54 protein-coding genes (1 of these 54 running past the window's edge) are annotated in these 57,671 nt (G+C 53.0%); 28 read left to right on the top strand and 26 right to left on the bottom strand.

Annotated elements, in window-relative coordinates:
• The 3 genes from JMI88_RS32695 to JMI88_RS32685 form a co-directional block, all read right to left on the bottom strand.
• Window positions 1-531: the start of an IS701 family transposase gene (locus tag JMI88_RS32695; RefSeq protein ID WP_201362887.1), read on the bottom strand. It extends 903 nt beyond the left edge of the window; 531 of the gene's 1,434 nt are visible here — the first part of the coding sequence; it begins with the start codon at window positions 529-531; its stop codon lies beyond the left edge, outside the window.
• A 74-nt stretch (window positions 532-605) separates the two neighbouring features.
• Window positions 606-1,184, bottom strand: a complete 579-nt coding sequence (locus JMI88_RS32690) for a transposase (RefSeq protein WP_201363175.1) — start codon at window positions 1,182-1,184, stop codon at window positions 606-608.
• Window positions 1,144-1,737: a helix-turn-helix domain-containing protein gene (locus tag JMI88_RS32685; protein ID WP_236023165.1), complete on the bottom strand. Its 594-nt coding sequence runs from the start codon at window positions 1,735-1,737 to the stop codon at window positions 1,144-1,146. Before JMI88_RS32685 ends, JMI88_RS32690 begins: the two co-directional genes overlap by 41 nt.
• A 106-nt stretch (window positions 1,738-1,843) precedes the next feature.
• On the opposite strand from JMI88_RS32685, the gene JMI88_RS39820 reads away from it, so the two are divergent.
• From JMI88_RS39820 to JMI88_RS32670, 4 genes are all read left to right on the top strand, one after another.
• Window positions 1,844-2,194 (top strand): IS630 transposase-related protein, encoded by a 351-nt coding sequence (locus JMI88_RS39820; RefSeq protein WP_236022993.1) that lies wholly within the window; start codon window positions 1,844-1,846, stop codon window positions 2,192-2,194.
• Entirely contained in the window at window positions 2,170-2,802 is a 633-nt protein-coding gene (locus JMI88_RS32680; protein WP_236022994.1) for an IS630 family transposase, read from the top strand. The genes JMI88_RS39820 and JMI88_RS32680 overlap by 25 nt, the downstream gene beginning before the upstream one ends.
• A 183-nt stretch (window positions 2,803-2,985) precedes the next feature.
• Window positions 2,986-3,618 carry an RNA polymerase sigma factor gene (locus tag JMI88_RS32675; protein WP_201366226.1) on the top strand — a complete coding sequence of 211 codons (633 nt, stop codon included), beginning with the start codon at window positions 2,986-2,988 and terminating at the stop codon, window positions 3,616-3,618.
• Window positions 3,615-5,234 carry an anti-sigma factor family protein gene (locus JMI88_RS32670; RefSeq protein ID WP_201366225.1) on the top strand — a complete coding sequence of 540 codons (1,620 nt, stop codon included), beginning with the start codon at window positions 3,615-3,617 and terminating at the stop codon, window positions 5,232-5,234. Before JMI88_RS32675 ends, JMI88_RS32670 begins: the two co-directional genes overlap by 4 nt.
• Here JMI88_RS32670 and JMI88_RS32665 read toward each other — a convergent pair.
• The 4 genes from JMI88_RS32665 to JMI88_RS32650 all read right to left on the bottom strand — a co-directional run bounded on the left by JMI88_RS32665 (window position 5,211) and on the right by JMI88_RS32650 (window position 9,269).
• The gene (locus tag JMI88_RS32665; RefSeq protein ID WP_201366224.1) at window positions 5,211-5,390 is read right to left on the bottom strand and encodes a hypothetical protein; all 180 of its coding nucleotides are present in this window, start codon (window positions 5,388-5,390) and stop codon (window positions 5,211-5,213) included. The genes JMI88_RS32670 and JMI88_RS32665 overlap by 24 nt on opposite strands.
• 710 nt (window positions 5,391-6,100) lie before the next feature.
• Window positions 6,101-6,652: a hypothetical protein gene (locus JMI88_RS32660; RefSeq protein ID WP_201366223.1), complete on the bottom strand. Its 552-nt coding sequence runs from the start codon at window positions 6,650-6,652 to the stop codon at window positions 6,101-6,103.
• 228 nt (window positions 6,653-6,880) lie between these two features.
• Window positions 6,881-7,597 carry a response regulator transcription factor gene (locus tag JMI88_RS32655; protein WP_201366222.1) on the bottom strand — a complete coding sequence of 239 codons (717 nt, stop codon included), beginning with the start codon at window positions 7,595-7,597 and terminating at the stop codon, window positions 6,881-6,883.
• The gene (locus tag JMI88_RS32650; RefSeq protein ID WP_201366221.1) at window positions 7,566-9,269 is read right to left on the bottom strand and encodes a sensor histidine kinase; all 1,704 of its coding nucleotides are present in this window, start codon (window positions 9,267-9,269) and stop codon (window positions 7,566-7,568) included. The genes JMI88_RS32655 and JMI88_RS32650 overlap by 32 nt, the downstream gene beginning before the upstream one ends.
• An 828-nt stretch (window positions 9,270-10,097) precedes the next feature.
• Between JMI88_RS32650 and JMI88_RS32645 the strand changes: the two genes are divergently transcribed.
• Entirely contained in the window at window positions 10,098-11,480 is a 1,383-nt protein-coding gene (locus JMI88_RS32645; RefSeq protein ID WP_236023164.1) for an ammonium transporter, read from the top strand.
• Window positions 11,481-11,560: 80 nt separating this feature from the next.
• On the opposite strand, the gene JMI88_RS32640 is transcribed toward JMI88_RS32645, so the two are convergent.
• From JMI88_RS32640 to JMI88_RS40425, 4 genes are all read right to left on the bottom strand, one after another.
• Complete coding sequence (locus JMI88_RS32640; protein ID WP_201366220.1) at window positions 11,561-12,229, bottom strand: response regulator; 669 nt, start codon at window positions 12,227-12,229, stop codon at window positions 11,561-11,563.
• Between the two features lie 18 nt (window positions 12,230-12,247).
• Window positions 12,248-13,747, bottom strand: a complete 1,500-nt coding sequence (locus JMI88_RS32635) for a sensor histidine kinase (RefSeq protein WP_201366219.1) — start codon at window positions 13,745-13,747, stop codon at window positions 12,248-12,250.
• A 171-nt stretch (window positions 13,748-13,918) separates the two neighbouring features.
• The gene (locus JMI88_RS32630; RefSeq protein WP_201366218.1) at window positions 13,919-14,443 is read right to left on the bottom strand and encodes a hypothetical protein; all 525 of its coding nucleotides are present in this window, start codon (window positions 14,441-14,443) and stop codon (window positions 13,919-13,921) included.
• A gap of 273 nt (window positions 14,444-14,716) precedes the next feature.
• Window positions 14,717-16,423 (bottom strand): leucine-rich repeat domain-containing protein, encoded by a 1,707-nt coding sequence (locus JMI88_RS40425; RefSeq protein WP_201366217.1) that lies wholly within the window; start codon window positions 16,421-16,423, stop codon window positions 14,717-14,719.
• Between the two features lie 240 nt (window positions 16,424-16,663).
• Here JMI88_RS40425 and JMI88_RS32620 point away from each other — a divergent pair, with 240 nt between their 5' ends.
• From JMI88_RS32620 to JMI88_RS32600, 5 genes are all read left to right on the top strand, one after another.
• The gene (locus JMI88_RS32620; protein ID WP_201366216.1) at window positions 16,664-17,632 is read left to right on the top strand and encodes a helix-turn-helix transcriptional regulator; all 969 of its coding nucleotides are present in this window, start codon (window positions 16,664-16,666) and stop codon (window positions 17,630-17,632) included.
• A 125-nt stretch (window positions 17,633-17,757) separates the two neighbouring features.
• The gene (locus tag JMI88_RS32615; protein ID WP_201366215.1) at window positions 17,758-18,123 is read left to right on the top strand and encodes a VOC family protein; all 366 of its coding nucleotides are present in this window, start codon (window positions 17,758-17,760) and stop codon (window positions 18,121-18,123) included.
• 79 nt (window positions 18,124-18,202) lie between these two features.
• Window positions 18,203-18,364, top strand: coding sequence for a hypothetical protein (locus JMI88_RS32610; protein WP_201366214.1), 162 nt, complete (start codon window positions 18,203-18,205; stop codon window positions 18,362-18,364).
• A 163-nt stretch (window positions 18,365-18,527) separates the two neighbouring features.
• Window positions 18,528-19,220, top strand: coding sequence for a TMEM175 family protein (locus tag JMI88_RS32605; RefSeq protein WP_201366213.1), 693 nt, complete (start codon window positions 18,528-18,530; stop codon window positions 19,218-19,220).
• 252 nt (window positions 19,221-19,472) lie between these two features.
• The gene (locus JMI88_RS32600; RefSeq protein WP_201366212.1) at window positions 19,473-20,312 is read left to right on the top strand and encodes a glycerophosphodiester phosphodiesterase family protein; all 840 of its coding nucleotides are present in this window, start codon (window positions 19,473-19,475) and stop codon (window positions 20,310-20,312) included.
• 168 nt (window positions 20,313-20,480) lie between these two features.
• Here JMI88_RS32600 and JMI88_RS32595 read toward each other — a convergent pair whose 3' ends face one another.
• A complete protein-coding gene (locus JMI88_RS32595) occupies window positions 20,481-21,221 on the bottom strand; it encodes an SAM-dependent methyltransferase (RefSeq protein ID WP_201366211.1) in 741 nt (246 codons plus the stop codon).
• A 930-nt stretch (window positions 21,222-22,151) separates the two neighbouring features.
• On the opposite strand from JMI88_RS32595, the gene JMI88_RS32590 reads away from it, so the two are divergent.
• The 6 genes from JMI88_RS32590 (at window position 22,152) to JMI88_RS32565 (ending at window position 29,122) form a co-directional block, all read left to right on the top strand.
• Window positions 22,152-23,162, top strand: a complete 1,011-nt coding sequence (locus JMI88_RS32590; protein WP_201366210.1) for a carbohydrate ABC transporter permease — start codon at window positions 22,152-22,154, stop codon at window positions 23,160-23,162.
• On the top strand, window positions 23,159-23,983 hold the full coding sequence (locus JMI88_RS32585) for a carbohydrate ABC transporter permease (RefSeq protein WP_201366209.1): 825 nt from the start codon (window positions 23,159-23,161) through the stop codon (window positions 23,981-23,983). The genes JMI88_RS32590 and JMI88_RS32585 overlap by 4 nt, the downstream gene beginning before the upstream one ends.
• A gap of 37 nt (window positions 23,984-24,020) precedes the next feature.
• The gene (locus JMI88_RS32580) at window positions 24,021-25,382 is read left to right on the top strand and encodes an ABC transporter substrate-binding protein (RefSeq protein WP_201366208.1); all 1,362 of its coding nucleotides are present in this window, start codon (window positions 24,021-24,023) and stop codon (window positions 25,380-25,382) included.
• 267 nt (window positions 25,383-25,649) lie between these two features.
• Window positions 25,650-26,444 carry a GNAT family N-acetyltransferase gene (locus JMI88_RS32575; RefSeq protein ID WP_201366207.1) on the top strand — a complete coding sequence of 265 codons (795 nt, stop codon included), beginning with the start codon at window positions 25,650-25,652 and terminating at the stop codon, window positions 26,442-26,444.
• A gap of 68 nt (window positions 26,445-26,512) precedes the next feature.
• Window positions 26,513-27,577, top strand: coding sequence for a tetratricopeptide repeat protein (locus tag JMI88_RS32570; protein ID WP_201366206.1), 1,065 nt, complete (start codon window positions 26,513-26,515; stop codon window positions 27,575-27,577).
• A gap of 39 nt (window positions 27,578-27,616) precedes the next feature.
• Entirely contained in the window at window positions 27,617-29,122 is a 1,506-nt protein-coding gene (locus JMI88_RS32565; RefSeq protein ID WP_201366205.1) for a DUF8769 domain-containing protein, read from the top strand.
• 227 nt (window positions 29,123-29,349) lie between these two features.
• Here the strand turns inward: JMI88_RS32565 and JMI88_RS32560 are convergent, their stop codons facing one another.
• From JMI88_RS32560 to JMI88_RS32545, 4 genes are all read right to left on the bottom strand, one after another.
• A complete protein-coding gene (locus tag JMI88_RS32560) occupies window positions 29,350-29,979 on the bottom strand; it encodes an alpha/beta fold hydrolase (protein WP_201366204.1) in 630 nt (209 codons plus the stop codon).
• Between the two features lie 299 nt (window positions 29,980-30,278).
• Window positions 30,279-30,656: a hypothetical protein gene (locus JMI88_RS32555; RefSeq protein ID WP_201366203.1), complete on the bottom strand. Its 378-nt coding sequence runs from the start codon at window positions 30,654-30,656 to the stop codon at window positions 30,279-30,281.
• Window positions 30,657-30,847: 191 nt separating this feature from the next.
• Window positions 30,848-31,057, bottom strand: a complete 210-nt coding sequence (locus JMI88_RS32550; protein WP_201366202.1) for a hypothetical protein — start codon at window positions 31,055-31,057, stop codon at window positions 30,848-30,850.
• Between the two features lie 400 nt (window positions 31,058-31,457).
• Window positions 31,458-32,594 carry an RNA-guided endonuclease InsQ/TnpB family protein gene (locus JMI88_RS32545; protein ID WP_201366201.1) on the bottom strand — a complete coding sequence of 379 codons (1,137 nt, stop codon included), beginning with the start codon at window positions 32,592-32,594 and terminating at the stop codon, window positions 31,458-31,460.
• Between the two features lie 614 nt (window positions 32,595-33,208).
• Between JMI88_RS32545 and JMI88_RS32540 the strand changes: the two genes are divergently transcribed.
• The 8 genes from JMI88_RS32540 (at window position 33,209) to JMI88_RS32500 (ending at window position 43,206) form a co-directional block, all read left to right on the top strand.
• Window positions 33,209-33,778: a DUF998 domain-containing protein gene (locus JMI88_RS32540; RefSeq protein WP_236023163.1), complete on the top strand. Its 570-nt coding sequence runs from the start codon at window positions 33,209-33,211 to the stop codon at window positions 33,776-33,778.
• Between the two features lie 101 nt (window positions 33,779-33,879).
• Window positions 33,880-34,059 (top strand): hypothetical protein, encoded by a 180-nt coding sequence (locus tag JMI88_RS32535; RefSeq protein WP_201366200.1) that lies wholly within the window; start codon window positions 33,880-33,882, stop codon window positions 34,057-34,059.
• The gene (locus tag JMI88_RS32530) at window positions 34,016-35,140 is read left to right on the top strand and encodes an RNA-guided endonuclease InsQ/TnpB family protein (protein ID WP_201366199.1); all 1,125 of its coding nucleotides are present in this window, start codon (window positions 34,016-34,018) and stop codon (window positions 35,138-35,140) included. Before JMI88_RS32535 ends, JMI88_RS32530 begins: the two co-directional genes overlap by 44 nt.
• A gap of 709 nt (window positions 35,141-35,849) precedes the next feature.
• Entirely contained in the window at window positions 35,850-36,605 is a 756-nt protein-coding gene (locus JMI88_RS32520) for a TrmB family transcriptional regulator (protein WP_201366198.1), read from the top strand.
• A 41-nt stretch (window positions 36,606-36,646) separates the two neighbouring features.
• Window positions 36,647-37,897 (top strand): adenosylhomocysteinase, encoded by a 1,251-nt coding sequence (locus JMI88_RS32515; RefSeq protein ID WP_201366197.1) that lies wholly within the window; start codon window positions 36,647-36,649, stop codon window positions 37,895-37,897.
• A 245-nt stretch (window positions 37,898-38,142) separates the two neighbouring features.
• On the top strand, window positions 38,143-39,123 hold the full coding sequence (locus JMI88_RS32510) for an alpha/beta hydrolase (protein WP_201366196.1): 981 nt from the start codon (window positions 38,143-38,145) through the stop codon (window positions 39,121-39,123).
• A gap of 601 nt (window positions 39,124-39,724) precedes the next feature.
• A complete protein-coding gene (locus JMI88_RS32505; protein ID WP_201366195.1) occupies window positions 39,725-40,582 on the top strand; it encodes a class I SAM-dependent methyltransferase in 858 nt (285 codons plus the stop codon).
• 704 nt (window positions 40,583-41,286) lie between these two features.
• The gene (locus JMI88_RS32500; RefSeq protein WP_201366194.1) at window positions 41,287-43,206 is read left to right on the top strand and encodes a serine/threonine protein kinase; all 1,920 of its coding nucleotides are present in this window, start codon (window positions 41,287-41,289) and stop codon (window positions 43,204-43,206) included.
• A gap of 154 nt (window positions 43,207-43,360) precedes the next feature.
• Here the strand turns inward: JMI88_RS32500 and JMI88_RS32495 are convergent, their stop codons facing one another.
• Both JMI88_RS32495 and JMI88_RS32490 read right to left on the bottom strand, forming a co-directional pair.
• Window positions 43,361-44,386 (bottom strand): phosphotransferase family protein, encoded by a 1,026-nt coding sequence (locus tag JMI88_RS32495; RefSeq protein WP_201366193.1) that lies wholly within the window; start codon window positions 44,384-44,386, stop codon window positions 43,361-43,363.
• A 78-nt stretch (window positions 44,387-44,464) separates the two neighbouring features.
• Window positions 44,465-44,818 carry a hypothetical protein gene (locus JMI88_RS32490; RefSeq protein WP_201366192.1) on the bottom strand — a complete coding sequence of 118 codons (354 nt, stop codon included), beginning with the start codon at window positions 44,816-44,818 and terminating at the stop codon, window positions 44,465-44,467.
• Between the two features lie 442 nt (window positions 44,819-45,260).
• Between JMI88_RS32490 and JMI88_RS32485 the strand changes: the two genes are divergently transcribed.
• A complete protein-coding gene (locus JMI88_RS32485) occupies window positions 45,261-45,818 on the top strand; it encodes a DUF2087 domain-containing protein (RefSeq protein WP_201366191.1) in 558 nt (185 codons plus the stop codon).
• A gap of 21 nt (window positions 45,819-45,839) precedes the next feature.
• On the opposite strand, the gene JMI88_RS32480 is transcribed toward JMI88_RS32485, so the two are convergent.
• The gene (locus JMI88_RS32480; RefSeq protein WP_201366190.1) at window positions 45,840-46,844 is read right to left on the bottom strand and encodes an alpha/beta hydrolase family protein; all 1,005 of its coding nucleotides are present in this window, start codon (window positions 46,842-46,844) and stop codon (window positions 45,840-45,842) included.
• Window positions 46,845-46,943: 99 nt separating this feature from the next.
• Between JMI88_RS32480 and JMI88_RS32475 the strand changes: the two genes are divergently transcribed.
• Complete coding sequence (locus JMI88_RS32475; protein ID WP_201366189.1) at window positions 46,944-47,909, top strand: MerR family transcriptional regulator; 966 nt, start codon at window positions 46,944-46,946, stop codon at window positions 47,907-47,909.
• 276 nt (window positions 47,910-48,185) lie between these two features.
• Here the strand turns inward: JMI88_RS32475 and JMI88_RS32470 are convergent, their stop codons facing one another.
• From JMI88_RS32470 to tnpA, 6 genes are all read right to left on the bottom strand, one after another.
• Entirely contained in the window at window positions 48,186-49,553 is a 1,368-nt protein-coding gene (locus JMI88_RS32470) for an acyltransferase family protein (protein ID WP_201366188.1), read from the bottom strand.
• 280 nt (window positions 49,554-49,833) lie between these two features.
• The gene (locus tag JMI88_RS32465; protein ID WP_201366187.1) at window positions 49,834-50,757 is read right to left on the bottom strand and encodes a carbohydrate ABC transporter permease; all 924 of its coding nucleotides are present in this window, start codon (window positions 50,755-50,757) and stop codon (window positions 49,834-49,836) included.
• 2 nt (window positions 50,758-50,759) lie between these two features.
• Window positions 50,760-51,698 carry a carbohydrate ABC transporter permease gene (locus tag JMI88_RS32460; protein ID WP_201366186.1) on the bottom strand — a complete coding sequence of 313 codons (939 nt, stop codon included), beginning with the start codon at window positions 51,696-51,698 and terminating at the stop codon, window positions 50,760-50,762.
• A 104-nt stretch (window positions 51,699-51,802) separates the two neighbouring features.
• Entirely contained in the window at window positions 51,803-53,140 is a 1,338-nt protein-coding gene (locus JMI88_RS32455) for an ABC transporter substrate-binding protein (protein WP_201366185.1), read from the bottom strand.
• Window positions 53,141-53,715: 575 nt separating this feature from the next.
• Complete coding sequence (locus JMI88_RS32450) at window positions 53,716-54,270, bottom strand: hypothetical protein (protein ID WP_201366184.1); 555 nt, start codon at window positions 54,268-54,270, stop codon at window positions 53,716-53,718.
• 121 nt (window positions 54,271-54,391) lie between these two features.
• Window positions 54,392-54,802, bottom strand: a complete 411-nt coding sequence (gene tnpA / locus JMI88_RS32445) for an IS200/IS605 family transposase (RefSeq protein WP_201366183.1) — start codon at window positions 54,800-54,802, stop codon at window positions 54,392-54,394.
• Between the two features lie 228 nt (window positions 54,803-55,030).
• On the opposite strand from tnpA, the gene JMI88_RS32440 reads away from it, so the two are divergent.
• Window positions 55,031-56,005, top strand: a complete 975-nt coding sequence (locus tag JMI88_RS32440) for an RNA-guided endonuclease InsQ/TnpB family protein (protein WP_201366182.1) — start codon at window positions 55,031-55,033, stop codon at window positions 56,003-56,005.
• Between the two features lie 281 nt (window positions 56,006-56,286).
• Window positions 56,287-56,775: a GNAT family N-acetyltransferase gene (locus tag JMI88_RS32435; protein WP_201366181.1), complete on the top strand. Its 489-nt coding sequence runs from the start codon at window positions 56,287-56,289 to the stop codon at window positions 56,773-56,775.
• Between the two features lie 252 nt (window positions 56,776-57,027).
• On the opposite strand, the gene JMI88_RS32430 is transcribed toward JMI88_RS32435, so the two are convergent.
• A partial coding sequence (locus JMI88_RS32430; RefSeq protein WP_201366180.1) for an alpha/beta fold hydrolase occupies window positions 57,028-57,671 on the bottom strand: 644 nt, incomplete at its 5' end.

Genomic DNA, 57,671 nt, shown 5'->3' with positions numbered 1-57,671 from the left:
GGTGCGAAACACCGGATCGTTCTTGCCTTTGGCAAAGCAACCCTCCGGCGTGTATGGCTCCACCTCCAACGGGTAATAGACTCGTTCGTCGGCCCACAGGCTGGTCACGGAAACGACCCCATTCTCGATCTTGCCTCTATTTCCCAGATACTGACGCGCCACATGTGCCGTTTTGTCACCGTCCTTCCGATCACCAGTCTCATCGATGACCAACACTCCCTGCGCATTGGGCGCTGTTGCGGGATCTTCGCGCAGCAGCTTGAGCCGCACCCCCTGCACCTGGCGCGCATCCCAATCCGCTTCGGAGAGAAACCATTGCAACTTTTGGGCACGCGGCAACTGCGCTCCGACCAGTGGCTCGGTGTTCACCAACCCGGTCAGCGTCTTGTTGCGCTCCGAGGGCAACAGCAAGCCTTCCAGATACTGCCGAAACCCTTCCCGCTGGTTGCTCTTTCCAAACAGCTCATCAAAGTGTCTGGCGTAGGTTTCCAGTGGCTCGGGCGCCGTCGGGATAGCTCGTCGTTTTGTCATCTCACATGCCTCCTCTCCCCGCATTTTATCACTCTTGGCCCACTGTCAACAAACTACCGCTAGTGCTGTGTTCCTTAAATCCTGTAACAAAAGAGACAGCGACGATGTCGAGGCGACTTGGGTGGCCGCCCCCAGACCCAGGGCTTGGCACGAGCATTCAGTTGTGCCGTAGCCACGCTCCTGGCCTGGTCGATCTCGGTCGGATTGGCAAAACTCTGTCCAGCCAGCGCATCACGGCGAAAGAGCCTCCACCAGCCCTCTTGCAGATTGAGCCAGCAAGCTCTTTTGGGAATGAAGATCTGGTGGATGCGGGGATGTTCTGCGAGCCAAGCATTGGTTTCGGCGCTCAGGTGACTGGTCAGGTTATCCGTGATCACGAACAGATCTCCTTTCGGATTGTCAACCTCGATATCGTTCAGCAGAGCAATGTAGCCTTTGGAATTGCGCGAAGCGGCACACCGGGTCAGTTCCTTGCCATCGCGCACGCGTAAGGCTCCATAGATCCAGGTCTTCTCAAGCCCTCGACTGTACTCCAGAGGTGCTTTTATCCGGTGCCCATCCGCTGACCATCCTGGCGCTGGGGGAAAGCTCCGGGGCAGAACGGGCCCTAATTCATCGGTACAGATGGTCGTCGAGCCGTCGGGGGGCGCCATGTAGTGGCTGACGACTGCTATCCTTTTGGGACAAAGTTTTTGTCATCACTGCTCCCCAACTATGGGTACGGCGCCAGCGTACCCCTTCACGCCGGCAAATACGGCGGATCTGGCTGCGTTTGACCTGGATTCCTGCCTCTTTGGCTGCTTGCGCCAGGGCATCCAGACTCCACTGAGCCGCCCCCTGCTCATCGCGCACGTCTAGGCTGCCATCAGAAAGTCGCTCCAATTTACCAGGTGGGGTAGACCGAGCCAGGGCAAGGATCCGACTGTCGTCTTCCGTCGTCAAGCGGCGGGGGCGGCCAGCTTTGGGGCGATCCCCCAACCCTTCAATTCCTTCTGCATCGAAGCGGTGCAGTCTCCGGCGAACGGTCTGTGGGCTACAGTCCAACTCCTTGGCGATTGTCTCTACCCGCGCACTATCCCAACTGCGGGCCACGATCTTCGCATGAAAAATCCAGTCGGCTGGACCATGCCGACTCGCGGCCATTTTGCGGACCCATCGCTCTTCCTTCTCATCATGAGCCGCTCGCGCTCGCAAGATTTTTGCCATCTCTTTGTTCCTTTCCTTGATCGCCCCCTTTCTGATTCTATCACGACTTGAGGAACAGAGCACTAGAGCACTGTTCATAAGGGTTGATCTATGATAAACTGGAAGCATGAAAGCGTACTCCCAAGATTTGCGGCAACGTGTGCTGCGAGCGATCGAGCAAGGGAAGAGCCAAGCCGAAGTCGCCGAAACGTTTGCCATTTCCACAGCTACCATCAAGCGATATCTCAGACAACAACGAGAGAGCGGCCATGTCTTGCCCAAATCGATCCCTGGGCGTCCGAGCGTCAAAGGAGCTGCATTGCAGGCTGGTCTGCTCGAGCAGTTGAGAGCCCATCCCGATGCGACCCGAGAACAGCATTGCCAGATGTGGGAAGCTTCCCACGGCACCAAAGTCAGCCCAGCCAGCATCAGTCGAGCCAGAATGGCGTTGGGATGGACGCGAAAAAAAAGACACTGAGAGCAAGCGAGCAGAAGGAAGCTGAACGCGCCGCTTGGCGCAAGCAATCCGCTCACCTGCCGAGCCAGGACCTGGTCTTTGTCGACGAGACCGGCGCCCACATCGCCATGACTCCTTTGTATGCCTACGCTCCAAGAGGAGCGCGGGCGGTCGGCAAGGTGCCTCGCAATTATGGGGCCATCATAACCACGATCGCCTCGCTGTCGCCCAGCGGCATGGGGCCAGCACTGGTACTGGATGGAGCTGCTGATAGCGCCGCGTTTACGGTCTACGTCGAGCAGCTTCTTGCCCCCAGCTTGCGTCCCGGGCAAATCGTGATCCTGGATAATCTCTCGATTCATCTGGGACCGCGTGTCAAGCAAGCCATTGAAGCTCGCGGCTGTCGTCTCCTGTTTCTGCCTGCCTACTCGCCGGACTTTTCGCCCATCGAAGAGGCCTTCTCCAAGCTCAAGACGTTGTTGCGGCGGGCAGGTGCGCGCAGTAGGGAAGCACTCCAAGAGGCCATTGCAACTGCACTGGACTGCATTACTTCCGCGGATGCGCTCGGTTGGTTCACTCATTGTGGCTATCCGCTTGCTCGCTCGACAGATAAGGTTCAATCGTTATGAACAACGCTCTAGCGAGTGCGCATCCTATAATTATGGGGTGCGCACTCGCTGTGTAGATATTCTCGCATGGTCACAATTTGTCCGCTTTTGCTCTTTTCAATGGTTATTATGGATAGAAAATCTTCTTTGCGAATGGTGCTTCTCCTTTTTGAAGAAGATAGCTGTAGAAATGGATATAAATAGATGCCATTGGATGCTTATGAGTTAGATTTAATACGGCGGGCTGTGAATGGTGATCACGATGCTTTTGGCGCTTTGATACTGGTGTATGAGCGCCCGTTGTTGACATATATATATTCGATGCTCCGCGATTGGGAGTACGCACGCGATGTGCTGCAGGAGACCTTTATCGCAGCCTATTATGCGTTGCCGCGCTGGCAACCGCCAGAGAGCCGATCGACGAAGGGCGCTAAGAAGCCATCATCTTCTGCTTTGGTCGATGAATGGAGCAACGTCATGCTTCATCCACTCGCTCCCTGGCTCTATCGTATTGCTACCAATAGTGCCCTGACCTTCCTTAAGAAACAGGCCCACCAAACGCCTACACTTTCCCATGCCTCTGTGGACTCATCGACAGATGATGCTACTCCTGAAGAACACTATTTAGTGAGAGAGCTACTTCGGGAAGTGTTAAGTTGTCTGTCAGAGGAAGATGCCATGTGCATTATTCTGCGCTTTGGTTTTGATGAACAATATAACGAAATCGCAAAAAAGATTCACGCAAGTGAAGAAGCCACGCGCAAACGGATTGCTCGCGGACTGATTACCCTGCGTTCCGCCTACACCAGGATGACCGAGAGGAAAGCGCTGTTATGAACCAGAAAGATGACCGAGCAGATATGCAGACATCGACTCCTAAAGAGCATCACACAGTTAAGGCATTGCTTGATGCCTATTCGGCTGCTGAACTCGTGGAAAATGAAAAGTCACTGGTGGCGCATCACCTGGAGTCATGCCAGCAGTGCCAGCGAGAATTAGATGATATCTCGCGCCTGCATAGCTTGCTCAAGTTGCCAGATGTGGATATCCAGGCGGCAACATTGAAAGGATATAGTACCATGCCAGAGTATAAACGGGGGATATCCGACCTGGCGGACAGCGTGCTTGACAGACTGGCTCAACAGGATCAAGAAGATGCCGCCATCAAAGCCCTCCCATCAATTGGACAATCGCAACAGGCTCATCCGACGGCATCACGACACACACTGGCGCGCAGAAAGCGTTGGCCGAGGCTATTGGCACTCGTCGCAGCGGCTATGTGTGTAGCGGTGTTGAGTGTTTTGTGCATTCCTCCTATCAGCCAATTCATATCAACGAACACCCATAACGGAGCCGGAGGGGTGATGAAACAACAAGCGCCAATCATCTGGCGTGTTCATCAAGATCAGACTGTGGCGCGACACGGACAGGACGTGTTTGCGTTGCTGTTTGCTTCTGTTGTGAATGAGCGCGAATTTGTTTTGTTCTATGCGTTTCGCACATCCCATCCAGGTATGTCACCACAGGTGAAAGTTGTTTCTACGTTGCCAGCGCAGCCTGGGGAAAGTATCACTATCCCTGATCGTGTCCAGGCACTGGGAAGTGTTGGCGATTTTGCAATAGGAGTCATTCATGTGCAAATGCCTGATCGGCTTGGACAGTCAATAACATTGCAGGGAACGTTCCCCGATCAAGCAACTCCCTGGCATCTGACGATCCTTGACCAGAACAGCAAATTACCTCCTGTAAGCAACCAGCCCTATGGCGCATCTATGTTTTATATAGATCCGAAATCCCTGCCAGAAATCACTCAAGTGTATCCATTCATGAATCCTTCAACTGAGGAGAAGAACACTACTGGCGATAATCATCTATGGGGTTTGTTTGGTTTTGTACTGTCATCTCGTCCACAGACAGGATCTATTGCCACACCTCTCTACGTGCGCGTGGATTATTCTGTGAAGCATGCAGCCTTGCAAGTGACAGCGATTTCATACGCAGACTACATGCGTCTGGCGGGCCCACAACCAACGCCTACACCGAGACCAACGGCGGCACCTGGTAGCACCGTTCATGTGTCAGTGAACAAAGCGAGCTATAGAAGATCAGACTCGATTACTGTAACCATCACCAGTGATTTTCCTTATACGGTCTTTGTGAGCTCGCCCAGAGGGAGTTGCACTATGATGGTCCAGTTAGAGATGCTGGTAAACGGCGTCTGGAGCCCGGTTGGGCATTGTGCCGGTATGCCTCCCTCTCCCATGATGCCGGTAGAGGCAGGCAAAGCCACATATCAGCACCTCCAACCTCAGAACTCCTTTGGATGGCAGCACAGCGCTAGCAGCTGGCAACCAGGTATCTACCGTATCAGCACGAACTATAGCACTACCGGTTATCCCAAAACGAGTGGAGGCCTCCAAAAGGCAATCTCACCCACCTTCATCATCAACTAAATGGGAGAGGCATTGCTCGGCCAGCGTCTTTTTATCGACCAGGATAATGCCGCGCTGTCCGGCCCGTGGCAGCGCCTTGACGGCAATAGCCAGCGTCTTCTCCGACCGCTGGCTATTTATGCTGCTGAAGCCGATATAGACCGGAGGGAGTCCCACCTGGGAACGGTATCGCTCATCGAGGACAAATCGGGCGAGAGAAACAACACATTCTATTTAAGAGATAAGAGACACAACGCGTAGGTGCTGGCGAGGATGTCGGGGACATCATCTCCTTGCCGCAGCTTGCCGCCCGCCCATAGGTTCGGGCCTTGCGCCCGATTGGCGGCCCTGTTGATCATGCCCCCAGCATGCTCGCCTTCGTCGTTCGGCCGCTCGTGGCGTGACATGGTGCCCAAAAGGAAGGTCCGCTTTTGGGCACCGCGTGCGGCGACGTGATGGGAAAAAGCGGAGCTCGGTCATAGGGACACAGGGCCGCCAATCGGGGGCAAGCCCCGAACCTATGGGCGGGCGGCAAATCGACCGCAAGGGTCGAACCTACGGATGTTCTCTTTGCTCGTTGCCTTCTCTTCTTATTGTCGTCTCTCAATGAAATGGACTGTGTCTTGCGCCCGATTTGTCATAGATACACGAAAACGTTTGCAATAAGAGATGATTTCCACGATTACCAACCAGGCTGTTACAGGAAAAGATGAAATGGTAGTTAATAAAGAATATATAGATTTTCTGTATTTAGTTTCATATTTTTGTGGACTATGACAAGTGGTGACGGTAGCGGCGAGAGAGGATATGCTGATTTGATTATATGGAGAGCGTGAGTGATTGGGTGGGCGCGAGGGGATGCAACTATATAATCAATACAGATTTCCTCAGTAGCCGATGAGCGTGTGCATCGTTCTCGAGGTTGCTAGCTGCAGAGGATTATCGGCGACAAAAACGGTGTCGTCGCGGTGACAATAATACAGGGCATTCCAGATCGCCAGCGCTCGTTCGCGTCTGGGTTTATCCAGTTGTTTCTGGCGCGAGCGCAGCAGGGAGCAGATCATCGCGATAGCGATGCAGACGAGCGCCAGGGTGATATTCATCAGCATCGCCATTTGATTGGCAGGCGAAGGATCTCTGGCGGCCGCGCTATAGGTAAACCAGGCCACGATGCTGGTGCCCGGAGCCAGTATCCCTGCAAAGGCAATCAAGAGCAAGGTTGAGCAGCCATAGTGATGCTCAGGAAACGCCAGGCGCTCACTCAAAGGCGTCTGATAAGGGCTGCCCCGGGTCGTGAAGGGTATTTCCTCATTGGCGAGCGGAAGGCTGCCACTTTTTGTATACAGCTCATATGCGTGGTTACTGGCGATAATCGCGCTGACCTTCTGTACGGCATCGACCTGCCCACAGCGAGGACAACGTAGCAGTGACGATCGCATAAAATTCCATTCCCTGTCGAAATAAGAACGATGCATGCCTGAAAACCAGAGGAAAGATATAATGTTCCTTGTATTACATGATAACATATATCTCATACATTAAACAACGATGAATAATGATGTTTTTTCTCTATCTCAAAGTGATTTGTTACTCGAATATTGTGGAGATAAATGTGATTGCCGTTAGCAAGCAGTGTTCGGCGCCTTGTCAGTGATGAGGTGGGGTGGTTATGTTATCGTGGTTTCCAGCGTGCTCTGGAAGCGGTAGCCGACGCCAGAGATGGTGTGGAAGAAACGAGGACTGGTCGTATCTGGCTCGAGTTTGCGGCGCAGGTGAGCAATGTAGACGTGCAGGTAGCTGGCTTGCGCGGCCTCTTCGTTGCCCCAGATGTGTCGCAGCAGCATCTGCTGGGTAAGAATCTTGTCCTGGTTGTACAGGAAGAAAACGAGTAGTTTATATTCGGTGGGCGTGAGTTTGATGTCCTGTGCGTTGAGCTGGACATGGTGTCGTGCGGTATCGACGCTGAGGGGACCAATCTCGAAGCTGGCCGAGCTGGTCGTGGGTGTAAGATAAGCGCTATGGCGCAGGGCAACGCGCACCCGGGCCATGACTTCATCGATGCCAAAGGGCTTGGCAATATAGTCGTCGGCCCCCAGGTCCAGGGCCTGCACTTTTTCCTGCTCCTTGCTGCGCACCGAAATAACGATGATTGCGGGCAGCTGCGAGCGTGTCCGCAGGTTTTTGCAGACATCCAGACCGTTCATCCCCGGCAGTCCGAGATCCAACAGGATCAGTTCAGGACTCTTCTGCTCTGCCAGGGATAGGGCCGCGTTCCCGTTGGCGGTGGTAAACACTTCATATTTTTGCGCGACCAGATTTCTTTGCAGGATGCGGGTAATGGCCGGATCATCCTCAGCAATCAAAATGCGTATCTTCCTGGTCATCGATAGATCCTCCTTCAAAAGCGGGAAGTGGTAGCGTGAACACGAAAATAGCGCCGCCGCCGGGTCGAGCTTCCACCCAGATGCGCCCGGCGTGCGCTTCAATGATGCCACGGCAAATGGCCAGGCCCAGGCCCATTCCCCCCGACTGTTGCTGTCCTCCGGATGGCGTTGTGAGGCGGTAAAATTTTTCAAAGATCTGTTCTCGTTCTCGCTCCGGAATGCCAGGCCCTCGATCAAGTATACGTACTTCTAGCGCGGCCACCTCATTGCGGACTTGAATATCGAGTGGTGAGTCCGCCGGCGTGTAACTGAGGGCGTTGTTGAGCAGGTTGGTCAGAACCTGCTCGATCAGGACTACATCGATAGGGATCGGCGTTATGTCGGGTGGGAGCGTGAGCTGGACCCGGCGCGAGCCGATAGCTGGTCGTAGTCGTAGCAAGACATCTTGCAGCAGTATATCGAAGGCGTACCAGGTCTTCTGTGGCCGCAGCACACCTGACTCGATGCGCGACATATCCAACAGATTTTCGATCAGACCATCCAGCCACTCGGCCTCGTACTCAATGGCGCTGATCAGCCCTCCCGGCTCCAGGTCCTGGTCCGTGATCGTACGCTGGATGCGCAGGCTGGTCGCCGCGGCTTTAATGGTCGTGAGCGGTTTGCGCAGATCATGCGAGACCGAAGTCACCAGGGCCGAACGTAGCTTCTCGGTCTGTTGATAGATCTGAAGCTGCATCCGCTCCTGGCGCACCTGCTCCTGCTGGATAATGGTGCTGGCATGCTCAAGCAAGGTTGCAAAGAAAAGGTGGGAGGCCGAAGTCGAGAGTCCGATCGTTGACCAGAAATGTTCCCCCCGGCTATTGATGAGTACATGCAGGCGCAAGATCCCCTTGACCTGCTGATTGACCTGCAGCGGAATCAACTGGATATAGCTACGAATGGGGCGCCGCTCCTCCCTGAAGAAGCGCGCCACCAGCGGCAGAGTGCGCGGAACCGGTATCTGGCGGATCGGTTCGTGCAATACCAGGCTACGGCCCTGCTCCCGGACCCAGTTGAGCGCATAATACTCATCGGGCGGCGCGAAGGTCTGCTGATTGGTTTGCGCCGGCACGGAGACCAGTTGCTGCTGTGCATCGAGCAAGAGAAATGTACATTGCAACAGGCCAAGCGGCTGGAAAACCTCGACCAGGTAGCGTGAGAACAGCGAGAGCTGCTTCTCCAGCGTCTCCTGGCGATTAGAGGTCTGGGCCAGTTGATAGAGCAGGCGCGCTTCGCGTTCCTTTTGTTGAGAATGTTCAATTTGTCTATGTAGGGCCGAGGCCAGATAGCTGGCTAGCAGGGCACTAAACAGAAAGGCCAGCAGGCTCAGAATATCCTCAAACTTCGAGGCCTGGAAGCTGTAGAACGGGGGGACAAAGAAGAGGTCAAAGGAGAAAAAGGCTAGCACCGAAGCCAGGCAGGCTGTATAGAAGCTCCGAAAGGCAGCTAGCACCAGGATGACTAAAATGTAGAGCAGCAGGGTATCCGGGAGATGTTGTGGCAGCTGGCAGATGTACATAATCAGCGTGGCCAGGAAAATACTGCCCACCGCCAGTAGGCTTTCGCGCGCACGCCATCGCCATGAACTTTGCTTGCGTCTCAAAAACCATGGCAATGGCAACAATTGTTCCATTGAACCTCCCCGTTTGCTTGATTGATCCCATCTTTGACACCACCGGTACGCTTCTAACCATCTCTTTGTTGCGACAGCGTATCCCTCGCATGAAGTATAGAAAGTGATGCATGGGCCGTCAATAGTATAGCTGGCAAGCATTGGGCATCATATAGCTACTTTAGCTATAGCTGTGCTGCTACTTTTCACCAACCCCTACCGTTTTTTGTCACTTTTGCCCCATACCTGGCTAACTTTTCGTGCCCTTCGCATGGATAATATCCACAATAAACCGGTTATTGTGCACATAAACTAACCAGTGGTCGTAATATTTTCTAAAAAAACGCTCAAAAAACCTTAAAGAAGTCTTAAATGTGGCCTGGATTTTCAAAAAAACCTTCAATAAGTAGATGGGAATGTGCAAATTGCACAAAAGCGCACCGGCATTATTTGAATAGATTGTCCCTAGGAACTGACAGGGGCAGGCTATTATACTTCTAGCAAGACGCATGTAAAGAAACAAATCGATGCCGAATTGTTCTCCAGGCAATGCTGCAATTCCGATGCGTAAATGGGCCTTATTCCCGCTCAGCGGCTCAAACGATTTCTTCCATTGGCAATCTAGATACTGTAAGGGTGCGTCGCACATAGCTTTGTTAACAACTGTTATCTCTGCTAGCAGGCTGCTGCACGCTTGTCCTTTTGTATGGATGCCCGTAAGAGAGGTTGTGTACTTTGTATTACATACATACTCGGTCGAAGAAAGTGTTTTTTTATAGAAGCGATATCAGTTCCTGGACGCGGATTACAGGCATCACATATTTATAGTGAGAAAGTGAGCGGAAACAGATGATAACAACGGAAGCTACACCCATCTCAGAAAAGAAAGTTGCGACTCGGAATCGTACATTCATTATCCAATTACTTGTCTTATTGGGCTTGGGTATTATTGTTGGCTATGCTTCGACCTTCTTTGCTGGTGCGTCGGCTGGCAGCTTCGATGCCAAAGCCATCAACAGCGGAGATACGGCCTGGGTGCTGACCTCGGCGGCGCTGGTCATGATTATGACGCCTGCGGTAGGCTTTTTCTATGGCGGCATGGTGACCAGCAAGAACGTTGTCAGCGTGATCAAGCAGACCCTGTTGATTCTGGCGATTGTCAGTATTCAATGGGTTTTTCTTGGATATAGCCTGGTGTTTGGCAACGACATTGGTGGTGTGATCGGCGGCCTGAACTACGCTGGCCTGCGAGGAGTTGGCTACGCGCCCAGTATTTACGCTCCGACCGTTCCACACCTGGCCTTTATGGCTTTCCAGGCCATGTTCGCCATCATTACGCCAGCCCTGATTATTGGCTCGTTCGTTGAACGCATCCGTTTCCGCACTCTGGTCATCTTTGTACTGGCCTGGACAACCCTGGTCTATGACCCTATCGCCCACTGGGTCTGGGGCACCGGTGGCTGGCTCCATAATATGGGCGCCCTCGATTTTGCTGGTGGAACCGTCGTCCATATCAGCGCAGGCTTTGCGGGCCTGGCCTCAGCCATCGTCATTGGCAAGCGTCGCAACATGCAGCAGGGTGAGCCCCTGGCCTCTAACAACGTCCCATTCGTGCTGCTGGGCGCGGGCCTGCTCTGGTTTGGCTGGTTCGGCTTTAATGCCGGTAGCGCCCTGGCTGCCTCTCCCCTGGCGGTGAGTGCCTTCATTGTCACCAATACTGCCGCAGCCGCAGCTGCTCTGACCTGGATGGCCCTGAGTTGGGCTGAGCACAAGAAGCCCAGCGCCATGGCGACCGCTACTGGAGCCGTGTGCGGCCTGGTAGCCATCACCCCGGCCAGTGGTTTCGTCGGACCCGTAGCCAGTATCGCCATCGGCATCGGTGCAGGCGTCGTCACCTACGTCATGCTCTTTATTCGCAACAAATGGATCCGCATCGACGACACCCTGGATGTCTGGGCAGCCCACGGCATGGGCGGCGTAACCGGAGCCATCCTGACCGGCCTCTTCGCCGAAAAGGCCATCAACAGCGCCGGCAACAACGGCCTCCTCTTCGGCAACCCCGGCCAGCTCGGGACGCAGGTCCTGGCCGTCCTGGTCACCCTGACCTACTCCTTTGTTCTCACATTCCTTATGCTGAAAGTCCTGTCGCCCCTTGGTCTGCGCGTCTCCGCCTCAGACGAAGAAAAAGGCCTGGATATCGCCGTACACGGCGAAGAAGGCTATCGCCTCTAAACAGCACAATATGGGTCCTGGCGATCGTTTCTGCTCCTGTAACCAGCGTTGGTTGCAAGGGCGGGAACGGTCGCCGGGGCCTATGTGTTTTTCCTTTGACCGCGCTGAACCACCCCCTGTTCCCAGGCAAAGACGGCCGCCTGGGTACGATCAGCCAGGTGCAATTTGCCCAGGATATTACTGACATGCCCTTTCACCGTTTGTTCGCTAATGGTCAACATCTGCGCGATGGTTGCATTGGTGTTACCCTGCGCGATGAGACGCAGTACTTCCAATTCGCGATCACTGAGCTCGGTAAAAACATTGGGAACATCCTTGCGCCCACCACGTATCTCCTGGACGACGCGGGCGGCGACGCGCGGATGAAGAAATGCCTCGCCGCGATGGGCGCTTCTAATAATATCGGCGAGATCGCCTGCCTGGACGTTCTTTAATACATAGGAGAGGGCACCCGCGCGCAGGGCGGGGAAGATATAGTCGTCTTCCTGGAAAGAGGTCAGGACAACAATCTGGGTGTGGGGACTTTTCTCCTTGATGCGGCGAATGGCTTCGATCCCTCCCATCCCCGGCATAGAAAGATCCATCAGGACCACATCGGGCACCAGGTCGGCAACCAGGCGTTCCGCCTCTTCGCCAGAGGCAGCTTCGCCCACGATGTGCAGGTCAGACTGCGTTTCAAGAAATGAGCGCACCCCCTGACGCACCAGGCTGTGATCATCAACCAGTAAGATACAGGTATTCTCAGTCATGGTCTATCCTTAACGATTTCATGCTTGTATGTTTCTTTCACGTGCCAGCATGGTTTTGTCGGTTCCATCTCGTGGCGGATCTCCACCTGGCACTGTGGCGGTAATGACAAACCCCTGCCCCGGTCTGCTCTGATAGCGTACCACGCCACTGAATGGTAGCAAGCGCTCAGACATGGAAAGGAGGCCGATACCTTTTCCTATCTTGCTTGAGACATGACATCCTCGGCCGTTATCGGTGATCTTCAGGGTCGTGGCATCCTGGTGCAGCAGCAACTGAAGATGCACGCTGCTGGCATGGCTATGGCGCGCGACATTCGACAATGCCTCTTGTGTCAGCCGGTACAGGGCGTCTTCCAACGCCATGGGTACCGCGTGTATCCCATCGACCTGCAAGGTGGCCTCGATGCTGGTTTGCTGGCTCCACTGCTCTATCTGCTCCCGTAACACGTGTGGAAACGTCCTGCCTGCGAGTATTGTGGGACGCAGTGCATGAATCAGGGCCGTCAGGTCATCTTGCATCTGTCCAAGCAGGCTCTCGGCCTGCTCCAGGCGTCCTGATACGCCTTCTTTTCCCTGTAGAAGCAGGGCCTTTGCGCCACTGATCTGCATAAAGATAGCAAAGGCCTGTTGTTTGATGCTATCATGCAGATCACGCGCCATTCGCCCCCGCTCATCCAGGGCTGCCTGCTCCTGACGCACCTGGACGAGTTGCTGAAGCTGTTCGGCCATCCGATTCAGGCCGCGCATCAGTTGTCCAATTTCATCTTCCTGTGGATCATTTACCAGTGCTGAGAAGTCGCCGTGGCTCCAGTGATCGGTGGCCTGCGCCAGGTTTCCCAGGCGTCGGATGAGCGGTCGAGAGGTGACGGCGCCAAAAATCGCTCCCGCGGCCCCAACGCATAGAACAATCACGATCGAGGCTGGCAGCAAGATGGTGAGGGCGATGCCCGTTATCAGTGGGGCGCGAATCATCAGGTTGGTGGCATGAAGGACCAGCATGCCATTGAGCCGCATATCCTGCCCCTTGAGTGGAATCAGGATCAGTATGCCCGTTGCCGCGTCCTCGTGCGCGACCACCTCGCTACTCATCCGGCGATTGAGGGTCGTGCGCAGAAGCTGCGCATCCTGGTTGGAGAGCACACGCGAGAACGGCGTCCCCGACGAAAGCCGCTGAGTGCCCACTCCGGTCGAGGTCAGGACGCGTCCCTGCCCGTCAACGACCGCAAGGATGCCGGTATAGGAAAACACCCTGGCAACGGTACGCTGCTGCTGTTGCAGCCAGAGCGCCAATCCAGCCTGGTCCGGTCCATGGTCGCTGGCCAGTAAAGAGGTCGTCACATCCGTATTGCTTTCCAGCGCGCTCGTGAGCAAGAAGGTGTGGAAAAAATACAGACCCCAGATCAGCACGATAAGGAGCAGCAGCTCCATCACGAGCCAGGCCGCCATACTGATAAACATATATGAGCGAGCCAGGCGCCAATGCAGCGGTCGGAAGGCTTTCGATACGTTTTTCTGCACAGCACACTCCTGTTTTCTCTGTTGTTGCGAATAGTTGAAATCCCTCGCCTGCAAGGAGGCGATGCTTCCATCCCCCGCTCAACGATGACAATGGAAGCATAGCACAACAGTCGGGACCGGGTTACCTCCCATGGGGGAGATATGCTCTCTTGCGAACGCCTGGGAGGGGGATCAGCGGGTGCGCGCGGTGCGGCGCTGATAATGCCAGGTCGGGATCAAAAACAGCAGGCCCGCACAAAGGAAGAATGATCCATAGAGTATGACGCGCAGCTGAAAGCCGCCGCCGACAAGAATGCCCGCGGGCGGCGAGGCCAGCAGACCGTTCTGGACGAGTGCGGTCGATACTGAACCGAGCAGCGGGTAGCCGATCAGAATTGCGCAGCCGCTCCAGGCGGCCGTGAGCAGGAGCCAGCGCAACGGACGTGAGAGCTGCTCACCCCACGGCTGGACCAGCGCGAGCGCCACCAGGCAGGCTAGAAGTTTCAAGGGAATCACCGCCAGATTCATCAGCATGATCCAGCCGACGATGTGATGCACGCGCCAGTGCTGCAGGGGATCTGGTCCCCCAAGCTGGAGATAGACGTTCGCTATCGCGAACAACAATGCCCAGGCACACGCCGCGTAACCGCTGCCCACCACCCACCATGGCTTGCTGGCACCAGTCACATTTGATGGAGTCGGAGATGTTTGTATCATCGCAATTATCCTTTCCTCTGAGCGTCTCTATGACGCCAACATGTCACAAAATGATCATTACTAGAGCAAAGGATATAGCGGAAACCGCACGCTGAGATGCCCCTGGAGAGGGGTTTCTTACCCTACTCTGGATGTAGAGAGGGCGCTCAGGACGGCCTTCTCTTTGGTAATCCCGGCCAGCTTTGGACGCAGGTCCTTGCCTTCCTTCTGCTGAGGGTCCTTGCACCCCCTGGTCTGCGCGGTCTCCGCATCAGACGAAGAAAATTGGTGTTGTTAGATATGAATGTCGCAGTTGGCGAGCTGAGTTTGTATTGATGATGGAACTTCCGCCAGCGGGTTGCCATAAAGGTGTAGATGCTCGAGTGTGCTGAGCCGGGCGATTTCGCCAGGTAGTGTCGTCAGGGCATTCTGCATGACATTGAGTGTGTGCAAATGGTGAAGCTCACCAAGCTGTGCGGGCAGTGTGCGCAGATAGTTGTTGGCCAGCTCCAGGTCGCGTAATTGTGCAAGTTGACCTAACTCGGCTGGCAGCGCGCATAAGCGATTGGTGGTCAAGATTAATTCTTCCAGTTCCTGCCAGCCTACCAGTGTGGCCGGAAGCGTGGTCAGGCGATTATTGTTCAGGCGCAACATGCGCAACTTTTCCCACCGCCCTACCTCGGCGGGAAGCGCGGTCAGACGGTTTTTGTGTCCATAAAGTTGTTGCAGCTCGCTCCATTGTCCCACTTCTGCAGGAAGCATCTCTAGCTGGCTATCGCTGATGACCAGCTCGCGCAACTGTCGCCACCCTCCGACGGTTGCGGGCAGCGTACTCAGCCGGGTACGCATCAAGTGGAGCTTATGCAGCTTTGACCACCGCCCTACCTCATCCGGCAGGAATTGCAAGGGATTAAAAGCCAGGTACAGCACCTGGAGATGCAACCAGTTGCCAACTTCCGGTGGCAGGGTCTGGAGCTGGTTGCGGCGCAGATCGAGCTCCTCAACACTGGTCCATAAGCCCACGGTCGCCGGTAGCACCGGCAACCTACAGTTCTCAAGGGACAGGTGGCGCAGACGCGGCAACTGGCCTATAGCACTGGCCCAGGCATCGTTGGCCGCTTCTTCCGCTTCCATATGCAGGTTACTCAGGTAAAGAGTGTGGAGCTGAGCCAGGCGCGCTACTGGATAGGGAAAGGCCCGTGTGGCTGCCAGCAGGGTGTGGAGCTGCGTCAGTTCTCCCAGTCCCTCGGGCAGTTGCTGGAGAGGATTGCCCGTCAACGCCAGTTCTTCCAGTGCCTTCAGGGCTCGGAGCTCCTCCGGCAGGGTGGTAAGGCGATTGTTTTCCAGGCGCAGTAGCCGCAGGTGGATCAGGTTGCCGATCGTGGCGGGTACTGCGTGCAGCTCATTCTGATTGAGGTAGAGCTGTTCCAGGTTGGTCAACTGCCCGAGCTCGTCTGGCAGCTCTTGCAGACCGCACTCGCGCAGCGAAAGCTGGCGCAGCTGATGCAGATTGCCCAGCCCAGAGGGAACAGTTTGCAACTGGCACTGTCCCACCGTCAACACCTCGAGCCGCGTCAACTGCCAGAGCGTCTCAGGTAGTTCCGTCCAGAAGCTATAGCCAGACAGCATCAGCGAACGGAGGTGTGGCAGCTCCGCCAGAGAAGGTGGCAGCGCCGGGACCGTCGCGCACGCCATCTGTAGCTGCTGCAAGCGTGATAATTGATCCAGGTCAGCAGGGAGCTTGATCGCTTCGCGCCCCCACAAGCGTAGATCCTCTATATGTACCAGTTGATTGAGTTCAGCTGGAATAACAAGTGTATCGGCCGTTAAATAGAGTGTAGTGAGAAAGGATGAAGCCTCATCGAAATGGGCTATCACCTGTACACCATCTTGTAGAAACGTCCACTGCCCATCCACCATCTGCATTTCACTATCGATTGATATACCCATCTGTCTCAACACCGCCAACAGAATATTTTGATCACTTTGGGATTGAGCCATACGCGTGCGTCCTCTTTCACAACATTTTGAGGGTAAACATAAATAGATGTCAGCTTTATAGATTGAAATTTATATAAAAATGCATTGTATCATGTTATCCTCATGTAAGAGATGAGATAGGTAATTTGGAGTGTGTATTTTCTGAAGCATTATTTGTGTTCTAGTTGCCTGACACCGATCGGTCCCTCTCGTATCGCGTGCCAGGCATTATCTATACATTGAAGCGTTGAGGTAGAATCGATGAATAAAACTGATCGTTTGTTAGCGATTGTACTGGAATTGCAGCGCAAGGGGCGGCGGCGCGCCGAGGACCTGGCGGAGACGTTTGAGACCAGCAAGCGTACGATCTATCGTGATATCCTGGCTTTGTGTGAGGCCGGGGTGCCGGTCGTTTCTGTGCCGGGCCAGGGCTACTCGCTGATGAAGGGCTATTTTTTGCCGCCGCTAAGCTTCACGACGGAGGAGGCAACCATGCTGCTCCTTGGCGGAAACTTTATGGCGAAAAATTTTGACGCCCAGTATCGCGCCGCCGCCGAGTCGGCCGTGCGCAAAATTGAGGGCGTGCTGCCCGAGACCTTGCGTGCTGACGTGCAGTATTTGCAGAGCAATATTCGCTTCATTGGACCCATTACAGCTCCCGATGCTAAAGAGCATGAAACCCTGCAACAATTGCGCCGGGCACTGCTGGATCGCAATACCATCCGCTTTCGCTACCATACACGCCATCGCAGCGACGAACAGAGCGCTCCTCAGACGCGTGAGGCCGATCCTTATGGATTGGCGTATATCATGAGCGCCTGGCACCTGACTGCCTACTGCCACCTGCGCCAGGATATCCGCAACTTTCGTCTTGATCGCATCGAAGAACTGGAGTTGTTGACGCGCACCTTCACGCGTCCGGCCAACGTGAATTTTGGTCAGAGCGAGCGCGACCAGCAGCGAACAATGACCGCGCGCGTGCTCTTCGACAGTGAAATCGCCCGCTGGGTACGCGAGAGTCGCTCCTACTATGTCACCGCCGAAGAAGAGACCGCAGATGGTTTGCTGGTGACCCTGAAAGTTCGCCAGGAGCGCGAGATCCTCCAATGGCTGCTGAGCTGGGGAAGCCACGTCAAGATACTGGAGCCAGCCTCGCTGAGGGAGCTTCTAGCCGAAGAAACGCGACGTATGCTGCAGAATTACCAGATTGAAAATAATCTCACAAAATGAAAACGCTGCTGACATAATGCTGTCACAACCATACAGTACACTACTGGTATAGATAAACGCGAGCCGCTAAACAAGTATATATCGACCGAGCGTTGATATAGCAGAAAAGAAGGAGAAAAGAAATTATGTCAACTATGCCAGTACTCGACTTTGTGGTTTTCTACGTCTCGGATCTCGAGGAGTCGTTCGCATACTTCACGGAAAAGCTCGGCTTCAAGCCCGTTCCCGAGCAGAGCGGCCCCGTTTTTCGCGGCCTGCGAGGCAACGAAGAACGAATCGGTTTTGGCTTGAACCTGGCAGGTGAGGACACGCCGCCAGCCGGCACTGTCGAGCTATACTTCAAGACCAATGATATTGCCGAGCTTCACACCACGCTCACCGCGAAAGGGGCCGGGACAACGTCAGTTGTGCAAATGCCCTTTGGCTCAATCTTCGGCGTGCAATCGCCCGACCAACACGCGCTCGTCATGCTTCAATCGCCCAAAAATTAGGTTATATCTACCGACTAAATATTGAGCGCTCAACATGTTAATGAAGCGGGTCTCTTTTCCCAAGGGATAGAGACCCATCATGCTACTCAGAGCTGTTTCTTATGATACCAATTTCTGTTCTGCCCACGACCTCTCGATAGAAGGCTGGCCCATGCACGAAGTTACCGCGCATCCCCAGGCCGCGCAGGTAATCAAGCTCTTTCACGATCTCTGGAACACAAACTTCTTGCCGGAAACTTGATCAAGACATGGTTTGCACATACCGATAGGAATCATTGCAACAAAAATTTTGTTCAGGGAACGAAAATTAGATGAACTCCATGTACTTTTCAGTACATGACACAGATGCTCCCATTACCCCAAGATGTGCGGCAACGTACCTGGCGTATCTGCAAGGAGAGAGAATGAGCCGTGAACAGCGAGCAGGGGCCGTCGAAAAAGAGACCGGTCGCCTCGAATCCTTCAGCGATGGCGTCTTTGCCGTCGCCATTACGTTGCTGGTGTTCAATTTACAGGTGCCACACCTGCCGGGAGCGATCTCCGTGCCCGCGTTGGGCAGCGCGCTGCTTGCGCGGTGGCCGTCTTACCTCACGTTCATGACGAGTTTTGCCACGATCTTGATCATGTGGGTAAGCCATCATAGCCTTTTCAAATTGGTGTACAGGACCAACACCCCCTTTCTGTTCGCCAATGGCTTGCTACTGTTGTTAGTCACCGTGGTGCCCTTTCCCACCTCTCTGGTGGCCCAGTACCTCATCACGCCCGCGGCGCCCCTGGCGTGTGCCGTCTATGCCGGGGTCTTTGTTGTGATCAATGTGGCCTACAACCTGCTCTGGTGGGCAGCCACGCATCAGCGCCGTCTGCTGCACCCTGCCGTGACTTCCCACCAGGTAAAGAGCGTGACACGCAACCAACTGCTGGGATTGCCGCTCTACCTGCTGGCGACTCTGCTGGCTTTCTGGAATCCCTATGTAAGTCTGGGCTTGTGCAGTTGCCTGTGGATCTTCTGGGCCTTCGCCTACTATGTACGCAGCCCGAGTCCACGTCGTCTTGCAGGAGGGCAAGACGAGCAGACGGCTCCTGAAAGCGAGGCGTGAGGCCGAAGGGGCTGCTGTGCGCTTTCACGCTGCTGCTCTTGTGCGAAGGTGCGTTGCTGCGTTGGTGGCATCGTGCGTGATCGCACTCATGCGTTGGTGCGTTGGTGCGTTAGTGCGTTCGTGGCCGGACCATTCCTTTGCTTTCAGGAGGTGCGTATACATGACATGCTATTATTTAGATGAGTATATATAATGGATGGTTGCCGCTCGCCAGGGGCGGACGGCTAGTCAAAGGATTGTATTGAACTATTTATGGTGACGAGTGCTGAATCGACGTTGTTTCCAGGGTTGCGCCGGCCATATATTTTTGCGCATCAGGGCGGCGAGCTGCTGGCGCCGACCAATACCATGGCAGCCTTTGCGGTGGCCGATGCCATCGGGGGCATAGATTTCTTAGACGTGGATGTTCATATGACGCGGGATGGGCACCTGGTGGGCATCCATGATGCGACGGTGGATCGGACCACCAATGGGCAGGGCCGCGTAGATAGTTTTACGCTGGCCGAGCTGCAGCAGTTGGATGCTGGCTATCACTTCCAGGATTTGCAGGGCCAGTATAGCTATCGCGGCAAGGGCGTGTATATTCCGGCCCTGGAGGAGGTGTTTCAGGCTTACAGCTCAAAATACTATTTGCACTTTGAGGTCAAAGATGCCTATCCCAGGCAGGGGTCATCGCAGATCGAAGCGAAGCTATGGGCGCTAATCCAGAAGTATCAGATGGAGCAGCGCGTGATCGTGTCGTCGTTTGTGCAGGCGGTGGTGGCGCGCTTCCAGGCCCTGAGTGGTGGCCGAGTCGTCACCGGCGCTGGTCGTCCAGAAGTAACCAGCTTTGTGCTGACCCATAAGGCCCGTCTGCCCTGGCTCTATCGCCGCCGCTCAACGGTCCTTTCCATCCCGGACGCCCACAGCGGAGTCGACCTCAAGGACCCCGCGCTGGTCCGGGGAGCGCGGCGCAAGGGAATGGAGCTCTACTACTGGACCATCGATGAGCCCGATCTGATGCGCCAGCTGATCGAGATGGGCGCCGACGGGCTCTTCACCAATCGGCCCGACCTGCTAAAAGATCTGCTCATCGAGTTGGGGCTGCGCTGAGTGATGGTGAGATTGATCCAGCACCGCTCTGTTTCCAGGGCATAAGTACAACGGTGATTGGGAAAGGAACGTTGAATTAATCTAGTTGTGCCAACTGCACACCCAGAAGCCTCATCGGTTGATCAACTGATGAGGCTTCTGATCGTTTTGCGCTTGAGTTGTGAGCAGCTATTTTTGAAACAGATACAATCCAAACCCCAAGGTATCTCGTCCCCAACGCAGAGAGATATCGCGCCAGGCACGTCTGCGTGCGAGAAGGGCTGGCACATCTGGATCATCGGGATGCTGCCGGGCATAGCGTTCCATTGTTAGTAAATGGGACCATTCATACCGATCCCACTCGTCATCGCTACATACCAGGGTATACAGAGGGATAAGGCCGAGCGTGACGCCAGCAGTGACATTTTCCGCATGGGTGAGGAGCTCCTCACGAGACGCCCCTATCGCAGCAAGGTACTCGGGTGCTGGCTCTTGTTTCCAGTACCCATCCCCCACGAATACTTGCCCACCTGGACGAACATATTGGGACAGGCGCTCAAGCGTTCCTTTGAAGCCACCATAAATCTCAGATGCTCCCAGACAGATAGCAAGATCGAATGTCTCGGGGGCTGCGCGGAAGAGGGATGCATCGCATTCTTGCAGTTCCAGCATCCCTTGAGGAAGACGCGCCGCAGCTTGCTCATGTGCTTCCTGCAAGGAAGGAGAAGAGAAATCAACTCCGAGAGCCGTGACCTGATAACGCTCGACAAGACGAATGAGCAATTCGGCCTTGCCTGCTCCGATATCGAGCACTCGAGCCTCTGGGGTGAGTTGCAGAAGGGTGATGAATTCCTCCATTTTTTCCACGCTAAAGGGATTGCAATATCGTGAGCCTTGATGAGAAATGGCAGAGTACTTATGTCGATCCACAAATATTCCTCTCAAATGGTGAGAATACTCACCGATGTTCTTCTCCGATCCACTGTTGCTGTGAAACGCACGCCACCATGAGTGTGCGACACTGCTTTGGTGTGGAAGGAGGGATGTCAATGAGATGGAAACAGACGACGTTTCACCCGCATCTCGACAGCACTTCTCCAGGCCATCTCGAAAAGTTACACTCCTGCTCCTGAAGAAGGCATAATGGTATCAAGATGTAGATGAGGAAAATCATTCATACAGTCCATCCCTCCTTTCTTGCTCTCCAACAATCAACTATCGGCCACGAACTGTTGCGTTTCTCCCGCCCAGGTGGTTGCGCCAGTATAACACAGTCATATCTTTTCGGCAAGAAATTTTGCTTTTCTTACCTCCTGGGGCTCGTGCTGTTTGAGAAATACCGCACTTTTTTCTCTCTTCGACTTCTGTATTACGTCCGCTCCTCGCGCTATTCCAGAGAAAGATGCGGCCCTGGAAAAATGAATGACACCCGAGCTGTTGAAAGCTCTTGAAAATCTCTCAAAAAAATGATAAAATGAGTCAATGATTACGTAACACATGAAGTGTTGAAAGAACCATTCATGCCCTGAAAAAAGGCGTAATCCTTAAGAATTGAGTAAAGGAGTGATCCCACCTTCGCTCGGAGAAGTGTCAGCCTGGCTGGAGCAGCAGGGCGTGGCCCCAACCAGCGCACCCTTTATCCGCTTTCACGTCATATCTAATTCTAATCTAATCTAACCGACCCCAAAGACGAACCAGAGAAACCAAACATGCCACCTATAGGGGCGTTTCAACATTACATCCTTTTTTATTAATCTATTAACTTCTTTTTAACTTCTTTATAGCTGTGTATTAATAGTACATCTCTATATTTATGTGGTTGAATGTATAGTCATTTGAGAAATTAGAAAGGATTTTTAATTGGAACGACACATCTCTGGGCAGACTCAGAATCGTAACGATTCAGCGCTAGAGATTGATGAGATCAACGTATCACCGCAAACTGTACAAATCCACGATCAGCTACGTCAAGCCCGTCTGCGGCAAGCAAGGAACTTTGCCTGGGCATTACTCTACCTGGCTCCGGCTTTGATTTTGTTTGCTCTTTTCTCTTATTTTCCTTTTTTCCAGGCTATCTGGTTGAGCCTTCATGTGACGGATGAGGTTGGGAATCCGGTACGTTTTGTGGGGCTCCGCTATTATTTGAGTATTTTTAACCTGGACGGAAGTGGAAATACAACATATCTACAAAGCCTGTTGACGAGCTGTCGGTTTGCGCTCATGGTGGTGGTGCTACAAATTGTTCTGGGGATCGGGCTAGCCCTGCTGGCTCAGGCCAGAGTAAAGGGCATCGGCATCTTTCGTGTCATCTTCACCGTGAGTATCGCGGTTTCGCTGGCCAGCGCAGGCGTATTCTGGTCGCTTCTCTACAATCCAAGTACAGCTTTCATGAGCTGGTTGAGCAATGCTTTGCACCTGGCCCAACCAGGCGTGCTCAACAACGCCTCGACCGCCCTGCCCGCAATGGCCATCATGACAGTCTGGTCCGGCTTAGGCTTCAACTTTGTGATTACGTTCGCAGGCATCCAGGCCATTCCCGTGGAACTGCATGAAAGTGCCGCCCTGGACGGGGCAGGTACCTGGAAGATATTCCGCCATATCACCCTGCCTTTGCTGACACCGATTCTACTATTTCTGTTAGTGGTCAACACGATTCAAAGCTTTCAAGCATTCACCCAGTTTAACGTGTTGATGGGAGGACCGGGGCCCGACGATGCCACCAATGTCTTCATCTACCAGACATTTCTATCTTTCTGGATGGATCATCGGGATGGCTTTGCCTCGGCCATGTCTATCGTCCTGTTTTTGATCCTCTTACTGCTCAGTGCCTTGCAACTTGGTTTTCTGGGAAGGAGGGTCAACTATCAATGAGTTATTCTTTACGTGCACTCAAAACGGGTACCACCTATGTATTGCTCGTCCTGGCGTCGATTTTGCTGCTCTTCCCATTCTTCTTTGCGCTCTCCGTGGCGCTACAAGGAGAGACGGTCACGCCGCATTTCTTGCCGGATCTGGGAAATCTGGATTGGAGCGTCTTCGCTAAAGTGCTGGAGCAGCAACCGGACCTGGTTCGCTGGACCATTAACTCCTTTGTAGTGTCGCTGGTCGTCACCCTGGGTGTTATTATTACCTCGGCACTGGCTGCGTATGCATTTGCGACCCTGGAGTTCTGGGGAAAATCCTTTTTCTTTCTGCTGGCCCTTGGCACGCTGATGATCCCTTTTGAAGCCACCATTATTCCGAACTTCCTGTTTATCTCGCATATGGGATGGATTGATAGTTATCAAGGATTAATTGCGCCATTTCTGGCCAGTGGTTTCGGCATTTTTCTCCTGCGCCAATATTTCCTGACCATTCCCCATGAACTCTATGAGGCCGCTCGCATAGATGGCTGTGGGCGCACCCGTTATTTATGGAGTATTCTGCTCCCGATCTCCAAACCGGCACTGGCGACCCTGGGACTCTACACCTTTCTGAGTACCTGGAATCAGTTTTACTGGCCATTGCTCGTTACCGATAGTTCGCCATGGCGTACCACACAAGTCGGTATCACCATATTTCACTCGAATGAGGTTCAGATCCTGAACACGCAAATGGCGGCGACCTTAATCATCATTCTACCAACGCTCATCCCCTTAATCTTTGGACAACGCCAACTTGTACGCGGTTTAACCGCGGGCATTTTTAAATAATTGAATAATTCCTGGTTTTTTTGGAGGACAATATTTCATGCGACATTTTAAACCATTCCTGTTGCTCGCCATGCTCATGGTGATCCTGGCAGGCTGTGGTGAGGCTAACACCACCCAGTCACAATCTAACGGCCCAACACAGATCACTTTCTGGTATGGTCTGGGTGGTAATAATGGCAAAGTAGTCCAGTCTCTGATAGACAAATATAATAAGAGCCAAAAAAAATATCATGTGGTGGGGGTTTTCCAGTCATCTTATGATGATACATTAAATAAATTCAATTCATCGATCGCTGGCAACAACCTGCCGAACCTGGTACAGATCTACGACATTGGGACGCAGCGCATGATCGATACCAAGAAGATCGTTCCAGTGCAAACCCTGGTTGAGCGCGACCATCTGCAAAGCGCGATCGATGATATCGAGCCCGCCATCCGCAGCTACTACACAATCAATAATACCCTCTATTCAATGCCCTTTAACTCTTCGACCGCTGTCATGTATTTCGACAAAAACGCCTTCCGCAAGGCTGGCTTGAATCCTGATCAGAAACTATGGACCTATGATCAGCTACTGGATGCCGCGAAAAAACTGACCGTAAAGGATGCCAGCGGCAAGGTATCGCGCACCGGGGTCGCCCTGTATGACTATAGCTGGCTCTATGAACAAGAGCAAGCCATTAGCGACACTCTGCAGGCGCAGCCTGAGAATGGACGCACCGGGCGTGCCAGCAAATTTATCTTTAATAATCAGGCAGGCGATCAGTGGCTGACTTTCCAGAAGCAGCTCATGGACCAGGGCAGCGCCACCTATTCAAGCAGTAGTGCCAGCACCGATGCAAGCTCTGCATTCTTGAGTGGGAAAGCCGCGATTATGTTTGACTCAATCGCCAGTCTGCGCGGCTATACCACCACGGCCGAGAAGAATGGTGGCAAAATTGATATTGGGACCGCTTATCTGCCACGGCCCGCGGATGCCAAAGGGCGCAACATCATCGGTGGCGCCTCCTTGTGGGTAACCAACCAGGGATCAAGCGCGCAGCAAGATGGGGCCTGGGACTTCATAAAATACGCCATCCAACCAGAGACACAGGCCTACTGGTCATCAAACACAGGCTACATTCCTGTACGCCTGTCAACCTACAACCTGCCAGACATGAAGGCCACGCTCTCAAAATATCCACAATTCATCATGGCAACCGAACAGATTCGTGCGTCCTCGACCAACAACCGGAACGCCGGTTGCGTCGCGGGCAACCTGACCTCGGTAAGAACCTACATCCAGCAGGCCACGGATCAATACTTGACCGGCAAAGTCAAAGATCCCCAGAGCGCATTGGATGATGCAGCCAAAAAAGCCAACTCATCGCTCAGTGACTACAACGAAGCCTATCAATAACCTTGTTTGGAAGTAGGCACCTTCGAAAGTGCCTGCTTCCTCATAAGAAGCATATTGATGGAAGACAAAAGGCTCCAGCAACGGCCGCTCTCAAACCACGAAACGGTTGATCATGCCAGGGACATGATCAACCGTTTCGTGGTTAAGGTTTAAGGTGCGTCCATCCCGTGCGATTAACGCTTTTGTGTTTGGGGTTCTTTCTATGACACCTGGTAAGGTTGTTCTATAATACTGGTGAGGTTGCATATCAAGCGTAAGGATGGGTGTATGCAAAAGGACGTTCGCACAAACTTTGAAGAGAAAGTTTCCTATATTGCTCGAGCTGTCACGGGCATGACGATTACGGATCATAGCAGTTTCCTCGCGGTTGACTGCGGCTTGCCAAGCGATACATTTAACGTCCTGGTGATCAGGGATATGTCCGCACGAGCCGAGTTATTGGCGACGGTTGACCGTTTTAACGCCAAAGGCTTTCCTCTGGCGGTATGGTTCTGGAAGAACGACGTTGAGGACGCCGATCTTGCAGAGTTTACCCGGCATGGACCCTGGCATGCCGAAACTCACGTTGCTATGTGTGCAGATCTCTCTGAGATCCAGGCGCTTTCTCTTCCTATCACGGAATTAGAGATCAAGCAGGCCATAACAGCGAGCGGCCTGTTGCAGTTCGGAGAAGCGATAGCTGCTCTTTTTGGAGATTCAGACGAAGGGCGTCAAGTGCTCACATATTTTCAGCGTCTCAGTGAACACTCACCCGGCATGTTCCCTGCTATGCTCCACTACCTTGGCACGTTTCATGGTACCGTCGTTGCCACCGGCACGCTCTTTGTTGGCAGCGAGACGATCGGGATCTATGATATTGCTACCCACGCCGACTACCGCCGAAGAGGCTTTGGCAGCGCCATGTTTCAGTATCTGTTGAAAGAGGCCTGTACCTGGAACCGCCGCTTCTGTGTGCTGCAAGCTTCACAAGAGGGTCTGGGAATCTATGAGAAGGCGGGCTTCAGAGCTGTTGGTACTGTTCAAACATTTGAAAATCGCGGGCATGGATTAGCTGCGCTATAATTATGGAAGAGCTGCATTTTTGCTTGATGATCGTCAGCAAAAAGTAAAAGGTAGATACAGGAGCGAGCATGGACGTTGTAGGCCTGTTTAATCTGGTAGGGAATGTTTTTCTAGTTGCCATTATTCTTATAGTTTTACTTGCAGGTATCGGCTATGCCTTGATCCGCTATTGGAAGAAATACCGCTGGGCTGCTAACTATTATTCTACTCTGCTGGTGGTGTTGCCGTCTCGTACAACTCTGTATATCAATCGTTCCTGGGCCTGGCTGTGCCTTCGCGAGTACGAGCACGCACTGGCGGATTGTGAGCAGGCCATCAAGCTGAACGATCAAATCGCGATGGCCTATAACAATCGGGCGGCGGCCTATCTGGGTTTAAATCGATATCAGGATGCGATCCGGGATGCCCAGCATGCCATTCAACTGGATGATAAGTTGTGGTTAGCCTATTGTAATCGCGGGTGTGCCTTGTCTCGTTTAAAGGCCAACGAACAGGCAGTAAAAGACTTTGATCTTTGTATTGAGCAGCAGCCAAACGTGCCCAATCAATACTTTGGCCGGGCCGACTGTTATCTTCGCCTTCAACAATATGAGCTCGCGATTCAAGACTATACCAGGGGTATTGAGTTGAACGCGCGCGCCTGGAATGCTTACCACAATCGAGCATATGCCTATATGGCTATAGATGATGTCGAGCGCGGCTACGCTGATATCTGCAAGAGCTGTGAGCTTCATCCATCGGAATTAATACACCGTTTGTCTAAAGCATGGTTTGAATTCTGCATTGATCCCCGGCTAACCCCTGTCCGAGTGGAAGAATTTGCAGCTCTATCTACGCTGGAGCCCCAAAAAGCCTCTTTGCGCCATTCATATCAAGGCATGCTCTACTGGCTACGGGGTGAGTACGAGCAGGCGCTAACACAGTTTGAACTAGGGATAGAGAGCGAGCCATACCATAACGAGGACAACTATTTCTGGTCTGGAATGGCGCTAGCTGCGCTGGGACGCTACGACGAGGCCGCGAGAGCCATAGATTATTCCCTGAAGCAAGGCCAGTTGCGCTTCTTTCTTAAAACCCTGGCGCTCTTAAAGGACGAACACGCTGAATTTGTGGCGCAGTATCCATCTATTTAGCAGCCGGAGTTTCATCTTTTAGCGCGGAGACTTGATATCATGACAAAGCAGTTTTCGAGTTTTAGTCCAATGGCTCGGGAGATGGTGGACCTTTCGCTGACCTGGCAGGATCGCTACTGGAACGCTGAAACCGGTTTGCTCAAGATGGAGTCGGACAAAGATGAGGACAGTATGTCCACACCGATTCCTTTTGTGCACCATATCCGTGAAACGATCTGGTATGCGCTAGGATTGCTGCAACGCCAGGCAGATGGCGATCATGCACGCGCGCTGCAAGCAATTCAAACGGTGCTGCACTATCAGTTCGATGAGCCGGGGAAGCCCTATGATGGTACGTGGTATCGTTTTTTGGAAGAGCCACACCCCGGCGAGGGGATCATCTGGCGCGATTATGATCCCAACTGGCGGGAATTCATTGGCAGCAGCCTGGCGATCATCCTGTGGGACTATGAGACGGAACTGCCCCCGGAATTGGTGGCGAGCATCGATGAGGCACTGCGCAAAGCGATTCGGGGAGCGTTAGCTCGTGGGTTGTCCGCTTCATACACCAATATCGCGCTGATGCATGCCTTCCTACTGGACTTTACCGGTAAGCGGTTTGGCAATCCCGACTGGGTGGGCATGGGCGAGGCATACGCGCGCGAGATCTATCACCTTTTCGTGCCGAACCATGCTTTCGCGGAATTTAACGCCCCGACCTATTATGGCGTGGATCTTTATGCCCTGGGTCTGTGGCGGAGCTATTCAGCGTCCGCGCTACTGCAACGGTTGGGAGCAGAAATGGAAGCGACTCTCTGGCGAGACATCGCGTTGATGTATCACGCGGGGATGAAAAATATGACCGGCCCGTTCGATCGTGCCTATGGCATGGATATGCAAAAGTATGCTTCGCTTATCGGCATGTGGATCTGGCTGGCGGCCGGGAGAGCGTTCGCGCCATTTCCAGATGTCACGCGACCATTTGCTCATCACCACGATTTCGCGTATGTGCCGTGCTATGTGGCCGTAGGCGTTAGCGTACCGGGAGACGTGCTGCCCCACCTCAAGACCTTCCAGGGAGAGCGCCAGGTTGAGCGCGTGATCGCCGATGATCCGCGCCGGGTGGTAAGCGCCTGGATCGGCCAGCGTCTCTTGCTGGGTAGTGAAGAGACCAGTTATAGCTTTCCCGCGAGCGATCAATTTCATCCTGTCACGATCCAGTGGACAAGCGAACAGGGCCAGATCGATTGGATCCGGCTGCTGTATCGCACCAATATACTGATCAATGCACGCGCCGAAAAGAACCGCATTGTTTGCTCTATCATTGGAGACAGCGATGAGAACCCTGACGTTATCTTCCAGATTTTTACACCAGATGTCCACCGGGCCGCATTTCAACATGACCGCTGGCAACTTGCCGGGCTAACCGTTGATGTGGAAACGAATGCCTCGTTGCATACCAGCATACAGGCCGACGGTCCCCATTACGACCTACATTATACCTCCGCAGACATTCCTCTCGGCACCCCAATACGTTTTGTGCTCACAACAAAAGAAGATTCATAGGTGGTAGTAAGCGCGAAGGAAGAGTGGTCAGGTTTTAGGGCGAAGAGAGCGCAATCGGCGCGAAGCGTGGGCAGCTCAACCATTGGCTGCTTGAAAAACTGCTCCCCATCTTGCTTTTCCATGAACATTTGGTAAATTGGCATACTCGCGGGAAGAGCAATGAGGAACCATGAGGCTGGTCAAGACGAGGAGCAATCGGTATCCGTCAGGCTCCTCAGATGGAGTGGCTATTCAGACTCCGCTTCGCTTTCGTGCATCGATGGCGTATAGGTCAGACCGACCAGGATACCCTCAGGGCTCAGGAGACGGGTCACTGTCTGGCCCCATGGCTCCTTCTTCGCTACTATCAGGAGCTGATAGCCTTTTGCCTTTAGCTCTTCAGATGCCTGGGCAACGTCTTCGACATCAAATTCGAGCCAGGAGGTGGGAACTGGCAGATCGGCTGGCCATTCGTTCACGCCAAAACAGGACTGAGCTGCCTGTGAAAGCGGCCACAGGGCAAATGTTTTGACTCCCTGAAGACCTTCAGTGTGCAAATAGCCGTCAGTTTCTTCTTGGAAAGAAAGGCCCAGGCTCTCTTGATAGAACGTTGCGCTTTTCTGCCTATCTGAGACGATCGGCCCGAAGCCGACGACGAACAAGACCTTCATCATCTTCTCTTCATACTGCAAAACATTGACAATGTCCTGAATATGGGTGGTGAGACTCACGCCAGGGGAACCAAGATGGACTCGCTCGCCTAATCCGGAAAGCGTCGGGGTAAAAACCTCGTGACCAGCAGACCGGAGCAATGGAGAGACTTTCTTCCAAATCCAGCCACCCGACCAGGCTCCATGAACAAGAACAAATATTGCCATAGATCTTCTCCGAGAAAGAAAAATGAAATGACGGTGCGTCCGGCCCATGCTGCCTTGATGCTCACCATTGCTGTAAACGTACTCCATCCAGCATCGAGAATCGACTTGTTTAATCCGGCTTTCGCCGCCGCTCCATTGGGAAGATACGTTCCGTTTGTGAATTCGGGCCCACCCGCACGTTGGGTGATAAACTGTGCAAGAGAGCGACGAGGGGTTGCGAAACCTGGTCAGCGATTCTGGCAGCGCAGATAGGCGAGAGGTTTCACCTGCAATGCAAGTGAGTCGCAGAATGTTGGGATTTACAATCTCTCTTTGCTCTCTTCCGCTAGCGGCAAAGCAAGAGAAATACTCCCTTCTTTCTCACTCCAGAGATATCCTCCATGTTCGTGCAAAATCTTATGATCCAGCGCAAGACAAGCTTCCATCTCGTCCTGTTCAAGTTGCCGTACCAGTGCTTCAAACTCCCTTTCTCTTTCGGGGGTGAGTTTTGGCAGATCACTTCCAAAGCGAGACGTTATTTTCGCTTCCCGACCCATGGAATTTGGAAAGGGCTCAAGATGGATCTCGGCAGGCACAGTATCCGTATATCTTACGATTATTTGGTTGAAGAGGATATGTTCAAAAAGCACCTGCATCCAGAAAGGATCACACATAATAAAAAGCGGCTGAGCAGGCATGTACACTTGCAAGACACAATTGGGACAGAGTAGAACGCGTTGCTCTATGACTAGTCCAAGTAAGACCACGAGATCAGTTCGGACAAAGTGCTGACAGAGCGGCTCATCTGTTGCCTCAGACGAGAGCTTGCGCAGTTGAACTAGCAGATTATTCAAGCGTATTTCTCGATCTTGCATCGTTCGCAAATAGCCTAACTCGCGCTCATTTCGAACTTGCCAGACATCCCGTGTTGGGGGAAGGGTTCTTGAGCCTGAGCTGAGATCGCCTTCTGTAACAGGTGCCGATATCCGGAAAGCACGGCCAGCCCATTGCCCACTTCATGATGGATCAGTTTGAGCAGCGCGTAATTGATCGGAGCCTCTCTGATGCGCTTGACCAGGTCGCTTTCGCTTATTGCCATGTTCGTTTTTCCTCTCTATCCCAGCACTTTTTCACTTTTGAAACCCTCTCTTGTCTACACGATGGCGCAAGCTAACTCTGATACATGGCCAAAGCCCCTTTCTCGCGTGGCTTTTGCTTGGCTTTCCTTTTCCACCCTACACAATGAACTCGACCAGAAGAACACGTCTCACTCACAAAAGAAACACCTGGTTGTCGGCCAGATGCTTCTCCTCTTCGGTAGAGAGGTGCCTTTCTCTTACGACTTCGTAACCGTTATCCAGAACTTAGACATTTATGGACAAGCCATATCTGATGTCTGGTTCCTGCTTCATCCAGGGCAGTTTCACTTGATATTGCTATCAAGCCAGCGCTGCCCTGTCCACAGGCTTCAATCCCGTGTAACTCACGGTACTCCTCGCTTATGCCAGGTCTGCCAGATTATAGGATGCGTTGACATCACGATCGATCACCAAACCGCATGCATGGCAAACAAAGACGCGTTCGCTTAAATCCAGTTCTTCCCGCACGGCTTTGCAACTTGAACATGTTTTACTGGATGGCTCCCACTGTGAGACAAATTTCACTTGGATGCCTGTCTCCAGGGCTTTGTATTCTACCTGACGTCGAAACTCAGCAAATCCAACATCGGCAATTGCTCTGGAAAGACTTCTGTTTTTGAGCATACCTGCAACGTTGAGATCTTCCAATACGATCACGGCGGGTCTCACATCACGCGACTTGGTTTTCATCACGATCTGTGAGGTGGCTTTGTGAAGCGTATCTTTGCGTATATTGGCAATATGAGCATGCAGACGAGCAAGTTTGCGCGTGGCTTTCACTCTATGCTTGCTTCCTTTCTGCTTGCGGGAATGCTGACGAGAAGCACGTCGTAACTTCTTGAGGTGAGAGCGCAATGCTTTTGGATTTGCAATGACAGTACCATCAGAGGCGGTGGCCAACGCCTTGATGCCCAAATCAATACCGATGACCTGACCAGTAGCTTGTACTGGATCAGGGACAGTCACCTCAACCTGCACACTCACAAACCAGCGACCTGCTTGCTCCGAGACGGTGGCTGATAAAACCTTGGCGGTGGTTGGGAGATAGCCATGCTCATGGAGTCGCAGGGTTCCCAGGCGGGGAAGTTGAATACCATCCGCGAAAACATGGATCGCACCTGTGAGGCGAAAGGAACCGATGCCTTTCTTTTTGGATTTGAAACGGGGATAGCCGAGTTTGCCTCGATATGTGCCTTGCGCCTTCAGTTTGGCTTTTCCAAAGAAGTTCTTAAATGCCTTTTCGAGATTGCGCAAGGCTTCTTGAGGAGCGCACTTGCTCACTTCGTACATCCACGACAGTTCGGTCTGCTTCAGGGCGTTTAATTCCTTATGCAAGCTCATGGCGTTGGGAGTTTTCCGGCCAGCCTGGTATTCCTCCTGATACCGTTGAAGCCCCCAATTGTATGTATATCGAGCTGCACCTGCATGTTTCAGGCATGCAGTCTTTTGCGCATTATTGAGATCCAGTTCTGTCTTGTATCCGCGTATGACTTTCATGCCTGGGTTCCTTCCCTTTGACCTTTTCGTATTCCTGATCGATTAATTGTTCGAGTAAATCAATCATTGATATGTTGTTGATGGCAGCAACGATCTTCAATTTTTGCAAGGAATGTCGCCAGATTTTTGTGGTAACACGCTCTTTTTTCATGTACTCATTGTACACCATTTACTCCTTTTTATCAAGAGAATAATCGCTGATAAAAGGATATACATGTCCATAAATTTTAAAATTGATTTCAACCCCTCGTCGCTCTCTTGCACAGTTTATCACCCAACGTGCGGGTGGGCCCGAATTCACAATAGGTATGCGCAACAGGCCGCTTCCAGCGCGGATTCACTTTGAAAGAGCCAGTCGATTCCAAACATTCGCGCTAAATTCCCACCCTTGAGCTCAAAAACCGTCGAACATTCATGCTATTTACCAAGTTGACAGAGCCGGTCTGGTGGAGTTATCCGAACTACCAACTCAATGCTGCTTCTTGAACCCGCTCATCCCAACTAGAGACTTGTTGGAAACACATCTCCAGACGCATCAGAAAAATCTGTTGATCGCTTATGCTTGGGATAATGAATAACTTCCTATCGAAGATCTAGAAAAAGGAGCAAATAGCATGAATACCATGCAAGCATCATCTGTTGTCGGCAATACACGAAAACCCCTGTCACTGACCAGACTATTGTTGCTCTGCGGAGCCATCGCCGGTCCCCTCTTTATCTTGACCGTGCTCATTCAGGACTACACGCGTCCGGGTTTTGACCCACGGCTCGATATGCTGAGCCTTCTCTCTCTTGGGGACTGGGGATGGGTTCAGATGGTGAACTTCGTACTTGCTGGAGTACTCAATCTCCTCTATGCGGTTGGTCTCTGGAGGAGACTGCATCCTGGGCGAGCCGGAACATGGGGACCGCTCTTGATCGGGGCCTATGGACTCGGTCTTGTGACTGTTGGTTTTTGTCGGACTGACCCTGCCAATGGGTTTCCTCCAGGATCTCTTGCCGGAACTGGTCCCTCCTGGCACGGTGCGATCCATGCTCTGGGCGCCCTTTTCGTCTTCGTTGTTCTGGCGGCAGCCTTGGCGGTCTTTGTCCGGCTCTTCCTCGCACACAAGGAGCGCGGGTGGGCGCTCTATTGTCTGGCAAGTGCAGTTCTTCTCCTCCTGTGCTTTTTTGTGGGGTCGTAACTAATTTTAAAATATACAGACATCCATGCCCTTTTCTTGGCATATATTCCCTTGAAATAATGGGGTAAATAGTGTACAATGGGTACATGGAAAAAGAACGTGTGACCACAAAAATCTGGCGGCACTCTTTACAGAAATTAAAAATTGCTGCCGCCACGAATAATGAGTTGATGATTGATTTGCTAGAGCGGATCATCGACCAGGAATATGAACGAGTGAAAGGGAGGGAGCTCAGGCATGAAGATGACACGCGGATACAGAACCGAACTGGATCTGAATAATGCGCAAAAAACGACGTGTCTTCAACATGCTGGCGCAGCTCGGTGGGCATACAACTGGGGACTCAAACGGTACCAGGAAGAGTATCAAGCTGGTCGCAAAACCCCCAATGCAAAAGAACTCAATGCCCTCAAACAAACCAAACTGTCATGGATGTATGAAGTCAGCAAGTGCGCGCCTCAAGAGGCATTGCGTAATCTCGAAAAAGCATTTAAAAACTTCTTTGGAAAAACCAAGCTCAAGAAACAGGGTAAATATCGTGGCAAGCTTGGTTATCCCAGGTTTAAGAGCAAGAAGAAGGGCATTGGCTCCTTCCGCTTGACGGGCACGATTCACGTCTTTGAGGATCGCATTCAGCTCCCCCGCATCGGGATAGTGCAACTGCATGAACGTGGATATCTTCCCACGGCAGCGAAGATCTTATCCGCAACTGTCTCCGAGCAGGCGGGCCGCTGGTTTGTCAGTGTCCAGGTAGAGGAGTCCATCCCTGAACCCCAAGAGGCAACGGGAACAGTCATTGGCGTTGATCTGGGTGTGAAGGCGTTGGCAACGGTGTCCAACGGGATAACGATTGCTAATCCCAAGGCGTTACGATCCAATCTCAAGAAATTGAGGCGGGCGTCGCGTCAGCATTCCCGTAAACAAAAAGGGAGCAAGAATCGAACAAAAGCTACCCGGAAGTTAGCCCGCCTGCATGCGCACATTGCGAATATTCGGAAAGACACGCTCCACAAGGCAACGTCGCAACTGGTGATGAAAACCAAGTCACCGAACAAGAAGCCTTCTGTGATTGTGTTAGAAGATTTGAATGTGTCAGGGATGCTCAAGAACAGGCATCTCTCAAGGGCTATTGCCGATGTCGGCTTCTATGAATTTCGACGCCAAATTGAATATAAAGCTCAACAATCAGGTGTCCAGGTAAAATTTGTGTCTCGCTGGGAACCTTCCAGCAAGACCTGCTCAAGCTGCAAAGTTGTCCGAGAAGAATTAGATGTAAGCGAACGTGTCTTTGTCTGCCATGTATGTGGTTTGGTCATCGACCGTGATTTGAACGCCTCTTACAATCTGGCAGACTTGGCTTGAGAGAGTACCGTGAGTTACACGGGATTGAAGCCTGTGGACAGGGCAGCGCTGGCTTGGTCGGAATATCAAGTGAAACTGCCCTGGATGAAGCAGGAACTAGACAGCACATGTGGCGTGTCCATATTTGTCTAAGTTCTAGATAACGGTTTACCAATGCGGCGTTTATGGCGCGTCTCGTGCGGCTCGGGGTGCTCATTGGTTGGATGGCCGCATCAATGATTGCCATCAAGCTGTTCTGCACACCAGATAAAATGCAACAGACACGAGACCAGTAACCCTCTCTCGGCCAGATTGTTTCTCAAGAAACGCTCTCGGCACCCCAATATGTTTTGTGCTCACAACAAAAGAAGATTCATAGGTGCTGGGCTTGCCCCAGCTTGCCGCGAGCCGCAGCGAGGCGGCCCCGTTGATCATGCCCCCAGCATGCTCGCCCTCGTCGTTCGGTACCTCGTGGCGGTTTCTGTGCCCAAAAGCGAGGGTTCCTTTTGGGCACCGCGTGGGGCGAGGGATCATTATACGAGGTACATAGTCGCTGGGATACGGGGCCCCACAAACGGTGGGGCAAGCTGGGGCAAGCCCAGCACCTATGTTTTTTTTCTCTTTTATTGTTCCTTTTCGTTTGCGGCACGAAAATTGGGAGGGTTGTATTGTCTGGTGTTCCATTGTATACTAGTAACCACTATAGTGGTTACTAGTATTGGAGGGCTTTATGACGACGGTTGATCTTTTGCAGCAGCTCGGTCTGAATAAGTACGAGGCGGAGGCATACTATACGTTGCTGACGCGGGGGGCGCTGACAGGGTATGAGGTGGGGAAGTATTCGCAGGTGCCGGGTTCGCGTAGCTATGAGGTGCTGGAGCGTTTGCTGGAGAAGGGGCTGGCCCTGGTTCAGCCGGGAGATCCGCCGCGCTATACGGCCCAGGACCCGCAGACGGTGTTTGCGCGCTTCCGCGCTTCGATGGAGTCGACTCTAACGACGTTGACGACGACACTGGCCGCGCTGGCCCGCTCCAACAGCCTGAGTGAGTTCTGGGTGGTGCGTGGTCAGCAGCATATCCTGGCGCAGGCGGTGACGCTGGTCTCACAGGCCCGCACCAGCCTTGATCTGATTATCCCTGCGCATCGCGATCTGGTGCAAGCCATCGACCAGGCGCGAGCGCGTGGCTGCCGCATCTTCCATGCTCCTACGGATGTGCAAGACGACAATGTTGTCCTGCTGGTGCGCGATGGCCGTGAAGCGTTGGTCGGGACGCTGATCCCCGCTGAGTCTTGCCAGGCCGTGCTGAGCTCTAACCAGGCGTTACTGGAAACGCTGCATGGGTATTTTCTCTACCGGCAGTTGCCCGACTGGCTACCGTCTGAGGTGGCGACGGCATCGATGCATCAGCAGGATGTGGCGTGGATGGATTGGGAGGCCCGCAAACAGCGTCAACTGCGCAATAGTGCTGGAAATCGGGTTGCGTAATCTTATGTTGAGTTAGTGAGAGGAAAGGATATTCCTTTATCATGTCATACGATATTCATGACCTGGCCCTGGCCGAGCGTGGCCAGCAGCGGATCAATTGGGCGGCGCGCCATATGCCGGTGCTGCGCCAGATCACTGATGAGTTCGCGGCCGAAAAACCATTTCAGGGCAGGCGCATCGCGGCCTCCTTGCATATCACGACCGAGACTGCTGTGTTGCTCTCCGCACTGCAGGCCGGCGGGGCGGAGGTCGCGCTGTGTGCCTCGAATCCGCTCTCGACGCGCGATGATGTCTGTGCAGCCCTGGTTGAGCGTGGCATCGCGGTCTATGCCCGTTATGGAGAGGACCTGGCCACCTATCAGCGCCACATGGAGCAGACGCTGGCTATTCAGCCGCACCTGGTGATGGATGACGGCGCCGACCTCATCGCTGTCCTGCATAGCCGTCCCGAGGAAAACACGGTGCTGGCCGGGATCGAAGAAACCACATCCGGGGTGATGCGGGCTAGAGCCATGGCCGACCAGAAGGTGCTGCGCTTTCCTGTAGTCGCGGTCAACGATACGCCAACCAAGCGCTATTTCGATAATCGCTATGGGACGGGCCAGAACACGATCGATGGCATTTTGCGCGCCACCAATGCGCTGCTGGCAGGCGCGACCTTCGTCGTGGCCGGCTATGGCTGGTGTGGACGCGGCATCGCCATGCGCGCCCGTGGCATGGGATCTCGCGTCATTGTCAGCGAGATCAACGCCACGCGTGCCCTGGAGGCGATCATGGATGGCTTCCAGGTCCTGCCGATGCATGAGGCGGCTCCCCTGGGCGACATTTTTGTGACCGCCACCGGCATGGCGGGCGTGATTCGCCGCGAACACTTTCTGACCATGAAGGATGGCGCCATCCTGGCCAACTCGGGTCATTTCGATGTCGAAGTCGATACTGCCGGCCTACGCGACCTGGCGATTGGGGAGGCGCAGCTACGTGAGCACATGACAGAGTTTGAGTTGCCCAACCAACGTAAAGTCTACTTGCTCGGCCAGGGGCGCCTGATCGGTCAGGCGGCCGCAGAAGCCAGTCCGGCCGCCATCATGGACCTCAGCTTTGCCGATCAGGCGCTCTCCACGCGCTACCTGCTGGAATCGTATCAGCAGCTTGCCCCGGGCGTCTATGATGTGCCGTCCGAGATCGACGAGCGTGTGGCCGCCCTCAAGCTGCGTGCCCTGGGCGTACAGCTGGACACGCTCAACCAGGATCAACTGGCCTATCAACATGCCTGGCAAGTGGGGACCGCCTGAGCAAAAAACATGCAAGGCGCTCGTTGGAAAATGAACACCTTGCATCTGATTTCACTTCTGCGATACGCTGGAAAACATATACTGGTTGCTTACTTCTCGGCAAGGAAGGAGTAAAGGGCGAACTGGTTAGTATACAGTCAGTGGTGCGCTCAAAGGCCTCGCTGTGTACGTATGGAGGGGCCTTTTGGTGTTGAGTGAGCACAAAAAGCTCATCTTCAGAAGTGGCATCAGAAAGGATGTTTTCCATGGCAACTGTCGCTAGCGATCCCCGCGAGTCTTTGCTTGATAAGACGACCCTGGCCTTCCTCAAAAACCTGGAGGCCCAGGGTGGGCCTCCCCTCTACACTTTAACTCCTGACCAGGCACGTCAGGTGCTCGTCTCTGTACAAGAGAGTGTGAAGGTTACGAAGCTTCCGGCTGAGATTGAGGATCGTAAGATTTCTGGTGGCCCAACGGGCGAGATCTCGTTGCGAATTGTGCGCCCTCAGGGTGCACTCGGAGCATTGTCTGGTATTGTGTATTGTCATGGTGGCGGCTGGGTGCTTGGTGATAAAGAGACCCATGATCGCCTGGTGCGTGAAATCGCGAATGGCGTGCAGGCAACGGTGGTGTTCGTGGACTATGATCGATCCCCGGAAGCACAGTATCCTGTGGCGGTCGAACAGGCGTACGCTGCATTGCTCTGGGCAGCTGAGCAGGGGCCAGCTATCGGTATTAATTCATCGCGCCTGGCTGTCTGTGGTGATAGCGTTGGCGGAAACATGGCAACGGTACTGACCATCCTGGCCAAAGAGCGCCAGGGCCCCAAACTGACCTCTCAAGTGCTCTTGTATCCAGTCACAGATGCGGGCATGAATACCCCTTCCTATCAGCGCTATGGCGATGGCGCTTACTGGCTTTCCGCAGCCGCCATGAAATGGTTCTGGGACAGCTATGCACCTAACGTCGCTTTGCGCAACGATTACCATCTCTCGCCCTTGCAGGCGCCGCCTGAGCTGTTGAAAGAGCTCCCACCGGCCTGCATTATCGTGGACGAGAACGATGTGCTACGCGATGAAGGGGAAGCGTATGCTCACAAGTTGCAGCAAGCCGGTGTTTCTGTTGCACCTATGCGTGTCCTGGGTACTATTCATGATTTTGCCTTGCTCAACCCCATTGCGGAAACAGCGCCAGTTCGTGCTGGCATCGCACAAGCCATCTGGGCGTTACGCAAGAGTTTAGTCTGATCGATCCAGTATTGAGTGCCAACATCATTGATACAAAAGAAGACGCATGAGCAATCCGACAAATACACATGCGTCTTCTTTTACATTCATCCAGCCTTTCCTGCGCAAATCCACTATCAGTGCCTCGACAAAAAAATACTTTTGTGAAACCTTCCACTGCTTTTTTGTGTTATAGGGAAGGTGAAACAAATTATACATGAGGGGGGATATGGACTGGTATTGATGCCAATACATATCATTTTGTATTAACCAGCAAACTGATTGTACTGGGTGTTATAGCCATCACAATGGTGCTGATTAATCGCATCTTCCATCTTAGATGACACTCAATACATGTCGCCAGGGCCCCCACGTCTAAAGGGAAGGCTTGCCGGAGCAGTGAACAATATGTTACATTCAATATCAGATCTTTTCTAGTCATGCATAAATAGAGCAAAACCAGCGAAAAGTATAGAGGGTAAACTTCTTTTTTATTTACCCCCCTATTTTCCGTTGCTCTTTTTTGACGATTACGGATGCAAAAATATGATTATACCTTTTTGAGAGATCTACATTGAAAGAAGCTATGGCTCTCAAATTTAGTGTGTAAAGGATATTTTTCATGATAAGAAAACCTGCAGCCTGGCGTAGGAAGTTTACATTCCAGGGTCGGCCATATTTCTACAATCGTATTCCTTTTAATAATCGGGCTGAACGCGCGGTGGAAATTCCACTTGCATTTGAGTTCCTTAAGAGGAGCTCAATGCAGGCAAACATTTTGGAGATTGGCAATACGCTCCAATATTATGAAAATATGTTAAGTGATGCATACGGTCTGCACTCCCGACTCATCATTGACAAATTTGAGGTTGATTTAGCCGTTGAGAACCTTGATATCATGCATTTAGATCCGCAAAAAAAATATCATGCTATCGTTAGCGTCTCAACAGTCGAACACGTTGGACAACATTGTGATCCTAGTGGTGTCTTTGGAGAACAGAAGCAGATCTCTGATCGGGAGGCGCCTCTTAAAGCCATTGCCAAGGTCTATGATCTGTTAGAAGTGGGGGGACGGGCACTGATTACTGTTCCATTCGGCAAACTTATCGACGGAGGATGGTACATTCAGTTTAGTTCTGACTATTTACAGCTCCTTACTACCAGTTATCGCATTCCTCAAGAGGCTATTTCCATTGGATTGCTCAGGCGCATAACGAGCGAACCTGTCTGGAATAATCCACGTCAAATCTGGGTTGAGGCGATGCCTGAAGAACTTGCAGAAGTACGTTATGATGACATGTTGAGTGGAGCACGTGCTATAGCTGTTATAGAATTAACGAAGCAAAATGAGCCATATCTGCTTGATTTCGACGTTCCACCCACACCACTATCTTACGAATCATCGCAGCTAAGCAAAGGATTATTTTTAACAGTTGGCACAATTAGAAAAACAGTCTCGTCGCTCGTTTTGCATAGATAATTTCCTGTTCATATCCTCGATGCTTAGAATGTGTCTGAAAGCCGGACGTTTCGCGCCTTCGGCCCCTGACACTACGCGCCTTTGGCGCTCAAAAGGTTTTTTATGGTTGGTGCAGCAGGTGCGCGAATGTGCACCTGCTGCACCAACCATAAAAAGAGTGTGGGGACGCCTGCGTTCTCCAGGCCCAAGGACGCTCTGAGCTCAACCCTATCACGGAAACAGCGCCAGTTCGTGCTGGCATTATACAAGCCGTCTGGGCGCTACGCAAGAGTTTAGTCTGATCGATCCAATATAGTGTGCCAACATTTTGATGTAATAGAGGATGCATGAGCATTCCTTGGATGCTCATGTGTTTTTGTACTCATCCATCTCTTGAATATTTTTGTCGAATCGGGTAGTATTACACTTAGAAAATGCTCAGTTTTGCTCGTTTCCCCCCTTTTTGAGGGAGAGGCCCAGTTGTCCACTGGCTGTGAAAGCATACAGAGGAGGGAGTCATGCTCAGTCATGAACCACCCGCGAGCGGATGAGGCGCGCCTTTCATTTGGAGCTCAAAAACTTTCGCCAGATTGCGCAATCGGCTCTCGATCCCCTCAAGCCCTACCGGTTCACGTACTCGGGGCCAGCACCTGTTCCTGGTCCCTATCAGTTTCGTATTGAAGCACTCCTATTCCGTACGCCCACTATTTTTTCTGGGGGGATGTATGCCGTTCGAAAACATGCAATTTGGACATTATAAGCTTTTGCGTCAGATTGGAAGCGGTGGTATGGGGGAGGTCTATCTGGCAGAAGATATACGTATCGCTCGGCACGTGGCAATCAAGATCGTGCGCAACGAAGTTTCTCCTTATCCAAACAGCAGCGCGGCTCATGAGGCTGCGCGACTCTTCCAGCGTGAGATGAAGGCAATATCCAGGCTTGACCATCCACACGTGTTATCTCTCTATGACTTTGGCGAGGAAACGATCAACGGTGTGCTGATGAGCTATATGGTCATGCCTTTTCGCCCCGAAGGATCGCTGGCTGATTGGTTAGCAAAGCGAGAGGGGAGTGATCTGCTCTCATTAGAGGACGTTGCCTTCATTGTGTACCAGGCTGCCGATGCTCTACAGGAGGCACACAACCAACAATTGATTCACCAGGATATCAAGCCTTCCAACTTTCTTATTCGTGTCAGGAGAGATCACCCCAATCGCCCTGACTTGCTGCTCGCGGACTTTGGCGTCTCTAAACTGACCACCGCCACTGCAACGGCGAGTCAAACCGTACGCGGCACACCGGCATATATGTCACCAGAACAGTGGGATGGTCAGCCGGTGCCCGCAACTGATCAGTATGCGCTCGCCGTGATGGCGTATCAGCTCCTGACAGGCTACTTGCCCTTCCAGGGGAGCACAATGCAAGTCATGCGACAGCATTTTACCGCGCAGCCAAAACCGCCGAGCGCACTCAGGCCAGATATTCCTGTCGCTCTTGCTGACGTTGTCTTGCGTGCTCTCGCGAAACAGCCGGAGGAGCGCTTTCCTTCGATTCTTGAGTTTGCGCAAGCCTTCCAGCAGGCAGTGCATGATCCGTCCTCACACAGCAGTACCGGCGTTCCGACCCCGCCTGTTTCGCCGTCTTCGCCGTCCCTGGAGCCAACGATACTGCCTCAACAGCAGGAGACGGTCCTTCCCGACAAAGCCTCACAGGCAACTGATCTGCCTCCAACGGTGGCCGCCCCCGAACCCGTAGAGAAGGAGCCGGATATATCGCCTGTTTCCCCCAAAAAAACAGAGACACCCCAGAAAGGCGGGCAGCGAAGGATGCTCATCGTTGCTCTCGTCATTGTCCTTATCCTTACGAGCATTGTGGGACTTGGAAGTTATCAAATTCATGTCAATACGGTTAACGCACAGGCGACTGCCGATGCAAACTCTGCCACTGCATACGCGCAATATTCTCACCAGGCGACTGCCACTGCATACGCGCGATATCAAGCAAATGCAACTGCCACGTTCGTAGCCGCAAATCCTTATCCTTCCTATCTACCAGGAACGGGAACGGCTATCGTCTCTGATCCACTCGATAACCCTAATAATTGGCGTGAGTATTATGATACCTCTTTTGGTGGTGCTTGTATGTTTAAAGACGGTACATTTCATGTCACCCTAACGCCGTCTCATAAAACCTTCTCCGCGTGCCAGGCTAAATATAGTCGTGGGTCTTCAACATTATTGAGGGCTAGAAACTTCGCTTTTGAAGTGCAGATGAATATCCTTGAGGGCAATTGTGGTGGAATTCTCTTTAGGGGTTCATTCAGCAATTTCAACCGTGAGTATATGTTTGAGGTTTGTCAGGGCGGATATTACAGTTTAAACTATTGGGTGGATACTCATTCCCTTGATGCCAAAACCGCAGTATCTACAACATTTTCTTCCGCGATTCATAGCGGGCTAAACCAATTGAATACCATTGCTGTCGTCGCAAACGGGAGTACAATCTCGATGTACGCGAACCAGCAGCAACTCACAAGCGTCATTGATACAAATTCGGATGAGGAAGGCTGGTTCGCTCTTCTCGCCAGTGTTAATACCACAGCGGGTGATGTCGCCTATCGTAACGCAAAAGTCTGGCAATTATAGGAAGGTTAGCTGAAGCAGGTAGGAGACCAGGGATGGGAGCTGGTCTCCACGCACGTGGACCTGGCCATCGCGCGACCTTCAGAGATTATCCGGCTGTTCTTCAAGCGCCTTAAAAGTTGACATCCAGACCGGCCGGGGCGATGCATCCGTAGGATTAGTCACTGGGAAGATGGGAGTGTGAGAAGAGCGTCTGCCAGTCCTGGGCCTGCAGCAGGTGGGCGAAGCCGTTTTCTCCGATTCCTGGCCAGATATGTGGCTGGTAGGGATACCAGCCGCCCAGGAGGCGCAGCCGGAAGGCGGCGAAATCGGGTTCCTGGCCATAGCCTGCGAAGAGTGGCTCCCACCAGCGCAGGGTGGGGGACAGCACTTGAGCCAGGCTGACGCATAAGCTTACCAGATCGGAGATGCAGTCGCCGGCGGAGGCGACCTCCATATCCAGGGAGGCTGCAACTGCCCATGATCCATCTTGCTGTGCTATGATGATCTGGTCGATCTTGAAGTCTCCCTGCGTGAAGCGGGGCGGCGTATAGGCCGGGGCAAGAAGTTCCGGTAGCTGTTGTATTAACCCATCAAGTTGAGAGAGCAAGGATGGTGTCAGTTCGTCCTGGTGCTGCTGAATCCATTGGTGGATAACCTGGCGGCGCGCTTGTAGTGTCCAGGTGAAGTGCTGCCAGCCTTGCTCATCCGGAGGTGCTGTGGGACCATCTTCAAGCAGCAGATAGCCCGGATAGGCAAATGTAATCTCATGCATGCGGCGCAGATAGTTTCCAACTGTGTATAGTATCTGCGCAATCTCTTGCCGGGAGGCTTCCCCGAGCAACTCGTTCATCAATATTCCGGGAACTTCACGAGTCAAGATATAGGCATGTCCCAGTGGATTGTTGTGATCGAATCCCGCCAGTACTATCTCGGGTGTGGCCAGATCATGCCGCGCGAGGATGTTCCAGGCGCTTACTTCGTGTCTTACCGAATAGCCCGTTTGCCCCTCATCCGGCGGGTACCAATCTTTGGTGTGGAGCTTGAGGTAGAAGGTTTGCTGCTGGCAGGTAATACGATAGGTATGATTCTGTTCTCGCACCTGGGTGATCTGCAGTGGACCATGCAGATCGAGCAGCCCCATCAGGGCCTCAGCCTGCTGATCCGAAAGCGTATACCTGGAGTTTCCTTGCATTCCATGCATTCCCTTTTCCTTTATTATTATGTACTACCAGATGATGAGATACTCGCATTATGGTCTCTATCAAGTGATTATTGTATGTTATTCATCATTATAATCACCTTGTCGCAGCCACTTAAAAATGGCCCAGAAGGCGAGTATAATGATGCCCACAATGATGATGACTATCGTGGTTCCAGAGTCTAGCGACCCGCTCGTGCCGCTGCTATGATAATAGTGAGTGGTGCTGTAATGATAGCGGCTTGTACTTCTCCTTCTACTGGGACTCTTGCCATCGCTATTGTGGGCATGGTGGCTGGATTGTATTGAAAGCGTTGCCGCCCTGGCTGTATGCTGTGACGCGTCGAATGCGAGAAAGCCACAAATTAACCCTATCAGCACAATCAGGCCTATACTACCATGAATAAGTAATGTTGTACATTTATTTTTTATCATAAAAGCTGCCTTCCCCTTCCCTGATCGATACAATTTTTTCATTTTTATTGGCATAAAGAGATTAATGTTTTTGCCGCATTCTCACCACAATATATTAAAATATAAACGCATCCATTCTTTGAGTTTCCAATAAGAATGGTGTTCGCTGCTCACAGGTTGCTTATTTGTTTTGGAGACAAGGAACGCGCGATCGGCTACGGGGTATCACAGGGGCCGAGGGGTGCTGGCACGAGAAGCCGAACCGGGCGGGAACGGGGTCGCCACGCTGCGCGGGCTCCAAGCCGGGGCTAGCCCGGCAAGCTACGGTCGCATTTCCTTTTGGGCAAAAATTTGAATGGCACCCCACCTCTTTTCACCGCTTGACATCTGATCTGTTTTGACGTATATCTATGTAGATTGAAGTCTACGTAGATATACATAAAAGTTAGAGGAGGAGCAAAATATGTCGGCGGAAGATTTTCAAATATTGCTGCAATTTTTTAAGGTGCTGGCGGATGAGACGCGTCTCAAGCTTCTGGGGTTGCTTGCCAATCGAGAGCAGAGTGTTGAGGAGCTGGCCGCGCAACTGCAGTTGAGGGCTCCAACCGTCTCGCATCATCTGGCCAGATTGAAGGAGACGGGTCTGGTGGGGATGCGACCTGATGGTAATACGCATCTGTACTGGCTTGACTCCGAGGCGCTGCAAACGATGAGCAAGGGGCTCCTCTCGTCCGAGAGAATGGCTTCGCTGGTTGACGATGTGGCGGGTGATGCCTGGGAACGCAAGGTATTGAAGGATTTCTTTGAAGGTTCCCGACTCAAGGAGATCCCTGCCAGTCGTAAGAAGCGTTCGGTGGTGTTGAGATGGTTCGCGACCCAATTTGAGGAGGGGACGCGCTACACGGAAAAGCAGGTTAATGAGATCATCCAGCGTCACCACGAGGATGCCTCCTCGATACGTCGCGAGCTGATTGGTGAGAAGTTGATGCAACGTGAGAACGGAACGTACTGGCGGGTATAGCGTATCCCGCCAGCGGTTTGTTCAGTCATTTAACCCATCCAGCCAGGTGCTTATCGCTTCGCTTACGCGACTATCTGTTTCCTCACTCATGGCCTGCGTTTCTTGCCAGGAGACGCCGGGCTGGACACGTTTGTAGAAGTGTTGGAGATCAGGGAAGAAGGCCAGTTGCGTTGTCTCGGGATATATCGTATGCCGTGCCTGGTAGAGCCGCTCGCCATTGTCGGCATGCACCCCCGATTCATCCATGCCTCCCTGCACGATGAGCACCGGGCTGGTTACCCTGGCGATCTCGCTGCAGGGATCGATCGCGTCATAGTCGCGCATGTACTGCTGTCCATCTTGCGCCAGCGGGTTGGCGGGGTCCCAGCTCTTCACAAAGAACTCCATAGTTGGATCAGCTTTGATTTCCTCTGTGAATGGCTCTCCGGCACGCATCAGCTCGAAGGCGCGGATATAGTTTCTAGCATTGACTTTGAACGCCCCAAAGTCAATGATCTCGCCCTGTTCCTTTGCCATTGCCTGCGCTTTATAAATGAAGAGATCCATATAGCGCAGTGCTGGTCCAGAGAGGCTGATGAGGGCATCTATGCCGCTCGCGGACTGCTGCTCGATCAGCATAGCATGCACGCTACCCTCGCTATGTCCTGCGAGAGCCAGTCCCTTCGCCTGTGGTACCATCGCGCGCAGTTTGCCGACCGCTGCCTCGGCGATATATCTTTGCCGCGCAAAGAAACGATGCGCCTTGACTTGCTGCTCGTCCACAATCTCTGCCCCTGTCCCTTCACCATATTTGGCGTAGCGCAGCACCGCATGTCCGTGCCCCGCCAACTGCCGCGCCAGGTCCGCGTACATATGGGGCCGCATCGGTATGCCTGGATAGTTGCCATCTACGTCGTTGGCCATGGAGCCGGGAAGAAGCAGGATACTCCACTTCACCACCTGCCCCTGCGGCAGGGACAGTACCGCCGGAAGCCGATATCCCTCTGCTTCAAACATAAAGCGTTCTTCTTTATAGGATTGTTCCATCTGTTGACCGCTCCTTTTCACACGCTGTCTTTTGACTAAGAACTAGAGGAGAGTGTACACTCTCCAGTAACTGGAGAATCAAGCCTGTGTGAGGAGAATATGAGCGAGCCGCAAGAGAAGTTATATACCATTGGCGCCGTCGCCAAACTGACGGGCGTTCCCATCAAGACGATCCGCTATTATACCGATATCGGCCTCTTACCTGCCACCGACAGAACAGAGGCGCGCTTTCGCCTCTATTCAACCGCAGCGATCTGGCAACTCCAATTGATTCGCGTGCTGCGCCAGCTCGAGTTCAGCCTGGAAGAGATCCGCGCTATCATCGGAGGTAACCTCTCTGTGGATACAGCCATCGACTGGCAGCTGGAGGCGGTCGCGCAGCACATCAATCGGCTGCAACGGGTCCAGGAGGTGCTACAGCAGGCGAAAGAGGGCAGCCAGCAGCCAGAGCAATCAATCCATACCCTTTATGAACTGGGACTGGCGTTGAGTGAGAATGTGGCCGACCGTAGCCACTTTGTGACCGCGAAGCTGCATGCGCTAGTGGAACAGGCCAACCTGCCAGATGAATGGCGTCGTCAGCTCCTCGACCACTTCACCTGGCAATCGCCAGAGAGCCTCACGACGCAGCAGATCGCCGCCTGGACCGAGGTTGTCCGCATCCTCAACGATCCGGCCTTCAGCGAGGAAGCTCTCCGTTTCAACTCGCCCGCACTCCACCAGGCAAGCAGGCAGATAGATATTGATGAATATAATCAGCAGGCTCTCAAGTTGATCCAGCAGGCGCAGTCAGCTGCATTACGAGGAGAACCTCTCGAGAGCAAGGAGGTGCAAGCGTTGCTATGGGACTGGATCAGATTCGTCGCTGCATCAACGCAGCAGGCCATCACACCGGCCTTTGTACAGGATCTTTCTGCTAAGTTTTCCGCCTCCAGGAATGATCTCATGCAGCGTTTCTGGACGCTCATGGCGGCGCTCAGCGGCCGTGAAGCTCCTCCTTCCTACCAGGAAGGTTTGGATCTGCTGGCCGCAGGTTTACGTTTACTTATTGCTCAACAGGCGTAGCAATGCGCCTGCTTGAAAGGGGTGCTGACGCCTTTCAAGCATATCCTCTCCATGAGGAGACGGTATCGCTTGTCAAGAGAGAAATCGGGTGCAAGGCCCGAACCTATGGGGGAGGCGGTTTCGGGCTTCGAGAGAGAAATCGGGTGCAAGGCCCGAACCTATGGGGGAGGCGGTTTCGGGCTTCGAGAGAGAAATCGGGGCTTGCCCCCGATTTTTTTGCTCACGCGCGAATATGTTCAAGAGACGATGTCATGTTTCCCCTCATCTATTTGCATTTCAAGGAGTACGGGCGCGGTCCCCAACAGACTCCTGTTCAGAGGAGATTATAGGCTGTTGCGCCTGTTCGCGGGCGCGCTGGCGTAACTCGATCGATCTGCGCCAGCGATCTCCCAGTTTCATGCCGGGTTTCTCTATCAACGTATAGTAGAGTATGCAGAAAGGTATAATGCCTACGAACGCCCATACCCAGTAGAGGAGGTACACGAGGTAGTGGTTCAGATGGGGAAAAAGCGGCTGCTGTACGTGTGTCTGGAAAAACACGATCAGCGGCAGATGCCAGATATAGAGGCTGTATGAGATCAGGCCCAGCCAGCGCAGCGGTCGCCAGGTAAATGGACGCTGCAAGGCCTGTGCGCCAAACAGGATGGCGAGAATACACATGCCATAGCCAAAGGAGAGCAGCATTTCGCTCAGCCAGTTAAAGTAGGGCATCACAGGATTGAGGAATGGCCAGGCCGGGGTTCGGGGATCTGATTGAAAATGCCAGATGGCCGAGAAGAGCAGTATTACTATACCCGCCCCCCACAGCCAGGGACTCAAGCGGCGCAGCTTTTGCACAGATGGTCGTTCCGCGGGTCCATTCTGCGCGTAGACATACAGGAGCGAGCACAGCATTCCCACCGCAAAATCCTCGATATACTTGCCGGTTTGTCCATACGTAAAGAAGAGTATGACATCAATGATGGGACGCGGCAGGAGAAATGTTGCCGTCGGATTGCCCCAGAAATATGAGCCCACAAAGCGTACAATCAGTCCCCCCACTATGATGGCGCACAGACTGAGTGCGACCCCGCGCAGTCGATGCCCGAGCCGTACGCGCCTGACCAGCAGCGAGATTCCCAGTGTCAGCAACGGCAAGAGTAGATAGAATTGCCATTCAACGGCCAGGGTCCAGTAAGGACCATTGAGGGCGCGGAACGTAGACCTGGACGAATCCATGAACAGGGTCAGGAACAGCAGCAGGTCAGTCCGGTGGGCGGGCTGCCAGTATTGTGGTGCGCTCAACGCAATCAGCAGGAAGAGCGAGATATAGTAGCCGGGTAGGATGCGCAGTGCGCGCCGCAGGTAAAATGTTCTGGCCAGTGGCCAGCGGCCGCGCGTCAGGAGCGCCTTCGCATAGGGCAAAAAAAGCAAGAAGCCCGAAAGTACAAAAAACAGCGTGACACCAGTCCCACCGGCCGTCGCGATCGAGGACGCCAGCGGATTAGTATGCCAGTCCCACAGATTATCGCCATTCGTACGATTAATATGGAAGATCAACACAAATAGAATGGCGCAGCCTCTCACCCCATCTAGCGCCGTAATCGTGCCTTTCTGCTGGTCATGCTTCTGCTCCTCAAACACGCCCCTCCGTAAAGTGCTCAATGCTGCCTGCCTCCTTGTGAATGGTATTGAACCTCCATTATACACAACAACAGGCAGGCATGCTTCCGGCAACCGTTGAAGGTCGCTCCCAGGGGGAATGATCAGGTTAGTGAGTTGATGGTGTCGATGTGTTCCTATTTTCGACGGTTCCAACCAAAACTCAGAGTCGAGAAAAAGAAAGAACCTCCTGAACGATGGGTGCGTCCAGGAGGGGAGGGACAGGAGCTGGTTGCGGCATAGCAAACACGCCGCAACCAGCAACAGATGACGATTGATAGGCTTACCCCTTGACGCTGCCAGCTCCCAGGCCGCCGCGCCAGAAGCGCTGCAGGAGGATACAGCCGATCAGCAGCGGGATCGAGGAGACCAGGGCCCCGGTCACGATCAGGGGATAGAGAAAGTTATTTGCTCCACCCGTAGTGATATTCCAGGTCTCCAGGCCGACCGAGATCGGGAAGAGATTCTGGTTGCTCAACATGATCAACGGGAGGAAGTAGTTGTTCCAGATCGCCACGAATTGGAAAAGCAGGATCGTCACCAGCGCGGGGATCATGAGCCGCATCGCTACTGTTAAGAAGGTGTGAAACTCGCCGGCTCCGTCGATGCGGGCCGACTCCAGGAGTTCATTGGGCACGGAAGACGACGCATAGATGCGCGAGAGATAGACTCCGAAGGGACTGACGAGGCTGGGTAAGAGCACCGACCAGATTGTGTTGGTCAGGCCCACCCCGCTCATCATCAGATACAATGGTAGCGCCAGGGCTGTTGCTGGAATCAGGATAGCTCCCAGAATCATCGCGAAGATGAGGTCGCGTCCATGGAAATCATACTTTGCCAGGGCGTAGCCAGCCATGGCGGCCAGAAACGTGCCCACTACCGAGCCCACGCCTGCGTAGAGCAACGTATTGAGCATCCAGTGTACATAGAGGCCATCGCTATAGGTGAGCAGTTGATGCAAGTTACTCCACAGGTTAAAACTGGAAGCGAACCAGAGGCCAAAGGTGTTGAACAGATCTCCCGTGTTCTTGGTTGCCGAAACGATCAGCCAGAAGAAAGGGATCAGGAAGTACAGCGTGCAAATGATCAGGAACGTCATTGCCCCCACGTTGCTGCCGGAAAACTGGCGAGACCTCGGGCTGCTGACCTGCGTGGTTGCCGTTTCCTGGCTGATTGATACTGGAGCCGAAGCGGTTTGTTGACTCATGTTTACACTCCTGCCTGTCGTCGCGTCACGCGTAAGAAACCGAAAGAGAAGACGAAGGTTACCAGGGCCAGCACGACTGATAGCGCGGCCGCGTAGTAGTAGTTATTGTAAGCAAAAGCGGTGTTGTAGGCATACAGCACCGGTGTGAAGGACGTTGCAATGTTGTTCGAGATTGACGAGAGTACCTGTGGTTCAGCAAAGAGCTGCAGGGTCCCGATGATCGAGAAAACGCCCGTCAGAACCAGGGCCGGTGCTACCAGGGGTATTTTGATGAACCAGGCAATGCGCAACCCCGAACAGCCATCCATGCGGGCCGATTCATAAATGTCTGCGGGGATGGCCTGCAGGGCCGCAAAGATAATCAGCATATTGTAACCTGTCCAGGCCCAGATAGCGATATTCGCAATTGACCAGAGCACAGTGTTATAGCCCAGAAAATCCGGTGCCGGCAAATGCAGCGTCTGCAATCCCTTGACAATGGGGGAGAGGGCCGGGTCATAGAGGTATCCCCACAGCAGGGCGGCGATGATGCCCGGAACAGCATAGGGCACGAAGAAGGCCAGGCGGAAGAAGGCCTTGAAGCGCACCACGGTTGAATCCAGCAGCAGGGCCAGCACAAGAGCTAAAATCAACATCAGCGGGACCTGTACAACACCATAAAGCAACATGCGAGCGATGCTGGCATAGAATTTCGTGTCACTGAGCACCGCCGCATAGTTGTTCAGGCCACTGAAGGCAGCGGTCGGCCCGCTCAGGCCCAGCCCCTGACGCTGGAAATGGAAGGTACTCTGGACAATGGCATAGACGATGGGGGCGAGAAAAAACAGGATGAAAAGCACCCCAAAGGGAAATAAAAACAGGTAGGGTGTCCGTACCCGCTTCCAGGTAGTTGAATGTGCGCGTCCACGAGCGGACACACGGGAGTTTGCTGCGAGCGCCATTGCTTGTTCTCCTATCTTGGCTTGCCGCGCCTTTGCATCCTTTAGTAGCAGGCAGCACTGAAGGCGCACCAGTTGCCTGCCTGCCAGACAGCATCGTTCCCTATTCAGTTCTTGACATTAAAGCCCTGGTTTCGCATAAACATGAGTGTGCTCTGCTGAACGGAATTCAGCCCATTTGTCAGGGTACCCTGATCGCTGGCAGCACCGGCAAAATTGTCACCAAAGTCGTTGTATACCTGGTTAATGGTAGGTCCCCACTGGTAATTGGCATTCACATGTTCCGAGCCATCTTTAAATATGGCGCCGACGTTCTGATTGCCAAAGAAAGGCTGAGGGCCGTTCACGAGGGACGAGTCTAAATTTGCCTCGCTGGCGGGGTAAATGGCGTTCCCCTTGATCATCTCTCCGACGGCCTGCTTATTGGTATTGAGCCACATGGCGAACTCAGCCGCCTCTTTAGGATGTTTGGTGCTATTGAACACAGCGGTCGTAGACCCACCCCAGTTTCCGTTGGTGTGCTGGCCCGCCTCCCATTGTGGAAGAGGGGCTACGCGCCATTTGCCGGTCGTCTGCGGAGCATTGGGCTTGATGGTACCCGCGCCCCAGGCGGCAGAAATCCAGGTCGCCAGGGTGCCGGAGTTCAGGTCATGGTACCAGGCATCAGCGAAGTCCGGCTCGGTCTTGATAAGTTTCTTGTTGAGCAGATCCTGCCAGTAAGATGCCACTTGCTGGGCCTGGGGATTATTGATGTTCACTTTCCAGGACTGTCCATCGATGCTGAACATCTGCCCGCCAGCCTGCCACACAAGCCCGTTGAACCATCCCGCATCCCTGGCGGGGAAATCGGTAATGTATGCATTGGGATCAGCGGCATGCAGTTTGGCGGCGTCATCGGCAAACTGAGCCCATGTGGTAGGTATGGGCAGATTATATTTCTGGAAGAGGTCCGCCCGATAGTACAGGACCAGGGGGCCGGTATCCTGTGGGATGGCGTAGACCGAATTGCCCAGCGATACCTGGTTCCAGGTCCAGGGCACAAACTGGTCTTTGATCGTGTTGGCGCCATATTTGGAAAGATCGATCAGGGAACCGGTTGTTTCGAAGGTCGGTAGGATCTGGTACTCAATCTGTGCCATGTCAGGTTCGTTATTGGCTTTGATCGCCGTGTAGAGCTTGTTGTATTCGTTTGGGCCTCCACCTACGTTGATCACATTTACGTGTATATTTGGATGGAGCTTAGTGAACTCGGCCGCTGCCTTATCGACGCCGGTAACCCAGTTCCAGAATGTCAGGGTGACCTGACTTCCCGACGAGCCACCATCAGCAGAGACTGACCCTGAACCCGGGCCGCTGTCACACGCGGCCAGTATTCCGAGCAACAAGGCGGCCAGCAACACTAGAGGTATAACTTTCGCCTTTGAGAATGCAAAGCGATCTGGCATGGTGATCTCCTTTCTCCCTCAAGCGTATGGACAATCTAAATGACAGTCAACGCATCTAAATGACAGTCATGGTACGTATAAAGATCAAGGGGCTTTTACTGAAGGGGGTGTCTCTGTGACAGAAAACGTATCGTCCTCATGACAAGAGTGTGATTCGCCGAGATAGTGCTGAGTCAGTTGTAAAGAAACGACAACCTGTCATGGATTGTCGTCATATAGACCTCCACCAGTAATGGACACCGTAGATGATTTAATACGTTGCCATCGTTGTCATTGAACATAAAATACAGTATATGAAAACTGTATTATGTTAATAGAAACTATACTATGTTGATAGAAAGAAGTCAATATCGATCTTTTAATGAACCGATGAGTTAATATATAGTTAACAAATGTTATTTTTTGTGATTGTATAGGGGATGGCACGAGTTTTTTTGCTCAAGATGAGACAGCAAGGAAGGATATGCTGAAGAAAAGCTGAATCCAGACAAGGCCATGGTTGATAACAACCATGGCAACTTGCGCAAAAGGAGAGGCGAAGCGGAAGGGGAGAGGCTCGCGTGCCGCTTGCCTGCTCACCACCCATTGGCGGATACGCGCTCCACAGGTTTTTCCACTTTAGCGATATGCTCGATTCGTACCTTCAAAAATTTCTTGAGTCCCAGGGAGCGCCACATCCCCTGCATCGGTGCAGGCAGCTCAGGAAGCACATCGGCTGCGTCAATGAGGGTTGGCTCGATAAGCGTGTATACCACCTGATCCCTTGTGAGCGTGAAGTGTCCGGAGGCCATGACGTTGCGGCACCAATCGGTATTCTCGCCATAGGGAAGTGGAATGACAAAGCCACCCAATCGTGGCACGAAATCAGCTAACACCGGCGTCGTGTATATACTCTCGGAGCGACGTCCTACATGTTGTAATGCCGCATAGGGACTATTGTGGCGGCCCGCGATTTTCAAGACGCGAGGATTCATATAGTGCTTGTTGAATGTACGTAACCTGTTTAGCAGACGTTCCCGGTTGCTCCTGGCGATAGCGACCAGTACCGCTAGCATCAGCACAAGCCGAATGCCGACCAACCAGCTTCTCCTCCTGGCCGAGCGTTTCCTGGTGAGATTGGATGTATTCATAGTTGCATCTTCCTTTTCAGAGTAGACTCAACATAGATGCCACCTTCCTATTTTAACATGGGAGCGGGAAGTCCCTCCCCGTTTCAGGGGGAGGGATGAAAGCGACCCGCATACCCTTTCTTTACTTGCCTTGACACTCTGTGATGTAACGGGTGATCGTCTCGGCTGAAACGCTACCCGCCGTTCCCACGTAGTAACTGCTCGTCCACAAGTGGTCCTTTCCACACCCTTTTTTGAGATGAGGGAACCGCTCACGTAAGAAACGTGACGAGTACCCTTTGAGCAGATTGGCAATCAGCGCCGGGCTACATCGGGGTGGCGCACTCACAAAGACATGAATATGGTCGATGTCAGTTTCCATCGCCAGCAGGGTCAACCCCTGCTTTTCGCACCACTCAGCAATCAACCGTTTCGTCTCCACTTGTACCTCTCCGGTGAGAATACGCCGCCGATACTTGGGAATCCATACGAGGTGATATGCGATTGAGTAGTGGGTATACCTCGTTTTACCCACTTGTAAGCCACTTGCCATATATGATATACTCTACCACATGAACACCGTAAAAATATACCAACTGAATCATCTGCCGGTAAAGCACTACCAGCGATTGCGTTGTGCACAACAAGAAGCGGCGTTGGTCTGGAATGCGTGTGTTGCCCTCCACCTGCAAGCACGCATGCAGCATACGAAGTGGCCCGGGCGTGATGCCTTGCAGAAAGCCACTAAAGGACGCTTTGGGCTGCATAGCCAGTCGTTCAAATGGTCACGCATGCTTTTCTTGCCAATGTGGAGACCACCCGGCAACTTCGCCAGTCGCATCCGGAAATGCGGATGCGCTATCCCTACAAAGAAAAGCGATTCTACCCCGTCTCCTGGCCTGCGCAAGCCGTGACCAAAGAAGGCAAGCGCGTCGTGTTACCAATGGGACGTGGACGCGCTTCGCTGGTGCTGCCAGTCGAACTGCCTGAACACAGTCGGTCGGTGACACTGGTGTGGAACAATGGCTATGAATTGCATGTCAGTGTCGAGGTCCCGCAAGCTGAAGAAGCTCCGGGAAAGGTCCACGCCACGGTCGATCTTGGCGAGATCCACCTTGCGACGGTCACAACCAACACCAGTGAGGCGATCATCGTCACTGGACGGGGGATACGCTCACTCAAACGAGGACGCACCAAGGCCTTGCGCACGATCAGCAAGAAACAAGCTCGATGCACCAAACGCTCCCGTCGTTGGAAGAAGTTGCAACGGGCCAAAAACAAGCAATCTCGACGAGCCGAGCGCCGCATTCGTGACCAGCGGCATCAAGCCACCCATAAAGTGATCGATTTTTGTATCGAACACAACGTCGGGACCCTCTTCATTGGCAACCCTCATGGGGTGCGCAAGAAGAGCAATGGACGCCACCACAACCAGCGTATGAGCTTGTGGGAATACGGCAAAGATATCGGCTACCTGACCCACAAAGCAAAACAGGCTCACATTGAGTGCTTCACTGGCTCCGAACGAGGAACAAGCAGCCAGTGTCCGGAATGTGGGCATAAACATAAGCCGAGAAACAGGCAATGGATCTGCAAAGCGTGCGGGTTCTCTGGACACCGCGACCTGGTTGGTTCGATCAATATGCATAAAATCACCTTTGATGAACAAGTAAACTTTCCTCGTTCGTTTACGTATCTACGTCCTGCCAAAAGTAGGAAAAGTAGTAGGAGGGCAGACATGCCCCTGGTCTTATAACGAGATCTGTTGTCTCAGTGAGTCCGAGCCTCACCCACACGTTGTAGACGTGGTCCCTTCGGGGGCAGGCTACCGCCCGGACGATGCTGAGAAGCCTGTCACCCTTTAGGGGACAGGAGTGTCACTTATGCCGCATCGATCGCACATAAATCAGCAAGATAGGAGAAGTTTTTTGGGTGGAAGCGAGTGCTTGTCCGAGAGGGCGTGCCATGTTATAGTGGCAAGCAAGTTTGCTGAAAAGGACTTTCGCCCGCCTGGCGTTGGGAAAAGGAAAAAGCTTCATGTTTATGTTACGCCGCTACACCTCTGTTGATCAGGAAGCTGTCGAACGTCTGCATGTGTCTGTTCTTCAGCAGACCGGAGCCTATCTGGGCCGTGGTCCCTGGGACGATGATGTGTATGCTATTGAGGATGTGTATCTCAAGAATCAGGGAGAATTTTTGATTGGTGAATGCGATGGCCGGTTGGTGGCGATGGGCGCTTTGAAGCGCACTGGTCCGGAACGCGCCGAGCTCAAACGCATGCGCATCCATCCTGATTATCAGGGGCGCGGCTACGGTCAGCTCATTCTGACTGAACTGGAAAACCGGGCCCGTGCTCTCGGCTACCAGACCCTGCATCTTGATACCTCCATTCTCCAGATTCCAGCTCAGAAGCTCTACGAAAAGAACGGCTTCCGTGAAGTCGGCCGCGATCAGTATCAACAGCGAGTAGACAAGGATACCTATCAGATGCTCGAGGTAATCCTGTATGAAAAGCAGTTAGCCTGAATACAGGTTCTAGACCGCAGAATCGGCCTTTTAATATAAATCTGGGTTCTCCAACCGCTATGGTGACTGACATGATTGTCTGCCTCGCTGTTTTCCTTTTTTTGTGCTGAGATCTAGCTCTTCCTCAATTTGAAGATGAACTTACCACCACATCAGTCGGAGAACCCAGATCTGAGTCAAGCTGGCATTATCGTCTCCATATGGGATCACCGGATCCTCATGGCTGACCGACGCTTCGCCGTGCTACCAGGTCTAGGATCTCAGGAAGGCCAGCAGGTCGGCGTTGACCTGATCCTGAAGCGTGGCCGTGAGCCCATGCGGTGCGCCCGGATAGTAGATTTCCTTCGCGCCCTTGATGAGCCTGGCCGATTTCTTTGCCGAGTCCTTGACGGGAACGATCTGGTCGTCCTCACCATGCATGACCAGGGTTGGAACATCGAACTTCTTGAGGTCCTCGGTGAGATCGGTCTCAGAGAAGGCCTTGATGCTTTCATAGGCGTTCTTGAGACCGGCCTGCATGCTCCAGAGCCAGAACTGATCCAGGATTCCCTGCGAGACCTTCGCCCCTGGCCTGTTGGCACCATAGAACATGAGAGCCAGGTCCTTGTAGAATTGCGAGCGGTCCTTGAAGAGGTTGCTGCGCAGGTTGTCAAACACCTCTATCGGCAGTCCCTCCGGATTGGCCGCGGACTTCAGCATGATCGGCGCCACCGCGGAGATGAGGACCGCTTTGGCGACCCGCTTCGTCCCGTGGCGCCCGATGTAGCGGGTGACTTCACCGCCGCCGGTGGAGTGGCCCACAAGCGTAGCGTCCTTGAGATCGAGCGCCTCGATCACAGCTGCCAGGTCGTCGGCATAGCCGTCCATGTCGTTCCCCGAAGAGGGCTGGCTCGACC

The sequence above is a fragment of the Dictyobacter formicarum genome, from assembly GCF_016587435.1.
This window is presented reverse-complemented; position numbering and strand designations above follow the sequence as displayed.

Excerpts from the sequence above, each read along its gene's own strand:
- JMI88_RS32660 (WP_201366223.1), bottom strand. The coding sequence starts at position 6,652 with ATGCGATCGTCACTGCTACGTTGTCCTCGCTGTGGGCAGGTCGATGCC.
- JMI88_RS32620 (WP_201366216.1), top strand. The coding sequence starts at position 16,664 with ATGAATAAAACTGATCGTTTGTTAGCGATTGTACTGGAATTGCAGCGC.
- JMI88_RS32465 (WP_201366187.1), bottom strand. The coding sequence starts at position 50,757 with ATGAGTCAACAAACCGCTTCGGCTCCAGTATCAATCAGCCAGGAAACG.
- JMI88_RS32615 (WP_201366215.1), top strand. The coding sequence starts at position 17,758 with ATGTCAACTATGCCAGTACTCGACTTTGTGGTTTTCTACGTCTCGGAT.
- JMI88_RS32570 (WP_201366206.1), top strand. The coding sequence starts at position 26,513 with ATGGACGTTGTAGGCCTGTTTAATCTGGTAGGGAATGTTTTTCTAGTT.
- JMI88_RS32530 (WP_201366199.1), top strand. The coding sequence starts at position 34,016 with ATGAAGATGACACGCGGATACAGAACCGAACTGGATCTGAATAATGCG.
- JMI88_RS40425 (WP_201366217.1), bottom strand. The coding sequence starts at position 16,423 with ATGGCTCAATCCCAAAGTGATCAAAATATTCTGTTGGCGGTGTTGAGA.
- JMI88_RS32500 (WP_201366194.1), top strand. The coding sequence starts at position 41,287 with ATGCCGTTCGAAAACATGCAATTTGGACATTATAAGCTTTTGCGTCAG.
- JMI88_RS32480 (WP_201366190.1), bottom strand. The coding sequence starts at position 46,844 with ATGGAACAATCCTATAAAGAAGAACGCTTTATGTTTGAAGCAGAGGGA.
- tnpA (WP_201366183.1), bottom strand. The coding sequence starts at position 54,802 with ATGGCAAGTGGCTTACAAGTGGGTAAAACGAGGTATACCCACTACTCA.
- JMI88_RS32440 (WP_201366182.1), top strand. The coding sequence starts at position 55,031 with ATGGTCACGCATGCTTTTCTTGCCAATGTGGAGACCACCCGGCAACTT.
- JMI88_RS32575 (WP_201366207.1), top strand. The coding sequence starts at position 25,650 with ATGCAAAAGGACGTTCGCACAAACTTTGAAGAGAAAGTTTCCTATATT.
- JMI88_RS32670 (WP_201366225.1), top strand. The coding sequence starts at position 3,615 with ATGAACCAGAAAGATGACCGAGCAGATATGCAGACATCGACTCCTAAA.
- JMI88_RS32485 (WP_201366191.1), top strand. The coding sequence starts at position 45,261 with ATGTCGGCGGAAGATTTTCAAATATTGCTGCAATTTTTTAAGGTGCTG.
- JMI88_RS32680 (WP_236022994.1), top strand. The coding sequence starts at position 2,170 with ATGGACGCGAAAAAAAAGACACTGAGAGCAAGCGAGCAGAAGGAAGCT.
- JMI88_RS32545 (WP_201366201.1), bottom strand. The coding sequence starts at position 32,594 with ATGAAAGTCATACGCGGATACAAGACAGAACTGGATCTCAATAATGCG.
- JMI88_RS32515 (WP_201366197.1), top strand. The coding sequence starts at position 36,647 with ATGTCATACGATATTCATGACCTGGCCCTGGCCGAGCGTGGCCAGCAG.
- JMI88_RS32550 (WP_201366202.1), bottom strand. The coding sequence starts at position 31,057 with ATGGCAATAAGCGAAAGCGACCTGGTCAAGCGCATCAGAGAGGCTCCG.
- JMI88_RS32505 (WP_201366195.1), top strand. The coding sequence starts at position 39,725 with ATGATAAGAAAACCTGCAGCCTGGCGTAGGAAGTTTACATTCCAGGGT.
- JMI88_RS32520 (WP_201366198.1), top strand. The coding sequence starts at position 35,850 with ATGACGACGGTTGATCTTTTGCAGCAGCTCGGTCTGAATAAGTACGAG.
- JMI88_RS32555 (WP_201366203.1), bottom strand. The coding sequence starts at position 30,656 with ATGCCTGCTCAGCCGCTTTTTATTATGTGTGATCCTTTCTGGATGCAG.
- JMI88_RS32585 (WP_201366209.1), top strand. The coding sequence starts at position 23,159 with ATGAGTTATTCTTTACGTGCACTCAAAACGGGTACCACCTATGTATTG.
- JMI88_RS39820 (WP_236022993.1), top strand. The coding sequence starts at position 1,844 with ATGAAAGCGTACTCCCAAGATTTGCGGCAACGTGTGCTGCGAGCGATC.
- JMI88_RS32490 (WP_201366192.1), bottom strand. The coding sequence starts at position 44,818 with ATGATAAAAAATAAATGTACAACATTACTTATTCATGGTAGTATAGGC.
- JMI88_RS32580 (WP_201366208.1), top strand. The coding sequence starts at position 24,021 with ATGCGACATTTTAAACCATTCCTGTTGCTCGCCATGCTCATGGTGATC.
- JMI88_RS32495 (WP_201366193.1), bottom strand. The coding sequence starts at position 44,386 with ATGCATGGAATGCAAGGAAACTCCAGGTATACGCTTTCGGATCAGCAG.
- JMI88_RS32645 (WP_236023164.1), top strand. The coding sequence starts at position 10,098 with ATGATAACAACGGAAGCTACACCCATCTCAGAAAAGAAAGTTGCGACT.
- JMI88_RS32655 (WP_201366222.1), bottom strand. The coding sequence starts at position 7,597 with ATGACCAGGAAGATACGCATTTTGATTGCTGAGGATGATCCGGCCATT.
- JMI88_RS32460 (WP_201366186.1), bottom strand. The coding sequence starts at position 51,698 with ATGGCGCTCGCAGCAAACTCCCGTGTGTCCGCTCGTGGACGCGCACAT.
- JMI88_RS32560 (WP_201366204.1), bottom strand. The coding sequence starts at position 29,979 with ATGGCAATATTTGTTCTTGTTCATGGAGCCTGGTCGGGTGGCTGGATT.
- JMI88_RS32630 (WP_201366218.1), bottom strand. The coding sequence starts at position 14,443 with ATGATACAAACATCTCCGACTCCATCAAATGTGACTGGTGCCAGCAAG.
- JMI88_RS32690 (WP_201363175.1), bottom strand. The coding sequence starts at position 1,184 with ATGGCGCCCCCCGACGGCTCGACGACCATCTGTACCGATGAATTAGGG.
- JMI88_RS32610 (WP_201366214.1), top strand. The coding sequence starts at position 18,203 with ATGCTACTCAGAGCTGTTTCTTATGATACCAATTTCTGTTCTGCCCAC.
- JMI88_RS32540 (WP_236023163.1), top strand. The coding sequence starts at position 33,209 with ATGAATACCATGCAAGCATCATCTGTTGTCGGCAATACACGAAAACCC.
- JMI88_RS32565 (WP_201366205.1), top strand. The coding sequence starts at position 27,617 with ATGACAAAGCAGTTTTCGAGTTTTAGTCCAATGGCTCGGGAGATGGTG.
- JMI88_RS32605 (WP_201366213.1), top strand. The coding sequence starts at position 18,528 with ATGAGCCGTGAACAGCGAGCAGGGGCCGTCGAAAAAGAGACCGGTCGC.
- JMI88_RS32510 (WP_201366196.1), top strand. The coding sequence starts at position 38,143 with ATGGCAACTGTCGCTAGCGATCCCCGCGAGTCTTTGCTTGATAAGACG.
- JMI88_RS32455 (WP_201366185.1), bottom strand. The coding sequence starts at position 53,140 with ATGCCAGATCGCTTTGCATTCTCAAAGGCGAAAGTTATACCTCTAGTG.
- JMI88_RS32600 (WP_201366212.1), top strand. The coding sequence starts at position 19,473 with ATGGTGACGAGTGCTGAATCGACGTTGTTTCCAGGGTTGCGCCGGCCA.
- JMI88_RS32450 (WP_201366184.1), bottom strand. The coding sequence starts at position 54,270 with ATGAATACATCCAATCTCACCAGGAAACGCTCGGCCAGGAGGAGAAGC.
- JMI88_RS32685 (WP_236023165.1), bottom strand. The coding sequence starts at position 1,737 with ATGGCAAAAATCTTGCGAGCGCGAGCGGCTCATGATGAGAAGGAAGAG.
- JMI88_RS32640 (WP_201366220.1), bottom strand. The coding sequence starts at position 12,229 with ATGACTGAGAATACCTGTATCTTACTGGTTGATGATCACAGCCTGGTG.
- JMI88_RS32650 (WP_201366221.1), bottom strand. The coding sequence starts at position 9,269 with ATGGAACAATTGTTGCCATTGCCATGGTTTTTGAGACGCAAGCAAAGT.
- JMI88_RS32435 (WP_201366181.1), top strand. The coding sequence starts at position 56,287 with ATGTTTATGTTACGCCGCTACACCTCTGTTGATCAGGAAGCTGTCGAA.
- JMI88_RS32475 (WP_201366189.1), top strand. The coding sequence starts at position 46,944 with ATGAGCGAGCCGCAAGAGAAGTTATATACCATTGGCGCCGTCGCCAAA.
- JMI88_RS32675 (WP_201366226.1), top strand. The coding sequence starts at position 2,986 with ATGCCATTGGATGCTTATGAGTTAGATTTAATACGGCGGGCTGTGAAT.